Source organism: Candidatus Poriferisocius sp. (assembly GCF_965204015.1).
GTDB lineage: Bacteria > Actinomycetota > Acidimicrobiia > Acidimicrobiales > Bin134 > Poriferisocius.
Genome location: NZ_OZ241965.1, coordinates 1,431,763 through 1,489,433 on the forward strand (window position 1 = coordinate 1,431,763; position 57,671 = coordinate 1,489,433).

At 65.5% G+C, this 57,671-nt stretch carries 24 protein-coding genes and 1 pseudogene (2 of these 25 only partly in view); 13 read left to right on the forward strand and 12 right to left on the reverse strand.

Annotated elements, in window-relative coordinates; all coding sequences use genetic code 11:
• From ACOGJC_RS06395 to ACOGJC_RS06420, 6 genes are all read left to right on the forward strand, one after another.
• Positions 1–8,219, forward strand: the 3' portion of a protein-coding gene (locus ACOGJC_RS06395) for a Calx-beta domain-containing protein (RefSeq protein ID WP_419847678.1). 4,519 nt of this gene lie to the left of the window's left edge; the window shows 8,219 of its 12,738 coding nt (coding positions 4,520–12,738); its start codon lies beyond the left edge, outside the window; the stop codon is at positions 8,217–8,219.
• Between the two features lie 74 nt (positions 8,220–8,293).
• Entirely contained in the window at positions 8,294–8,953 is a 660-nt protein-coding gene (locus ACOGJC_RS06400; protein WP_419847679.1) for a hypothetical protein, read from the forward strand.
• Between the two features lie 110 nt (positions 8,954–9,063).
• The gene (locus ACOGJC_RS06405; protein ID WP_419847680.1) at positions 9,064–9,942 is read left to right on the forward strand and encodes a nucleotidyl transferase AbiEii/AbiGii toxin family protein; all 879 of its coding nucleotides are present in this window, start codon (positions 9,064–9,066) and stop codon (positions 9,940–9,942) included.
• A gap of 282 nt (positions 9,943–10,224) precedes the next feature.
• Entirely contained in the window at positions 10,225–22,689 is a 12,465-nt protein-coding gene (locus ACOGJC_RS06410) for a Calx-beta domain-containing protein (protein WP_419847681.1), read from the forward strand.
• Between the two features lie 339 nt (positions 22,690–23,028).
• Entirely contained in the window at positions 23,029–23,493 is a 465-nt protein-coding gene (locus tag ACOGJC_RS06415; RefSeq protein WP_419847682.1) for a hypothetical protein, read from the forward strand.
• A gap of 134 nt (positions 23,494–23,627) precedes the next feature.
• Positions 23,628–24,521: a nucleotidyl transferase AbiEii/AbiGii toxin family protein gene (locus tag ACOGJC_RS06420; RefSeq protein ID WP_419847683.1), complete on the forward strand. Its 894-nt coding sequence runs from the start codon at positions 23,628–23,630 to the stop codon at positions 24,519–24,521.
• Between the two features lie 119 nt (positions 24,522–24,640).
• On the opposite strand, the gene ACOGJC_RS06425 is transcribed toward ACOGJC_RS06420, so the two are convergent.
• Both ACOGJC_RS06425 and ACOGJC_RS06430 read right to left on the reverse strand, forming a co-directional pair.
• Positions 24,641–26,008: a HipA domain-containing protein gene (locus ACOGJC_RS06425; protein ID WP_419847684.1), complete on the reverse strand. Its 1,368-nt coding sequence runs from the start codon at positions 26,006–26,008 to the stop codon at positions 24,641–24,643.
• Positions 26,005–26,244 (reverse strand): helix-turn-helix domain-containing protein, encoded by a 240-nt coding sequence (locus tag ACOGJC_RS06430; protein ID WP_419847685.1) that lies wholly within the window; start codon positions 26,242–26,244, stop codon positions 26,005–26,007. The genes ACOGJC_RS06425 and ACOGJC_RS06430 overlap by 4 nt, the downstream gene beginning before the upstream one ends.
• Before the next feature lie 284 nt (positions 26,245–26,528).
• Between ACOGJC_RS06430 and ACOGJC_RS06435 the strand changes: the two genes are divergently transcribed.
• Genes ACOGJC_RS06435 through ACOGJC_RS06450 form a run of 4 tightly spaced genes read left to right on the forward strand, consistent with a single transcriptional unit; the run spans position 26,529 to position 42,331 of the window.
• A complete protein-coding gene (locus ACOGJC_RS06435) occupies positions 26,529–27,821 on the forward strand; it encodes a substrate-binding domain-containing protein (RefSeq protein ID WP_419847686.1) in 1,293 nt (430 codons plus the stop codon).
• 22 nt (positions 27,822–27,843) lie between these two features.
• Complete coding sequence (locus ACOGJC_RS06440) at positions 27,844–28,587, forward strand: hypothetical protein (RefSeq protein ID WP_419847687.1); 744 nt, start codon at positions 27,844–27,846, stop codon at positions 28,585–28,587.
• Between the two features lie 9 nt (positions 28,588–28,596).
• Entirely contained in the window at positions 28,597–41,616 is a 13,020-nt protein-coding gene (locus ACOGJC_RS06445; protein ID WP_419847688.1) for a Calx-beta domain-containing protein, read from the forward strand.
• A complete protein-coding gene (locus tag ACOGJC_RS06450; RefSeq protein WP_419847689.1) occupies positions 41,606–42,331 on the forward strand; it encodes a hypothetical protein in 726 nt (241 codons plus the stop codon). The genes ACOGJC_RS06445 and ACOGJC_RS06450 overlap by 11 nt, the downstream gene beginning before the upstream one ends.
• Before the next feature lie 14 nt (positions 42,332–42,345).
• On the opposite strand, the gene ACOGJC_RS06455 is transcribed toward ACOGJC_RS06450, so the two are convergent.
• The 7 genes from ACOGJC_RS06455 to ACOGJC_RS06485 form a co-directional block, all read right to left on the reverse strand.
• Complete coding sequence (locus ACOGJC_RS06455; protein ID WP_419847690.1) at positions 42,346–42,699, reverse strand: hypothetical protein; 354 nt, start codon at positions 42,697–42,699, stop codon at positions 42,346–42,348.
• Between the two features lie 64 nt (positions 42,700–42,763).
• Positions 42,764–43,579: a type II secretion system F family protein gene (locus ACOGJC_RS06460; protein WP_419847691.1), complete on the reverse strand. Its 816-nt coding sequence runs from the start codon at positions 43,577–43,579 to the stop codon at positions 42,764–42,766.
• Entirely contained in the window at positions 43,576–44,493 is a 918-nt protein-coding gene (locus ACOGJC_RS06465; protein ID WP_419847692.1) for a type II secretion system F family protein, read from the reverse strand. The genes ACOGJC_RS06460 and ACOGJC_RS06465 overlap by 4 nt, the downstream gene beginning before the upstream one ends.
• A gap of 71 nt (positions 44,494–44,564) precedes the next feature.
• Positions 44,565–45,854 carry a CpaF family protein gene (locus ACOGJC_RS06470; RefSeq protein WP_419847693.1) on the reverse strand — a complete coding sequence of 430 codons (1,290 nt, stop codon included), beginning with the start codon at positions 45,852–45,854 and terminating at the stop codon, positions 44,565–44,567.
• A 31-nt stretch (positions 45,855–45,885) separates the two neighbouring features.
• Positions 45,886–46,749: a hypothetical protein gene (locus ACOGJC_RS06475; protein WP_419847694.1), complete on the reverse strand. Its 864-nt coding sequence runs from the start codon at positions 46,747–46,749 to the stop codon at positions 45,886–45,888.
• A gap of 4 nt (positions 46,750–46,753) precedes the next feature.
• Positions 46,754–47,818 (reverse strand): SAF domain-containing protein, encoded by a 1,065-nt coding sequence (locus ACOGJC_RS06480; RefSeq protein ID WP_419847695.1) that lies wholly within the window; start codon positions 47,816–47,818, stop codon positions 46,754–46,756.
• A gap of 310 nt (positions 47,819–48,128) precedes the next feature.
• The gene (locus ACOGJC_RS06485) at positions 48,129–53,246 is read right to left on the reverse strand and encodes a RecQ family ATP-dependent DNA helicase (RefSeq protein ID WP_419848206.1); all 5,118 of its coding nucleotides are present in this window, start codon (positions 53,244–53,246) and stop codon (positions 48,129–48,131) included.
• Positions 53,247–53,562: 316 nt separating this feature from the next.
• Between ACOGJC_RS06485 and ACOGJC_RS06490 the strand changes: the two genes are divergently transcribed.
• Entirely contained in the window at positions 53,563–54,741 is a 1,179-nt protein-coding gene (locus ACOGJC_RS06490; protein WP_419847696.1) for an HNH endonuclease, read from the forward strand.
• 135 nt (positions 54,742–54,876) lie between these two features.
• Here the strand turns inward: ACOGJC_RS06490 and ACOGJC_RS06495 are convergent, their stop codons facing one another.
• The 3 genes from ACOGJC_RS06495 to ACOGJC_RS06505 all read right to left on the reverse strand — a co-directional run bounded on the left by ACOGJC_RS06495 (position 54,877) and on the right by ACOGJC_RS06505 (position 56,793).
• On the reverse strand, positions 54,877–55,137 hold the full coding sequence (locus tag ACOGJC_RS06495; protein ID WP_419847697.1) for a hypothetical protein: 261 nt from the start codon (positions 55,135–55,137) through the stop codon (positions 54,877–54,879).
• A gap of 113 nt (positions 55,138–55,250) precedes the next feature.
• Positions 55,251–55,937, reverse strand: coding sequence for a hypothetical protein (locus tag ACOGJC_RS06500; protein ID WP_419847698.1), 687 nt, complete (start codon positions 55,935–55,937; stop codon positions 55,251–55,253).
• Between the two features lie 157 nt (positions 55,938–56,094).
• Positions 56,095–56,793 (reverse strand): hypothetical protein, encoded by a 699-nt coding sequence (locus tag ACOGJC_RS06505; protein WP_419847699.1) that lies wholly within the window; start codon positions 56,791–56,793, stop codon positions 56,095–56,097.
• 270 nt (positions 56,794–57,063) lie between these two features.
• On the opposite strand from ACOGJC_RS06505, the pseudogene ACOGJC_RS06510 reads away from it, so the two are divergent.
• Together ACOGJC_RS06510 and ACOGJC_RS06515 are read left to right on the forward strand one after the other, a co-directional pair.
• A pseudogene (locus ACOGJC_RS06510) lies at positions 57,064–57,228 on the forward strand (transposase); the annotation flags it as partial.
• Between the two features lie 171 nt (positions 57,229–57,399).
• Positions 57,400–57,671, forward strand: partial view of a hypothetical protein gene (locus ACOGJC_RS06515; RefSeq protein WP_419848284.1) — the start only. 385 nt of this gene lie beyond the right edge of the window; the window shows 272 of its 657 coding nt (coding positions 1–272); its start codon is at positions 57,400–57,402; the stop codon falls past the right edge of the window.

Sequence of the window (57,671 nt, forward strand, 5' to 3'; positions counted from 1 at the left end):
CCTTCGCGGCGAACGACAACACCCCGCAGACCTTCAGGGTAGAAATCCCCGGCGACAACGTTCCCGAGGACGATGAGCGGTTGCAGGCAAGGCTGTTGCGTCCCGTCAACGCGGTGATCGGCGACGGGGTGGCGGCGACGGTGATTGCGGGCCAGTGCGCCGATCCGGCCAACGCCGCCCACCTGCCGCCGACACTGAGCGTGGCCGGAGCGTCGATCGACGAGGGCCACCGGACGGGGACGATGGCCTTCGCGCTGGCCGTCGACCGGCCTTTGTGCTCTGAGGCGGCGATCAGCGTCTCGCGCACCCACATCACCACCAGCGCCGCTGACTTCGCCGGGAACCCCGCGGCGGCGGTGTTCCCCGCGGGGGTGACCTCGGCGGTGTACCAGGGCATCGTGGTGGCCGACGACGACCTCGACGAAGCAGACGAGACGTTCGGGGTCGCCGTCTCCTGGGCCGCGGGGCCGCAGACCTGGCAGGACGCGGCGGCGGCCACCGCGACGGGCACCATCATCGACGACGACGAAACAGCGGAAATCTCCATCGCCGGCGCTTCCGGCATCGAGGGCGCCACCCTCAGCTTCCCGGTGACGCTCGACCGGGTGGCCCCCGGGGACGTGACGGTGGAATACGCGGCGGAACGACACAACGCAGCGGCCTATCCCGCCGAGCCGGGGGCGGACTTCGAGGAGGTGTCGGGCACGCTTACCATCGCGGCGGGCACCATCAGCGGGGCCGTGGAGGTGCCCGCCCTGCGAGACGACGTCGACGGCGAGCCCGACGAGACGTTCCTGGTGCGGCTGAGCCGCCCGAACCGGTACGCCCAGATCAGCGTGGGCACCGCGGCGGGCACCATCATCGACGTGCCCACCCCGAAGATCTCGGTGGCCGACGCCGAGGCCGACGAGGGGCAGATCCTGGAGTTCGAGGTGACGTTGGACACCGAGGGCGCCGAGCCGGTCAAGGTGGAGTTCAAAACCGTCGAGCTCTCCGGCGACGGCGCCGCCACCTCGGGCGACGACTACCTGCCCACCTCGGGCACGCTCACCTTCGCCCCCGGCGAGACCCTCAAAACGGTGCAGGTGGCCGCGCTGGCCGACAACAAGCACCTCGAGGGCGACGAGAGCCTCGAGCTCAAGCTGTCGAACCCGGCCGGCGCCGACCTCGACGACGAGATCGGCGTCGGCGTGATCCGCAACCTCGGCGAGCCAGAGATCTCGGTGGCCGACAGCCGCGCCGAGGAGGGCCAAAGCGTGGTGTTCAAGATAACGCTGAACAACCGGGGAAGCCGCGACATCACCGTGGGCTACGCCGCCGAGTCGCGCCGCACCGCCGGCGACGTGGCCGCCACCGAAGGAGACGACTACAACGCGGTCACCGGGACGGCCACCATTTCGGCGGGCGACACTGAGGCCACCGTGGCGGTGGCCACCGTCGACGACCGCGTCGACGAGTACGACGAGGTGTTCGCGCTCACGCTCACGCTCACCGCCCCCGACTACGGCACCCTGGCCGACGCCAACGCGACGGGCACCATCGAGGACAACGACGACGAGCCCGCCATCACCATCGCCGACACCGCGGAGGCCGAGGACGCCGGAACCCTGGATGTGACCGTGGCGCTGGACGCGCCCAGCGGACGCACCGTCGCCGTGGACTACGCCTTCACCGCCGGCACCGCCACCGAGGGCACCGACTACCAAGCGGTGACGGGCGGTGAGCTGGCCGGGACGGTGGCCATCCCCGCCGGGCGCCGCTCGGCTGTGCTGTCGGTCGCGCTGATCGACGACGAACTCGCCGAGGGCGCCGAGACGCTCACCCTGTCGCTGTCGAACCCGCGAAACGCCACTTTGGCCGCCAGCACCGCCACGCTCACCATCCTCGACGACGAGGGCCTGCCCACCGCCTACCTCGACCCCGACCTCACCGGGTCGCCCGAGGGCCAGCCCACCGAGATCGCGCTGCGCCTCAGCGGGCCCAGCGAGCAAGAAGTGACCGTGGACTACCGCACCAGCGGCGGCACTGCCACGCCCGGCGCCGACTACACCGCGGTGCCGCTCACCACCGCCACCTTTGCCGTCGGCGAGACCCTCAAAACCCTGTCTACCCCCACCGAACCCGACGACGATGAGGAGGATGACGAGACCGTCGGCTGGGAGATCAGCAACCCGACCAACGCGCAGCTCGCCCAGACCACCGGGACGTCGCTGATCATCGACGACGACGGCGAGCCCCGGATCACCTTGGACGACGCCCGCGCCACCGAGGGCGGGCAGGCCGCGTTCACCATCAGGCTGTCGCCCCCCTCAGACGAAGAGGTCACCGTGGCCTACCGAACCCAGGCCGACGCGTTCGCCGGCGCCGCCGCGGCCACCCCCGACCAGGACTTCACCAGCACCTCGGGCACCGCCACCATCGCCGCCGGAACCCAAACCGCAACAGTGCCGGTCACGCTGCCCGACGACTCCCTCGACGAGGGCATCGAGACGTTCTGGCTGCGCCTCGACGCCGACACCGCCAGCGGCGCCGACGTGGCCGACGCGGTGGCCATCGGCACCATCGACGACAACGACCCCCCACCCACCCTCTCCATCGCAAACGCGGCGGCCGTCGAGGGCGACCCCGTGCAGTTCGCCGTGACCCTCAGCGCCCCCAGCGGACGCACGGTCAAAGTCCGATACGCCCCCCAGCGCCACGACAAGGGCGACCCCGACCGGGAGGCCACGCCCGTCGACGACTACGACCCCGCGGCCAAAGTCCTCGTCATCCCCGCCGGCACCACCACCGCGGTCGCCGAGGTCCAAGCCCGAGAAGACCAGATCACCGAATACCGGGAGACGTTCCTGGTCCGCCTCTACAACCCCGACCACGCCACCATCGCCGTCGCCACCGCCACCGGGACCATCATCGACAAGACCGGCCTGCCCCAGGCCTCCATCGCAAACGCCCAAACCGCCGAGGGCAACGGCACGATATCGGTGCCCGTCACCCTCAGCCACGCCAGCGCCCAGACCGTCACCTTCGCCTACACCACCCAAACCACCGCAACCGACGAGGAAGGCCACGCCAAGCCCGGCGACGACTACACCACCGCATCAGGCACCCTCACCATCGACCCCGGCGAAACCACCGCCACCATCGACGTCGCCATCGCCGACGACGACACCGTCGAACCCGACGAGACCTTCGCCATCCAGCTCCGCAACCCCCAGCAAGCCACCCTCATCGAAGACCGGGCCACCGCCACCATCATCGACGACGACGGCCTCCCCCGCCTCTCCATCACCAGCGCCCAAGCCGCCGAAGACGACGGCTCGATAACCCTCAACGTCGCGCTCAGCCACCCCAGCACCGACCCGGTCACCGTGCAGTACAACACCTTCGACAACACCGCCACCCAGCGCCGCGACTACACCCCCACAACCGGCACCCTCACCATCGACGCCGGCAACACCGCCGCCACCATCAGCGTGCCCATCACCGACGACCTCATCGACGAGAACCCCGAGACCATCACCGTCCGCCTCACCAACCCCACCAGAGCCACCGTGCTCCGAACCGCCGCCGCCGCCACCGCCACCATCCAAGACGACGACCCCGCCCCCACCATTCGCCTCCTGCCCGACGAAGCCCAAGAAGGCGAGCCCCTCCAATTCACCGCCCTCCTCGACGCCCCCTCAGGACTCACCGCCCAAGCCCAATACGCCACCCAAACCACCGGAACCGGCGCCGGCCACGCCACCCCCAATACCGACTACACCCCCGCCAGTGGCACCATCACAATCCCCCCCGGCCAAACCACCGCCACCATTTCCGTCGCCACCCTCACCGACACCCGAACCGAAACCCCCGAAACCCTCGAACTCGCCCTCACCAATCCCCAAAACACCACCCTGCACTCCACCGGCCACACCGCTGTCGGCACCATCAACAACAACCCGCCCCCCACCATCACCGTCAACGACGCATCCGCCCTCGAAGGCAGCCCCGTCAGATTCACCATCCAACTCGACAAACCTGCCATCACCAACGTGGTGGTGGCCTTTGAGGTCAGGCCATTGGATGCAACTGAGGACTCGGACTACACCGTGCCCGCTTCCACCCAGGTGACCATCGGTGCCGGGCAGACCCAAACGAGCTTGTCGGTTGCCACCGTGGCCGATTCTGTCATCGAGGTCGACGAGACGTTTCTGGTGCGCCTAACCGCCGTCGACAGCGGATTCGCGGTGATCCAAACCGGCGGCGCGGTCGGCACCATTTTGGAGAACGCTCTGGCGCCGTCTTTGTCGGTGGGCGATCTCCGAGCCGCCGAGGGCGCCGCGGCTGCCTTCACCGTGACCCTCACCCGGGATGACAACACGGCCGACACCGCGGTCAGCGTTGGGTACCGCACCAAGCCCTTGACCGCCGACGAGGGCGCCGACTACACCGCGGCGACGGGCCGGCTGAATTTCCCGGCCTCTGAGAGCACCCAGGAGCTCACCGTGTCGGTTCCCACCGTGGATGACAAGCTCTCCGAAGACCCCGAGACGTTCCAGCTCGTGCTCCACAGCCCCCGGGGCGAAGCGCAAATAAAGGACCGCGCCGGGACGGCCACCATCCTCGACAACGACTCCGAGCCCACCTTGTCTATCGGCGCCGCCGAGGCCGACGAGGGCACCCCCCTGGAGTTCGCCGCCACCCTCAACTCCCCCAGCGGGCGCCGCATCACCGCCGACTACCGCACCCGCGGCGGCACCGCCGCCGACGGCGTCGACTACCTCACCACCGCCGGCACCCTCACATTCCCCCCCGGCACCACCCGCCGAACCATCACCGTGGCCACCCTGCCCGACAGCCTCGTGGAAGACGACGAGACCCTCGAAGTGCGACTGGCCAACCCCACGGGGGCGATCCCAGGCTCAAACGGCGCCGGCACCATCATCGACGCCACAAGACCCGCCCTCCGAGTGGCCGACGCCACCGCCCGAGAAGGCGACCCCTTAGAGTTCATCGTCACCCTCAACCGCCAACACGACACCGCCGTCACCGCCACCTACGCCACCGCCGGCAGCGGCGCCAACCCCGCCACCGCCAACAGCGACTACACCCCGGCCCCGGCCAACAGCACCATCACCTTCCCGCCCGGCACCACCCGCCAAACCATCACCGTGGCCACCCTCACCGACCAAAGCGACGAACCCGACGAAACCCTCACCCTCACCCTCTCCAACCCGACCGGCACCGCCAGAATCCTCGACGGCACCGCCACCGGCACCATCCAAAACGCCATCCGTCCGGTGATCACCGCCAACAGCCCCCTTCAGGCCGAGGGAGGGGAAATAACCTTCACCCTGCGCCTCAACCGACCCGCCGACGAGGCCATCACGGTTGACTACACCACCGCCAACGGCACCGCCACCGGCGCCGATGAGCTGCCTCGACGCTGGGAACAAGGCTGGAACGAGGTCGACTACCAGAACGCGTCCGGCACAGTGAGGTTCGCGGCGGGCTCAACCAGCCAGACGGTGAGAGTCATGCTCGCCCGCGACTACATAGACGAAGTGGCCGAGACGTTCTATCTGGAGCTCAGCAATCCCGTCAACGCCACCCTCCCCAGCGCAAACTACCGGGCCACCGCCACAATTGTCGACACCACTCCCCTGCCCCGGTTCAGTATTGGCGGCGCTTCAGGACTCTACGAAGAGACCGGCCGAACCGTGACCGGCGTCAGCATCTCTCCGATAAGCGACCGGACCGTGACTGTGGACTGGACCGTTGAGGAAACGCCCCAGCAAGAGCTGAACCCGGCGACCGCGGGGGACGACTTCGAGGCGGCCACGGGCACGCTCACCTTCCCCCCGGGAACCAGCCACGGAACCATTGCCGTCGCCATCGTCAACGACAACCTCTACGAGGGCACCGAGTATTACCGGATTGCCTTGTCCAACCCCACCAACGCGTTCCTTCCCTTGACCGGCTCCGGGAATGAAGTGGCGGACAACCGCTTCATCCTTGACGACGAGTCGTTCATCTTCTATTTTGCCGACGCCGCCGCCACCGAGGGCAACAACGTGGTCTTCCGCGTCGAGCGATCAGGGCGGAACCTCAACGCAGTAAGCGTCGCCTATCGAACAGTCAACGGAACTGCCACAGCCGGCGTCGACTACGTGGCAGCCTCGGACACGCTCAGCTTCGCCGCCAACCAGCGCATCGCACACATCAGAGTGAGAACCCTCACCGATTCCGACAGATCAGCGCGTGAGTCGTTCACCGTGCGCCTGACCCCGTTGGCCGCCAGCCCGATGGCCATCGGCATCCTCGACAACGAGGCCACGGGCACCATCATCGAAACCTCCCAGCCGCTCATATCCCTGGCAGGCCAGGCCAACATTCGGGGACAGGTGAGTATGCTCGGCAACGAGGGGACCAGCTTCAATTTTTCGGTGCGCTTGACCAATTCGAGCAGCAGCGCAGTCACCGGAACTCTCGAATTGGTCGACGGCACCGCAACGTTCAATAACACGCACTGGTTGAGCGACTTCTGGTTCTCGCATCAGTGGTCGCATCACTGGCCCGATAAATTCGAACGCTCCGTCGCATTCGAGTTGCGCCCCGGCTCTATCGGCCACAGCTACGCCATCAGGCTCGAAGACGACCCCACCGACGAGCCTGGCGAGACGTTCCAAATACGGCTCAGCGGCGTGCAGGGCGCAGTGCTGGGCGCGCAAGAATCCCTCACCGTGACCATTCGAGACGACGATCCGCCGCCGGAGCTTCAGATATCCGACGTTGCCCTGGAAGAGGGGGGTTTGGCGCAATTGACCGTTGAACTGCAACCGCCCGCCGGGTTCGGCCGCCTCATCACCGCTTTCCCGGTGGAGGTGGACTATCGCACCGTTGACGGGTCGGCCCGGGCGGGCGCCAACTACACCGCCACATCGGGGACGCTGGAATTCGCCCCCGGCGAGACCGAAAAGACGATCGAGGTGCAGACTCGTTCCGACAGTTCGTTCACGGGCGACCGGGTCTTCCAGGTGGAGTTGCGCAATCCGCAGAACGCCACCATCGGCCGGGCGGCTGGCCGGGTCAGGATGATCGAAGACGATTGCATTGATCCGACGGCGGAGGGTTTTGTTCCGCCGCAGCTGCGGATTGCGTCGACCAGCACGAACGAGGGGGGCATGCTGACGTTCCGTGTTGGGGTGAGCAAGCCGTTCTGTAGCGATGTGGCCTCGGCGGTGTCGGTGTCGGTGGCGCTGGGCACCGCGGGTTCGGGCGATGCGGCCACGTCGTCGGGAGCGGTGGGCTTCGAGGCCGGTGAGCGCTGGGTGGACTATTCGCCGGTGAGGACCTTTGAGGACAGCCTCGACGAGCCCGACGAGACGGTGGTGGCCACTGTTTCGTGGCATCCGTCGCTCAATGTGGGGGCGGCCTATTCGGCCACCAAGGTGACTGCCGTCGGGAACATCCGAGACAATGATCCCCCGCCGGCGCTGGAGGTCTTCGACGATGCCGCCACGGAGGCTGGCGAGTTGCTGTTCATCGTGAGGCTCGACGCGCCCAGCGGCAAGCGGGTCACCGTGGACTACGCCACCAGCGGCGGCGGAACCCACCCCGCGGCGAGCAGCGACTACACCGCAGTGTCGTCGGGCACGCCCACCTGCCAGATCCCCTGCCCGCTCACCTTCCAGCCCGGCGAGACCACCAAGCAGGTGGCGGTGCAGTCGTTGGCCGACGCCCTCGACGAGCACAACGAGACTTTCCAGCTCCGGCTCTCCAACCCCACAAACGCCACCCTCAAAGACGCCACCGCGGTGGGCACCATCGAAGACGACGACCCCCTGCCAGTGGTCTCGATCGCCAGCGCGTCAGCCGACGAGGACGACAGGCGGCTGCAACTGACCATCACCCTGTCCGCCGTGAGCGGACGCGACGTGACCGTGGTGTACGCCACCGCCGACGACACCAGCGATGGCGACAACAAGGCCATCAGCGGTTCCGACACCCCCGCCGACAACGACTACACCGCCAAGACCGCCACCGCCACCATCCCCGCGGGCAACTCCACCACCACCATCGAGATCGCCGTGGCCACCGACAACACCCCCGAACCCGACGAGACCTTCCTGGTGAAACTCCTTACCGCCAGCCCCGACAACACCCTAAAAACCACCCACGCCACCATCCACGCCGATGACCACACCGCCACCGCCACCATCACCAACGACGACTAACCCCCACTGCAACCTCTACTACCGTCTGCCGCAATCGGGGAGCGCGTTCTTGCACAGGCGGTATAGTGGGTCACATGGCCAAATCGGAGAGTGCCGAAGCGAGAGACTGGATCATAAGCCTTGAACCAGGCACATGGTTCTGGAGCCAAGATGTGCCAGGTCGCCGCGACATCGCCCATCCCGTCCTCTCCCGCCTCAGCAACGACGAGGCCAGCGGTGTGCAGCGAATAGCCAAGGGCCTCTATTGGCGGGGCTGGCCGGAAGGCCACGACTTCGCATCTGCGCCACCTGACTACACCATCGCCGCGCTGCTACTGGCTGGCCCTGGCGCGGGTCTCGCCGACTGGGATGCGCTGAACAGGCTCAAGTGGTCGACACAGGTCCCCTGCAAGGCGATGATCAGCACACTTGGCCCGCCGCCTAAGCCGCCGCACCCGACAGTCATCTACAAGCAGAGGAACAATCAGCGGAGAGCTGAGTTGAACTGGGCCGAGGTCACGGTGCTGGAAGCTCTGGGCATGCTCTGGATGACGGAGGCATTGTGGCATGAATGCCTAGAGTCGATGCACGACGGAAGGTTCACTGCTTATTTGAAATGGGGTCTGCCCATTCGCGCCAACATGCTGGAATGGGCCGCTGAGACAGAAAAAGACATGACTGTTGAGACCCTGCACAAGGTGGACGAGGTAGCCGCTGCGATCAGTAGGGCATCACCGCTGCCCACATCAACTTGACCGATATAGGGGTCGGGACTACCGCACCTGGCCTAGCTGGCAATCCAGGCGAATTCTCATCTCTGGTCGTGGCGGCCCAAGCTGCCACGGGGCTGTTGAGGGAACGCCTAGTGAAGGACTATTGGCTCGTCACATGCCTCTACAACGTGTCCCGTGCGGGACTCCCTACCAACATGCACGTACACAGAGAGGTCAAAGGCCAACGGAACCCCAGTGCTGTTTGCTTGTTCACAGGAGGTACATCTCTTATCGCAGCATGGAGCATCACGGAGCGCTTTTCTGAAGACCTGGATTTCTTGGCTGCGGACATAACCGACGGCAACTCAAGAGAAGCTCTGAGGCAAGCCAGGTCCCAAATTGCCGAATGGTTCACTGCGCCTTTGGGCCAGAGCAGCTTGGACATCAGGCAGGATGACAACAGGAGAAGGGGATTTCGGAAGATATCAATTCCCGTTGGCGGCGAAGACCAGTATTTGAAGGCAGAGATCGCGTCGGAACAGGTTGAAGACGACCTGCAAACGAAGCGGACCATCGTCTCGCTGCTAGGCCGCTTCGCGACAGATCAACAACTGGCCCAATTCCCCGAGTTGGGTGGTTTCGAGCTTCTCTGCACGAAACCGGCGTACACGGCGGCGAACAAGCTCGATGCCCTGCACCGCCGGGCTGTCAACGGCCATTTCCGAGGCCTCGCAGCGAGGATCCGCGACCTGTACGACCTCGCCATGATCGCTAGTTCCGAACACGCCGATGAATCCAGGCGGCGAGTGCCAGACCTAGCTGAGTCAGCGGCCCACTCGTTCGGGAGGGGCGATGAGTCCGTGCCTAGACCGGCTAGAGGCTACGCGGACAGCATCATGTTCCTAAAGGGCTCCGAGGCCCACGACACGCTCGAAGCGGCATATCCGAGTCTCGCCGACTTTGTGTGGGGGGACTTGCCGCTGTTCGGCGAGGCGCTGGAGCTAGCAGCAAGCCTTGACGACCCCGCCTGATCCGCCTCCTAGACGTGCCTACCCGCTGGGCACGACCTGGTGGCCGTGGCGGGCATCGATCAGCTGGTCGATGGCTGGGCTGCCAACCTTATCTGGACGGTGATTAATGCGGCTTTCGGTTGGCATCATACGATATTGCCATGTTTTGCAGTTGGCCCCACAGGTTCGGGGGCTCGGCCCGACGACCTAGCCACCCTAGCCGTGGCGCTGCGCGACGGACGGGGTAGACGATGTGAACGAAGTCGAAGGCTATCTGCACCGCGATCCGGGGGGGGGGGGGGGGTGAGCGAGCGGGGGGCGTCGCCGTTGGAGTTGGTGTTGTTGGCGGTGCCGTTGGTGTTGCTGGTGGTGTTCGTGTTGTGGGCCGGTCGAGGCGGTCGGGCAGGTTTGGTGTCGGATTTGGCCGCTGGGGAGGCGGCGGTGGTGGCGTCGCTGTGCTGCGAGGACGGCGCTGATCCCGATGCCGCGGCGGAGCGGGAGCGGGTGGTGGCCGATGTGCTGTCGGCTCGGCCCGGCCTGGGGTTTTTGTGCATCGGCGGCCCCCGGCCCCGGGATATGACTCCGGGTGAAGAGGGGTTTGTGGATGAGGCGTGGCTGGAGAACTTCGATCCAGAAGTCCCCGGCGCGACCCGGGGGGTGGGCGCCGTCGGGGTGCGCTTCGAGTGCGAGACCGACGGCGCGGTAGCCCCGCTGCGAGGCCTGTTCCCCACCGTGAGCTTCTTCGGCCAAGCCGCCGAAGTAGTAGCCATCCCACCCAGCCCGGAGCTGAAGGTGGGGGAGGGCAGAGTTCAGGAGGGCGATGATCCGGCCAATCCCAAAATGATGGAGTTCTTGGTCGAGCTCACCGGGCCGGCCGCCCAGGACGTGGTCATCGTCTATTGGACCGATGACAATTGGACCAGCGACGATCCCGACCCACCCCCCAACACAGACAAAGCCGCCGCCGGCGATTACACCGCTATCCCAAAGCCCAATCCCCCCACTGTCCCAGAGCGCATAGCGACAATCGCCGCGGGGCAGGTCTCTGCGGTTGTCAAGGTGGACATCACAGGCGACGTCGTGTACGAGCGCGACGAGACCTTCCTTTTGAGATGGTTCATGCGGCCATCGGACTCGTGCGCCGCCGACGTGCCCCAGCTTCAGGACCCGGCGGCGGGCAACAATCCGCCCAACATCGCGTGCCAAGGCGATCCCCAGATGCCCATAGACGCGAATTTCAACCCTGCGGACTATTGGACGGGCCAGCCCGCGGTCGGGATCATCGAGAAAGACGACCCTGCCCCCACGCTGGTGGTGAACCCGGCCAGCGCCGAGGAGGGCGAGCAGATGACCTTCGTTGTCAGTCTCCAAGGGCCCACCGAAGTCGCAGTCGAGGTCACCGTCGAGACCCGGGACCAAGGCACCGGCGTCGGCAAAGCCACCTCCGGCGTCGACTACACACCCATCGACTCCACCTCGCCCAACCGCGCCATCACCTTCCCCACCGGCACCACCAGCCGAACCGTCACCGTCTCCACCATCGAGAACACGATCGGCGAGCAGGACAAGACCTTCGAGCTCACGGCCACCGCCGAGGGTCATGCCAGAACGAACCCGCCCAACATCGAAAGCGGGAAGCACGTCGCCATCGGTGTGGGCACCATTTTGGACGACGAGCCGAAGATCTCCATCGAGGTCGGCGCCGGCACCTCCGTCGAAGAAGGCAATCCCCTGGAGGTCGAAGTCAAACTCAACCCGCCGCCGACCGGGGACCCGGTCACGGTCCACTACAAAATTGGTCCCAGCGGTGCCAACCCGGCCACGCCGCCGGGCATGCCAAATAACGACTACTCGGTTCGGTCTCGCCCGACGACGGACGAACTCACCTTCAACACCGGCGAGACGGTCGAGACCATCTGGGTCGACACCGTCGACGACGACCTCAACGAGAACGACGAGACCTTCACGGTCGAGCTCGAAAGACCCAGCACGAACTCCCTTATTGTCGTCTCCTCGGTCGTGGTCACCATCAAGAACGACGACCCCAAGCCAGAATTCAAGATCGACGGTCCGGCCGGCACCGTGGACGAGGGCCAAAAGGCGGTGTTCACAGCCAAGCTGAACGAGCCCAGCTCCTTCCCCGTCAAGTTCAATGTCGAAACCCGCGACGACACCGCGAAGACGACCAGCCCCCACAATGACTATGAGACGTTGAGCAGGCAAATGACGATCCCCGCCGGGGAAACAGAGCTCGACATCGAGGTCCAGACGTTGTCCGACGGGCATGTGGAGGGGGAAGAGGAGTTCCACCTGGACGTGAGAAACCTGCTCAGCGCGGTTCCCGATCCCAATGATCCCGATGCCCTCACCGCCAGCGCCACCATCCGCAACGTCAACCGCGATGTGCGGGTCTCCGACGCCCCGGAGGCCGGGGAGGGCGAGAAGCTGGTGTTCACCATCACCCTGGTGGACGGCAACACCGACCATATAGCCAATCCGGTGGACATCAACTTCGAGGTGGTCGAGCTCAATACCGGATGCCCCTGCGCCATCGGGGACGACTACAGCTACGACGGGCCCGGCTACGTGACCTTCCAACCCGGCGAGCTGACGCACACCGTCGAGGTGGACGCCTTGCTCGACACCAACCCGACAGAGGGCAACGAGAAGCTGGCCTTGAGGCTGGTCTCGCTGCCTTCAGAGTTTGGGACCTCAAAGCGCCAGGGCACCGGCACCATCGTGGACTTCGACGCGCCCACGCTCAACGTCGTCAACAACCCCACCAAAAAGGAGGAGGAGACGCTCGAGTTCGAGATCAAACAGGACAAGGTGAGCGCCCGGGAAACCACCTTCGACGTGTACACCCACGCCCTGACGGCCTCCGCCGGCGCGGACTACCCCAACACCAACGAGGGCCTCTCCAACACATCCACCCACACCATCCCGGCCGGGAGCACCGCCGCCGTCACGGTGCAAGTACCAGCGCTCAGAGACGACTATCTGGAGCCCGACGAGCAATTCCAGCTTCGGATCGCCGAGGCGCAGAACGCCCTCATCGGCGACGGCATCGGCACCGGCACCATCGAAGATGTCCTGCCCATGTGGGTGTCCGTCGGAGACGCCGACGCGGTCGCCGGAGACGAGGTGGGCTTCGAGGTCGGGCTTAGCCGCCCGGCCGCCGCGGCGTTCACGGTGTTCTACTGGACCAGCCAGAACTCCGCCCTCGCCTCCCCACAGGGCGGTGGCCTCGACTACGACAACGCCAACGAGGGGGTGGGCAACGAGGGCACAGTCAATTTCTTCGTCGGCGACAGGCGCAAGATAGCCGAGGTCGAGACGTGGCCCGACGGCGACTTGAACAACGAGGAGTTCTGGCTCTACATAGCGCTGGACCAAAGGGCCATCGACGCCGGCATCCGCCTCGGCGACTTCACCGCGGTGGGCACGATCAAGCCGCGCTACAGCCTCTTGGAGGTCGCCAACGCCGGCGCCCAAGAGGACGACCCGGTGGAGTTCACCGTGACCCGCCGGGGCCGCACCGATCAGCGCTCCGAGGTGGGCTGGTTCACCCAAGACCTGGCCACCGCGGCCCGCCCTGCCGAGAGCGGGAGCGCGTGCGGGAACGCCTGCGACTACACCGCCGCGTCGGGCGCCCTCGTCTTCGAGGCGGGTGATACCGAGCAGACCATCTCCGTGGCCACCCGCGAAGACCAGCTCGACGAGTGGCCCAACGAGCAGTTCGCAGTGAGGCTGCACAGCCCGGTCAACGCCGGTTTGGGGGCATCGGCGGCGGTGGGCACCATCAACGAGGAGTGCGTCGACCCCGCTGTCCCGGACTCAGCGCAGCCGACGGTCACCGGGGTCGACCAGAAGGTGTCCGAGGGGGCCGGCCAGGCCACCGTGGTGTTCAGGGTCTTCCCCGCGGTGTGCCCGGCGTCTCCCGCGACGGCGAACTACGCCACCGGACCGCCGACCGGGGCCGGCTACACCGCCGCCACCGCCGGGGCCGATTACACCGACGCCCGCGGCACCGCGCAAGTTGAGGGGAACCGCATTGTCTTCGACGTCGCGGTGCTCGACGACGCCCTCGACGAGGACGACGAGGCGTTCGAGGTCGCCATCGGAAGCTGGACGGTGCCCGCCCGCTGGACCGCCACCGCCACCGCCACCGCGACGATCATCATCGAAGACGACGACAACCTGCCCTCGGTGAGCGTGTACGAGGCGTCGGCGGTGGAGGGCCAAGACGTGCGGTTCTCGGTGCGCCTGGACCGGCCCAGCGGACGCACGGTGAGGGTCTCGTACCACACCCAGACGAAGAGCACGGCGGCGAGCAAAGCCCAGGCGGGATCCGACTACACGGAGATACCGCAGTCGAGCCCCGTAGAGCTGGTCTTCGACCCCGGCGACACCGAGAAGTTCGCCGACGTCACCACCCGCACAGACGGCGACGGCAGAGAGGGAGATGAGGAGTTCCTGGTGGTGCTGGTCAACCCCGACGGTGCCTCGGTGGCTGGCCGCACCGCCACCGGTACCATCGTCGACCGCACCAAGCCCGGCCTGTCCATCGAGTCGAACTACGAGGACACCGGGACCAAGGCGTCGGAGGACAACGAGGAGGTGTTCACCGTCACCTTGGACTATCCCAGCACCGACCCGGTGACCGTCGACTACGAAACCGTGGCGCTCTCCGGCGACGGCGCAGCCACCTCGGGCGATGACTACCTGCACGTCTCGGGCACGCTCACCTTCGCGGCAAACGAGACCTCCAAGGAGTTCTCGGTGGACATCCTCGAGGACAACGTTCCCGAGGGCGATGAGCGGCTTTTGGCGAGGCTGTTGAACCCCGACAACGCGGTGATCGGCGATGGCGTCGCGGCGACGGTGATCGCGGGCCAGTGCGCCGACCCGGCCAACGCCGCCCACCCGCCGCCGGGGCTGAGCGTGGCCGGCGCGTCGATCGACGAGGGCCACCCGTCGGGGACCATGGCCTTCGCGCTCACCACCGACCGGCCGCTGTGCTCGGAGACGGCGATCAGCGTCTCGCTCACCCACACCACCACCAGCGCCGCCGACTTCGCCAGGACCCCCGCGGCGGCGGTGTTCCCCGCGGGGGTGACCTCGGCGGTTTACCAGGGCATCGTGGTGGCCGACGACGACCTCGACGAGGAGGACGAGACGTTCGGGGTCGCCGTCTCCTGGGCGGCCGGGCCGTCGAGCTGGCAGACCGCGGCGGCGGCCACCGCGACGGGCACCATCATCGACGACGACGACAAGGCGGCCATCTCCATCGCCGCCGCTTCCGGCCCCGAGGGCGCCACCCTCAGCTTCCCGGTGACGCTCGACCGGGTGACCCAACAGCCAGTGGAGGTGGACTACGAGGCCATAAAGAACAACCGCCCGGGCGCCCAGCCCGCCGAACCGGGAGATGACTTCACCGCGGTGCCGGGCAGGCTGACCATCCCCGCCGGCGCCATCAGCGGGGCCATCGAGGTGCCCGCCCTCCGAGACGAAGACGACGGCGAGCCCGACGAGACGTTCCTGGTGCAACTGAGCAACACGAGCAGCCACGCCAAGATCAGCGTGGCCACCGCGGTGGGCACCATCACCGATGTGCCCACCCCGAAGGTCTCGGTGTCGAACGCCGAGGCCGACGAGGGGCAGATCCTGGAGTTCCAGGTGGCCTTGGACACCGAGGGCGCCGAGCCGGTCAAGGTGGAGTACAGAACCATCGAGCGCTCCGGCGCCCGCGCCGCCACCTCGGGCGATGACTACCTGCACGTCTCGGGCACGCTCACCTTCGCCCCCGGCGAGACCCTCAAGACGGTGCTGGTGGCCGCGCTGGCCGACGACGAGCCCGGCGAGGGCGACGAGAGCCTCCTGCTGCGGCTGTCGAACCCGGCCGGCGCCGACCTCGGCGACCCCATCGGCATCGGCGTGATCCACAACCTGGGCGAGCCCGACATCTCGGTGGCCGACAGCCGCGCCGAAGAGGGCCGAAGCGTGGTGTTTGAGATAACGCTGAGCAACCGGGCCAACCAGGACATCACCGTGGGCTATGCCACCGAGTCGCGTCGCACCGCCGGCGACGTGGCCGCCACCCCGGGAGACGACTACAACGCGGTTTCGGGGACGGCCATCATCGCCGCGGGCGACACTGAGGCCACCGTCGCGGTGGCCACCGTCGACGACCGCCTCGACGAGTACGACGAGGTGTTCCCGCTCAACCTCACGCTCAAAGACGGCGACTACGGCACCCTCGACGACGCCAGCGCCACCGGCACCATCGAAGACAACGACGGCGAGCCTCTTATATCGGTGGCCGACACCGCGGCGGCCGAGGACGCCGGGACCCTGGCGGTGGCCGTGTCGCTGGACGCGCCCAGCGGGCGCACGGTGGCGGTGGACTACGCCATCAGTCCCGGCACCGCCACCGAAGGCGCCGACTACGAAGCCGCTGAGGGCGTGCCGCTATCCGGGACGGTGGCCATCCCGGCCGGGCGCGTCTCGGCTGCGCTGTCAGTGGCGCTCATCGACGACGACGACGCCGAGGGGGCCGAGACGCTCACCGTGTCGCTGTCGAACCCGCGAAACGCGACTCTGGCCGCCTCCGAAGCCACGCTCACCATCCTCGACGACGAGGGTCCGCCCACCGCCTACCTCGACCCTGATCCCGCCGGGTCGCCCGAGGGCCAGCCCGCCGAGATCGCGCTGCGCCTGAGCGGGCCCAGCGAGCAGACGGTGACCGTCAGGTACCGCACCCGCGGCGGCACCGCCACGCCCGGCGCCGACTACACCGCCGTCGCCGACGGCACCGCCACGTTCGCCCCCAACGAGGTCCTCAAGACTCTGTCCACCTCCACCGTCGACGACGACGTCGAGGAGGAGGACGAGACCGTCATCTGGGAGATCCACACCCCGACCAACGCGCAGCTCGCCCAGGCCACCGGGGCGTCGGTGATCCTCGACGACGACGGCGTGCCCCGGATCATCGTGGACGACGCCCGGGCCACCGAGGGCGGGCAGGCCGCGTTCACCATAAGGCTGTCGGCCCCCGCCGACGAACAGGTCACCGTGGCCTACCGCACCGAGGCCGACGCGTTCGCCGGGGCCGCGGCGGCGACACCGAGCCAGGACTTCACCGACACCTCGGGCACCGCCACAATCGCAGCCGGAAACCAGACCGCGACAGTGCAGGTCTCGTTGCCCGACGATGTCCTCGACGAGGGTGCCGAGACGTTCTGGCTGCGCCTCGACGCCGACACCGCCACCGGCGCCGATGTGGCCGACGCGGTGGCCATCGGCACCATCGACGACAACGACCCCGTGCCCACCCTCTCGATAACAGACGCCACCGCCGCCGAGGGCGACCCCGTGCAGTTCGCGGTGGCCCTCAGCGCCCCCAGCGGACGCACGGTGAGAGTCCGATACGCCCCCCAGCGCGACACCTCCGCGCCCGCCAACCGGGAGGCCACCCCCGTGGACGACTACGACCCCACGGCCAAAACCCTGGTCATCCCCGCGGGCACCACCACCGCCACCGCCGAGGTCCAAGCCTACGAAGACCAGATCACCGAATACCGGGAGACGTTCCTCGTACGCCTCTACAACCCCGGCCACGCCACCATCACAAGCGCCACCGCCACCGGGACCATCATCGACAAGACCGGCCTGCCCCAAGCCACCATCGCCAACGCCCAAACCGCCGAGGGCAGCGGCACGATGTCGGTCCCCGTCACCCTCAGCCATTCCAGCGCCCAGACCGTCACCATCGCCTACACCACCCAAACCACCGGAACCGACGAGGACGGCCACGCCAAACCCGGCGACGACTACACCACCAAAACCGGCACCCTCACCATCGACCCCGGCGAAACTACCGGCACCATCGACATCGCCATCGCCGACGACGACACCGTCGAACCCGACGAGACCTTCGCCATCCAGCTCCGCAACCCCCAACAAGCCACCCTCATCGAAGACCAGGCCACCGCCACCATCATCGACGACGACGGACTTCCCCGCCTCTCCATCACCGGTGCCCAAGCCGCCGAGGACGACGGCGCCATCACGCTCACCGTCGCGCTCAGCCACCCCAGCACCGAGACCGTCACCGTGCAGTACAACACCTTCGACAACACCGCCACCCAGCGCCGCGACTACACCCCCACAACCGACACCCTCGAAATCGAACCCGGCGAAACCACCGCGGCCATCACCGTGCCCATCATCGACGACCTCATCGACGAGAACCCCGAGACCATCACCGTCCGCCTCACCAACCCCACCCGGGCCACTGTGCTCCGAACCGCCGCCGCGGCCACCGCCACCATCGCCGACGACGACCCCGCCCCCACCATCCGCCTCCTGCCCGCCACCGCCGAAGAAGGCCAGCCCCTCCAATTCACCGCCCTGCTCGACGCCCCCTCAGGACTCACCGCCCAAGCCCAATACGCCACCCAAACCACCGGCACCGGCGTCGGCCACGCCACCCCCCGGGCCGACTACACCCACACCCGAGGCACCATCACAATCCCCCCCGGCCAAACCACCGCCACCATAGCCGTCACCACCCACACCGACACCCGAAACGAAACCCCCGAAACCCTCCAACTCGCCCTCACCAACCCCCAAAACACCACCCTGCACCCCACCGACCACACCGCCACCGGCACCATCAACAACCGCTTGGTTCCCGACCTTGCTGTCAAAGATGCCACCGCCCTCGAAGGCGACCCCCTCGTGTTCACTATGGAGCTGAGCCAACCCAGCGACACCGACGTGACCATGAGCATCCAAATGCACAGCATCTCTGCCAGCTATGGCAGCGACTTCGAGGTCAGCCAACGCAACCGGGGCCGGTTAACGATCCCCGCTGGCCAGACCTCGGCCACGTACTCGGTTGCCACCTTTTCCGACAACCTCCGGGAGGATACCGAGACCATGCTGTTGATCCTCGTCGGCGTCTCCGACAATGTCGAGTTGCTGGACGGCATTGCCGTGGGAACGATTTTCGACGGCCAGAGCGCCGGGTTGTCGGTGGGAGACGCCAGCGCGACCGAAGGGGGTGCCCTCACCTTCACCGTCAGCTTGGAGCGAAAGGGCGACGACGACTCTGAGGTGACCGTCGCGTACCGCACGAGGCCCCAGACCGCCGCCGAGGGGGTCGACTACACCGCCGCGGCGGGCACGCTTGTCTTCTCCTCCGACACCTCAAGCATGCCGATCACCGTGCAAACCAGCCAGGACACTCTCTCAGAAGCCAGCGAGGTCTTCTTCGTCGAGCTCCAAAGCCCCACTGGCGCGGTGCTCCACGACCACCTCGGGTCGGGGACCATCAACGACGACGACCCCGTGCCCGTACTTTCCATCGCCGCGGCTCAAACCGACGAGGGCACGCCGCTGGTGTTCACCGCCACCCTCAACTCCCCCAGCGGGCGCCGCATCACCGCCGACTACCGCACCCGGGCCGACACCGCCACCAGCGGCGTCGACTACCTCCCCGCCACCGGAACGGTCGTGTTCCCGGTGGGCAGCACCAGCCAAGACATCTCGGTGGTCACCCTTCCCGACCAGCAGGAAGAACCCGACGAGACCCTCGAGATGGTCCTCAGCAACGTCGTCGGGGCCGCCTCCGGTGCCTCCGCTACTGGCACCATCGTCGACAGCACCGTCCCCGCCCTCAAAGTGGCCGACGCGTCGGCCCGAGAGGGCGACCCCCTCGAGTTCGTCGTCACCCTCAACAGCCAGCACGACACCGCCGTCACCGTGGGCTACGCCACCGCCGACGCCACCGCCACCGCGGCCAGCGGCGACTACACAGGGGCCTCCGGTAATTTGGTCTTCGAGCCCGGCGACACCCAAAAGACCGTGTCGGTCACCACCCTGGCCGACACCCGGGATGAACCCGCTGAAACCCTCACCCTCACGCTCAGCTACACCGGCAACGCCATCAGGATCATCGACGGCAGCGCCACCGGCACCATCCGCAGCAGCACCCTCCCCGCCATATCCATCCGCGACGCCGACGAGATTGAGGGTCGGACAATGGCCTTCCACGTGCAACTCAGCCACCCTCCCGAAGAAACGGCCACCGTCGCCTACAAAACGGTCAACGGCACCGCCGCCGCCCCTGGGGACTACCGCTCTGCATCCGGCACTTTGATCTTCTACCCAGGACAAGCATCCCGAACCATCAGAATCACAATCCGCCCCGACAGCACCGACGAAGAAGACCGCGAGACGTTCTTCCTTGAATTGAGCAATCCCACCGGCGCCGTCCTCGAATCCCCGACGATTCGCGCCACCGGAACGATCTATGACACAGATAGGCTGCCACAGATTTCTTTATCTAGGAGTGGCGTCAATGAAGGAAACGTTGATTACGAAGTCAGCATAAATGTAGTTCGCATCGGTACTAGAACCAGTCGAGAAGTCACCGTGGATTGGGAATTGCAGGGTTTGTCGATATTGGGCCATGATGCGGCTACTGCCGGTGAAGACTTCAAGGCGGCTTCGGGTACGCTGCGGTTTGACCCGAGCACTCGAATATTGCGAATTCCCGCTACTCTCATCGGCGACAGGATCTATGAGAACACCGAAACCATTGCCGTGGTGCTGAGCAATCCCGTAAACGCCACGCTAGCCAACCCCATTGGAGTCTTTATTGTACATGACAATGAACCTTATGTGCTTCAGTTGATAGGCGGATCTGCTCGGGAAGGCAATGCGGTGAACTTCATCATAAGGTCTGCTCTTGGCCGCGCCAGAGTGGAATATGAAACTGTACAAGGCACAGCCACGGAGAACGATGATTACATTCCGCAGAAAGGCGTTGTCTCTATTGGGAGTACCCATAGAGGTGGTGAAGCGACGATCTCTATTCGAACAAAGGGGGATACGATTGCCGAAGGAGTTGAGAGGTTCACTCTTGAAATTAGTACTGGAGCTGATACCGGGATTGAAACATCCAGCACCGCAACGGGGACTATTGTTGACGGTACCGATCGAGTCGTTTCCGTCAGCCATCCAGATTATTCCGGCCTTATAGGAGAAGGACAAGGCAACCCATACTTTGCCGTATATTTGGACAGCGCTGCCGAGACTCCGGTAACGGTTGACTACGAGTTCATTGACGGTACTGCCCGGATAAATTATGACTATCGCGACTTAAGCGGATTGTCTGGAAAGGTCACCATACCAGCAGGAAGCACCGAAGCAGCCGTACGCGTTCGGGCATATGCCGACGGCGTGTATGAGGGTCTGGAGACATTCCAAATGCGTATCAGCAACCCGCAGGGCGCGGTCATCGGAACCAGCACAGCTATGGCAACGATTGAAAGCATTGACTCGCCACCGCGGGTGTCGGTGGCCAACACCAGCATCGAGGAAGGGGAGGACGCGCAGTTCGCAGTTCGACTCACCCGCAGAAGCGAGCGGGGAACCAGAGTTACATACGCCACCAGTGACGGCACGGCCAAGGCGGGTACCGACTACACAGCCCAGTCGGGAACACTGACGTTTGGCCCGACTGAGACTCTCAAGATTGTCTCGGTTCCCACCTCGGAAAACAGCACCATGGAAGACGACAGGACGTTCAATTTCACATTGAGCAACCCCCAACACGCCGACATAGCCGATGGCGGCGGATCGGCCTTCGGACGCATCATCGACGACGACTGTGTCGATCTGTCGGCGGCCGATTTTGCTCCGCCGACGTTGGCGATTGCGTCGGCCAGCGCGAACGAGGGCGATGAGATGTCGTTCGAGGTGTCGGTGAGCAAGCCGTTCTGTAGCGATGTGGCCTCGGCGGTGTCGGTGTCGGTGGCGCTGGGCGACGCGAGCTCGGGCGATGTGAACACGCCGTCGGGGGTGGTGGGCTTCAAGGCCGGTGAGACCAAGGCGGAGTTTTCGGGGGTGACCACTTTTGAAGACAGCCTCGACGAGGAAAACGAGACGGTGGTGGCCACTGCCTCGTGGCATCCGTCGCTCAACGTAGGGGCGGCCTATTCGGCCACCACGGTGTCGGCCACCGGGACCATCGTGGACGACGACGACCCGCCGGCGCTGGAGGTCCTCAACGCCACCGCGGCCGAGGCTGGCGAGTTGCTGTTCATCGTGAGGCTCGACGCGCCCAGCGGCAAGCGGGTCACCGTGGACTATGAAACCCCCCGGGGAGTGGGCACCGCCGATACCGGCGACGACTACACCGCGGTGTCGGGCACGCTCACCTTCGAGCCCGGCCAGACCACCAAGCAGGTGGTGGTGCAGTCTTTGGCCGACGCCCTCGACGAGCACGACGAGACCTTCCAGCTCAAGCTCTCCAACCCCACAAACGCCACCATCAAAGACGCCATCGCGATGGGCACCATCGAAGACGACGACCCCCTGCCGGTGGTCTCGATCGCCGACAAGGCAGCCGACGAGGACGACAGGCGGCTGCAACTGACCATCACCCTCTCCGCCGTGAGCGGACGCGACGTGACCGTGGTCTACACCACCGCCGACGACACCGACGACTCCGATGGCGACAACAAGGCCACCGCCGGCGACGACTACACCGCCAAGACCGCCAAGGCCACCATCTCCAAGGGCAACAGAACCACCACCATCGAGATCACCGTGGCCGCCGACAACACCCCCGAACCCAACGAGACCTTCCTGGTGAAACTCCTAACCTCCAGCCCCGACAACACCCTAAAAACCACCCACGCCACCATCCACGCCGATGACCACACCGCCACCGCCACCATCACCAACGACGACTAACCCCCACCCCTGACAACTACTCCCCTGGGCGGCTCGCCGCCGCACGGCGCGGCGCGGCCACCAGCGCGGCGGGTAGTTGTCCGGCATGGTGGTCCGCAAGATCAATCGGGAGGTGCCGCACCCGTCGCTTTGAACTTGTGCGGATGGTAGGCTGCTGGTATGTCCGAATCCGCCACCGCGTCTGTCGCAGCCTGGGTGGAGTCCCTCCCGCACGGCACATGGTTCCTCAGCAGCCATGTCCCAGGCGAGGCTTCTGTAGTGCATCCCGCACTGTCGTCGCTGTGCAAGAAGAGGCGTTTCGACCTGGCCAGGGTCACGCGCGGCCTGTACTGGCGCGGCATGCCTGACGGCGACGTGCTGTACGGCAGAGGTCCGTTCCGACTGGCGCGCGGCGCACTTCTCTATGCAGGGGCAGGCGCGGGGCTGGGCGCTTGGAGCGCTCTGAACCGGCTCGGCTGGACGGACCAATGCGATGCCAAGATAACCGTGTCGGTTTTGAGGAAACGGCTGACTCCTTGGCACCCCTCCATAAGGTTCTATGTGAACCGCAACAGCAGGCGCGAGCGCTTGAACTGGGCGGAGGTCACCGTGCTGGAAGCACTGACCAGGATCGACTTCACGGAGGAGCCGTGGTTGGACTGCATGGAGAAGCTCCGCTCTGGTGTCTCGGCTAGCAGACTCGGGTGGGGGCTTCCCATCCGGCCCGAGGCTCTGCGATGGGCGGGCGAGACGGAGACAGGCTGTCCCGACGATCTGCGCTATCTGCTGGACGATATAGCGAGATCGCTGCCGGAAACCGCCTGATGGACTTTCCCGCTGATTTGCCTGGCATTCCGGCACTGAAACCCCAACAGCCGGGTTTGCCTGGTTCGCATCTCGATGCACCTGGTTTGGCAGGCAGGCCCGACGAATTCAGCGATGTGGCCCACAGGGCAAGCATGGCGCTGGGTATCCCGCTGGAGTCCGTGGTCCGCGATTATTGGCTGACGACATGCTTGCACGGTGTTGCCAACAGCGAGACAGGCGGCATAGCCCAGCGGGGCGACACTGGCGAGATGCTCGCCAGGTACGCATTCGCAGGGGGCACCTCCCTGGTCTCGGCATGGGGCATCACCGAGAGGTACTCCGAGGATTTGGACTTGCTGGCCCTGGGATCGGAACACCTGTCGGGGAGTGCCGTGCAGCGCGTCTTGTCACTTCCTAGCAAGTGGGCTACCGCCGCCATAGGCGCGTCCGACGATGATGTCGTCAACAAGCACATGGGAGACATGGGATTTCGACGAACCCTGTTCGCCCTAGGCGGCCAAGCGGAGTTCTTGAAGATGGAAACCACCGTTGAGACCAACGACGAGAGGATCTGGGATGTCTCCACAGCGAGCTCCCTGATGGGGAGGTTCGCCAGCGATGAGCAGCGGAGCACCTATCCCGAGCTGGGCGGTTTCGAGATGCCGTGTATCGTCCCCGGCTACACGGCCGCCAACAAGTTCGACGCGTTGCACCGCCGAGCGGTAACGAGGGACTTCCGCGGGCTGACCGTGCGTGGGCGCGACCTGTACGACCTCGCACAGATCGCGCAGTCGGACCACGCTGAGGCGGCGAGCGGCATGGTGCCAGAGATGGCCGAGAGGGCATCGCTCTCCCCTGGGCGGAGGGACGACGTGCCGCGCCCACGAGGGGGGTATGCCAACAGCCCTGCGTTCGATCCCCGAACCGAGGCCGGCAGAGCGCTCGAAGCCGGATACGAGCAGACCGTCGAGGAACTGGTGTGGGGGCAGGCACCGCCTTTCGGCGAAGCCGCTGAATTAGCCCAACGCCTAGACGACACCTCCTAGAGCTACCACCAGCGCGGCGCATAATCGCCCACACCGCCACCGCCACCATCACAAACGACGACTAACCCCCCGCTTCACCTTGGCGCGGCGCGGCAGGCTGAGCTCCCAAACCTGTGGGATCAACTGCCTGAGCACCGATGCCCGTCTGTTCCGCCGCTCCGCTGGGCGCGTCGAGAAGCACGCTGCCTTGAAAGGCGCCTGACAGCCCTTTCAACAGTGTCCGAACACTCGTCGGCACGCCTGCTCAACCGCTTCAGCATCTTTTCGAGCTGCGGTACTTGGTATTGGACAGGCAGAGCGTTCATGGTCTGCTCGGCAGCTGGCACTATCCCCGCCGCCATTTCCATTGCCCTATCCAGCGTGGACTGGTGGTTTGCGACGAGATAAGCGGACAGCGTCGACAGCGAGTCATCGGCATGGGAGCGGACCACCGTGTGGTCCCGCCCGAAGCGCATCGCCATCTCATAGCCGCCTATTCTCCGATTCGCTCCGGGCAGCACAGAGCCAAGATCGTAAAGAGGGGCAAGGCTCACTCCGCTCGGGCGAAGAATGACGCTGTAGTTGCGGGCGTGGGCATCTCGGTTCACTATCAGCCAGCAGTACAGGATTGCATCCCTAAATGACTCGATCTCTCGTTCTGGGTCGCGGCAGTTCGCTCTGATTGCGTCACCTATTTGCGATATGCCTGGACCGCCGTGGGCCTCATACTTGTCTTGAGGCTGCCGCCCCAACGCTTGGCACATGTCCTCTTGATGGACCCGCAACCACACGCCGTCGGATTTTCGCCTGTCGTATCTGGAGATCACACAGACATTCGTCTCATCGAATGTCGCCATCTCTGATTCAGCGGCACTCATCCCCAGCCGTCTCGCCAACTCCAAGCAGACATGCTCCACTATCGCCGAGGCCTGCTGGGTGAGCGGAGACGGTTTGAGGATGTGGGTGGTGGGGACAGAACCGTATGGGCGCGCCCATCTGCCGTCACTCAGTCTGTGCAGCGCTGTCTTGGCCTGGTATCCGCCCAGGCTGAAATACTTTTCCTCGTCATCGGGCATCCAATAGCTCAGGTCGGATGCCATCTGCCGGACTTCGCTGGCCACCTCTTCGTCCGATATCGCCGTGAGCCCGCCAGGAAGTTCCAAGAGTTCGGCTTCCTGCCCCTCGGGCACAATTTGGACCGCTCCGGCGCAGTCTCGCCCCACTTTTGTCGACAGCAATGCCAACGGTGTTGGCGGCGACACTCCTTCGTTCGCGTACCACCGTGAGAGCACACGGGGGTTGTCGGGCAGCAGTCCTCCCAGCCATCGCATTGTCCTATCGGTATTGAATTCGGCCTCCGATAGGGGCAGCGATAGTGACAGAGGCACAGCATCGGTTTGGGACATGTGCTCGTCCGCGTAGCGGAGACTGCCGTTGCCGCGGCGATCAGGGGTTATCGTGGCGACGATTCTGCCGCCCAACAGCACCGAAATAGGCGATGTGCTCACAGAGAGCTCCTTGGCGGTCGCACGAACTGGAATTTCACCTCTAGGGCGCGCACCACCTTCATCAGATTGCCGATCTCCCCTCCGACGTGGCCTCGTTCGGCATAGCTCACCCAGCGGCGGGAGACACCTGCCTTTTCGGCAAGGTCTCCCTGCGTAAGGCCTGCCCGGCGCCTGAGGCGCCTAATCTCGTGGCCGAGGTTCGCCACAGTGTCGAATGCGATAAAGATCTCATCCATGCCGCCCCCAGGAATGTGATGGCACTGTAACACTAGCAGACTGTTACGGTTCTATAACATTCACTTTTGGGTCACGGCAGCAGAACACCTCAGGCTGGGATGGTAGGCGACCCCATGCACGCGATGGCCCTCAATAGTAGCAGGGGGAAACCACACCTGGTGGTAGGCGCAAGCCAATGGCCTTGCACTGCAACTGGCCCACTCGCCGAAAACCTTCGCTGGGCTGCCGACCTTACCTGGATGGTGATTTATGCGGCTTTTGGTTGAGGCCATACGATATTGCCATGCTTACGCAGTTGGTCTCACAGGTTTGGGGGCTCGGCCTGGCGGGCCGTGGCGGGGTGAAGCGAGTGGCCGTCGTGTCGGTGGTCGGGTTTGCTTTGTTGGTTTCGGGGTGCGGGTCGAGCAGCGACAGCGGGGGTTCTGAGCCTTCGCCTGCGGCTGTGGAGTCTTCGCCTGAGGCTGTGGATGCTTCTGACTCGGGTGTCGGCGGTGACGGTGGGGGCGAAGTGTCCGAGGGCGAAGTGTCCGGGGGCGAGGAGGCGCCAGAGCCTGTGGCGACAGCGGCGCCTGCTGCTCCGGCTCCTTTGGGTCCGCCTCATACCGCGGAGTTGCCGTGGGGTGATTTCGCGTTGGCTGAGCGGATAGCGGCGAAGCTGGCTGATGGCCAGCAGTTGAACTTCGTGTTGTCGGCCAACGCCACCGGCGCGGGGGGATCGGGCGAGGTGATGGGCTTGGGCTGGGAGCAGGCTGCCGGGGGGTTCGGCGCTGACATCAATCCCCGGGTGATCGGTCCCAACAGCGCTGATCGGGCGGCGCAGATCGAGACCATCGACTCTTTGATCGGTTCGGGCAGCATCGACTGTTTGGCCGTTGAGGTGGACGACCCCGCGGCGTTCGTCGAGGTGATCGACCGGGCTGTTGATGCGGGTATCCCCACGTTCACTGTGGGCGGCGACAGCGCCGACTCCAAGCGGTTCGCGTTCTACGGGCTCGACGACCGGGCCGCGGGCAAGCTCGTGGGCGCCGTCGCCGGCGAGTGGGCCGCCGAGCGGCGGATCTTGATGCGGAAGGCCGCGGTGCTCACCGCCAATGTCGACGACCCCCGCTACCAGGCCCGGATGCAGGGCTTCGTGGAGGGCCTGTTGGAGATCCACTCGGGCATCGAGTTCATCAACGGGCCCGACATGGGCATCGAGTCGCTGGGCTTTGACCCCGACGAGGTGTACGCCGCCACCGAGGCCTGGGTGCTGGCCAACCCCGACGCCGACATGATCTTCCACACCGACCAGGGCATGGCCCAACTCGCCCGCGTGATCGCCGACCAGTTGCTGTACGGCGACATGTACACCTCGGGGTTCCACATGAACGAGGACATGGCCAACTACCTGCGCGACGGCGTCGTGGTCGCCGCAGTAGCCCAAGGCCTGTCCAACCAGGCCAACAGCGCCGGGGCGGCCTGCGGCCAGTTCCTCCTACAAGGCGCCCACGAAACAGGCCACGTCGTGCAAGAACCGCTCATCGCCACAGAAAGCAACGTCGACACCGTCGACTGGACACAGCCCGAAAACCAATAACCGCCCGAGGAGGACCAAACCCTTGGCCGACACCTCGCGGCGCCGCCGCGACCAACTGGGTGGAGCCATCAGCCTCTGGGTAGTGCTGATGGTGCCGGTGGCCGCGTTCGCCGCGGTGGTAGCCATGGCCGGCCCCCAGCGCATGGCAGCCGAGTCGTCCATGAACGAAGCCGCCGACGACCTAGCCACCCTGGCCGTAGCGCTACGCGACGGACGGGGTAATCCTAAAGAAGAGATTAAGGGTTTTCTGCCTGCTTGCCCGAGGGATCCCGGCTTGGGTCCCGATTTGAATCCGACGGAACAGGAAGAACTCCAAAAGGAACTCGAAGCAGTCTGCAACCTGTTGCTGGGCGACGACGCGAACGAAGTCGAAGGCTATCTGCATAGAGATTTGGGGTATCTGGGCATCAACACCGACTCCTGGGAGGGCTTCTACACAAACTCGATCTTTGAAGACCGCGTCTCCAACGACCCGGATACTCCCGAGGACGAATCCATCCCCAAACCCTGCTTCTTTGCTGATGATCTGCTGACCCGAGACGCGGTGTACGTGGCGCTGGCTGCCGACTGGGAAGACGCCGGCTGGGCCGCGGCCCAAGCCTGGCCCAACGGGGTGCGCATGGGCGAAGAGTTGGTGGCCCGGCTCAACCAGCGCGGCTCGATAACAGGTCGAGATCGATGTGTTCCCGACCGTTTGAATCCGCCGCCGCAGGATCCGGGCGATCCGAACTACACCCCCCCGCCCCGCACCGCCTTCTCCGACTAAGCCGCGACGATGCCCGAAGAAGAGCAGGCCCAGGCTGAGCACCGCGAGCCGGGGGTTCGGGGTGGTTGGGGGGAGCGGGGGGCGTCGCCGTTGGAGTTGGTGTTGTTGGCGGTGCCGTTGGTGTTGCTGGTGGTGTTTGTGTTGTGGGCCGGTCGGGGCGGCCGGGCTGGTTTGGTGTCGGATTTGGCCGCCGGGGAGGCCGCGGTGGTGGCGTCGCTGTGCTGTGAAGACGGCGATGATCCTGCTGCGGCGGAGGAGCGTAATCAGGTGGTGGCCGATGTGTTGTCGGCTCGGCCCGGTCTGGGGTTCTTGTGCATCGGCGGTCCCCGGCCTGCTGCGCTGGACGATGACGAGAAGTTTGTGGATGAGGCGTGGTTGGAGAGCTTCGACCCCGAAGTCCGCGGTGCGACCCGGGGGGTGGGCGCCGTCGGGGTGCGCTTCGAATGCGAGACCGACGGGGCGGTGGCGCCGCTGCGAGGCCTGTTCCCCACCGTGAGCTTCTTCGGCCAAGCCGCCGAGGTAGTAGCCATCCCACCCCGCCCGATCCTGGAGGTGGGCGAGAGCAGCGAGGATGAGGGGGATGCGGGCGATCCCGACGCCAAGAAAGTCAAGTTCCTGATCGAGTTCACCGGGCCGGCCGCCCAGAACGTGAACATCGTCTACTGGACCGCTGACGATCCCAACCCCGCCACCCACGAGGCCACCGCCGGCACCGATGCCGATAGCGACGGCGAGGTCGATGGCAATGGCGATTACTTGGCCATCTTGGAGGGGTCGCCGCAGGGCATTACGACGATCGCCGAGGGGCAGGTCTCTGCGGTTGTCCAGGTGACCGTCAAAGGCGACGATGCGTACGAGCACGACGAGACCTTCCTGCTGCATTGGTACATGGTGCCCGCCGATCCGTGCGACGCCGACGTGCCCCAGTTGTCGAACCCGTATGTGGACCCGCACAACCCGGACCCCGGCCCCGCTTGCAAACTGGTCGGCGACGAGCTTGTGACCGTCGGGGGCTACGACCCGAAGCGCTGGTGGAGGGCCAAGCCGGCGGTCGGCACCATCACCAACGACGACGATCCCCCCACCCTGGTGGTGGACCCTGCCAGCGCCGAGGAGGGCGACCCGATGACCTTCGATGTCCGTCTCCAAGGGTCCACTGAAGTCGAAGTCGAGGTCACCGTCGAGACCCGGGACCATGGCACCGGCGTCGGCAAAGCCAAATCCGGCGTCGACTACACACCCATCGACTCCACCTCGCCCAACCGCGACATCACCTTCCCCCCTGGCACCACCACACAAAACGTCACCGTCCCCACCATCGAGAACACGACCGGCGAGCAGGACAAGACCTTCGAGCTCAGGGCCACCGCCGATGACCACGCCAGAACGAACCCGCCCAATATCGAAAACGGGAAGCACGTCGCCATCGGTGTGGGCACCATCAAAGACGACGAGCCGAAGATCCGCATTGAGGTCGGTGCCGGCGCCTCCGTCCGGGAAGGCGAATCCTTGTTGGTCGAAGTCAAACTCGACAGGCCGCCGACTGACCTGGTCTGGGTCCACTACAGAGTTGTTCCCAGCGGCACCCATCCGGCCACGCCGCCGAGCATGCCAAACAGCGACTACACGGTTGGAGGACTCGGCCCGACGGGCAGGCTCGAATTCAAAGTCGGCGATCCGACGACCCAGACCATCTCGGTCAGCACCAGAGCCGATGCGGTCGACGAGAACGACGAGACCTTCACTGTCGAGCTCGAAAACCCCAGCACGAACTCCCTTATCGTCGTCTCCTCGGTCGAGGTCACCATCTTGGACCAAGACAATCCTCCGAAGCTGGAGATCGCCGGCCCGGCCAACCTGGTGGAAGAGGGCCAGGTGGCGGAGTTCACCGCCACGCTGATCGGGGCCACCATCTTCAACGTCGAGTTCGATGTCGAAACCCGCGACGGCACTGGCCCTAACGGCGCGGTGCAGCCCGGCGACTACACGCAGGTGCCCACCACCCGCATAACGATCCCCGCCGGGCAGTCAGCGATCCCCATCCTGGTCCAGACTTCAAGCGACGAGAACGAGGAAGTCGTAGAGGACTTCCACCTGGATGTGGACGTGAGCACCCTGCACAACGCCGACCCCGCTCGCGATCCCCTCACCGCCAGCGCCTCCATCCGCGATGCCACCCGCCGCGTGGTGTACGTCTCCAACAGCCCGACAGAAGAGGAGGGTGAAGACCTGGTGTTCACCATCACCCTCGACAACCGCAGCCTCGGCCCCATAACCGAAGATGTGACCATCAACTACGAGGTGGTCCCGTGCAACACCTGCCCCTCTTCTAACCCCGCCATCGCGGACGTCGACTACCGCCGCGGCAACCCGCACACCCCGATGGGCTCGGTGACATTCAAGCCTGGCGAGGCCTTGACGCAGAACGTCGAGGTGGAAACCCTGCTCGACAGGCTCGTCGAGACCGACGAGACGCTGCTCCTCAAACTCTCCAGCACGAACGTCCGGCCTCCTGATGGGTTCAAGTGCGAACCGTGCGATGGCACCGGCACCATTACGAACTTCACCCTGCCCGAGCTAAGCGTCAACAACCCCAGCGCCAAGGAGGGGGATGACCTCGGGTTCACCGTCACGCTGTCGCCAGCGAGCAAGTCGGACACCAGCTTCGACGTACGCACTTATGCGCTGACGGCCAGCGCCGGCGTCGGAGACTGCGCCGACGGCGGAGACTACCTCAGCGATTTCGAGAGCCCCTCCCCAGGCCGCAGGGTCACCATCGACGCCGGCGAGACCACGGCCAGCATCCCGATCCCGACGTGCTCCGACGCCGACGCGGATTTCCGCGAGACCCTCCAGCTTCGGATCTCCGACCCCGATTTCGCCTCCATCGACAAAGGCATCGGCACCGGCACGATCGAAGACGTCTTGCCCATGGTGCTGTCCGTCGACAACGCCAATGCGGTGGCCGGCGACGTTATGGGCTTCGTTGTCGGGCTTACCCGCCCGGCCGCCGCGAATTTCACGGTGTACTACTCCACCAAGCCCTACACCGGCAGGCCAGACATAGCCATGCCCTCCGCCAAGGGCGACGGCGGCGACTACAGCAACGCCAACGAGGAGAGCCGGGGCGATTCAGCACGGGGCGAGATCAATTTCAAAGCCGGCGAGTTGAGCATGATCGCCAAGGTCGAGACGTGGCCCGACAACGAGCTGTACGAAGAGGTGTTCCAGCTAAACATAGAGCTGGGCGAAGGGGCCGGCCAGGCCCGCGTCGTGCTCGGCAAAGCCACCGCGGTGGGCAGGATCACCCCGCGCCACAGCATCTTGGACATCGCCAACGCCGAGGCCGTCGAGGGCAAAGACGTGGAGTTCATTGTGACCCGCCGGGGCCGCACCGACCAGCGCTCCACGGTGAACTTTTCCACCTCGCGGCTGGCCACCGCGGCCCGCCCCGCCAAGGGCGGGTTTGAGCGTTGCACGGACTGCGATTACTACACGCCGTCGGAAACCCAGCTGGTGTTCGCCCCGGACCAGACCGAGAGGACCATCTCCGTGGGCACCCGCGTAGACACCGACGACGAGTGGCCCTTTGAGCAGTTCCTGGTGAGGCTGCACAACCCGGTGAACGCCGGTTTGGGGGCGTCGGCGGCGGTGGGCACCATCAACGAGGAGTGCGCCGATGCCGCCGACTCGTCTTCGAAGAAGCCGGTGGCCACCGGCAAAGACCAGATCGTGGGCGAGGGGGCCGGCCGGGCCACGGTGGTGTTCGAGTTCCGCCCCGCGGTGTGCCCGGCGACACCGCCGCCGACGGTGGGCTACACCATCGGCGCCCCCGGAGCCGGCGCCGCCGCCACCGTGGGGGCCGACTACACCGCGGCCTCATCCGGCACGGCGCGGGTTGAGGGGTACCGCGTCTTCATCGACGTGGCGGTGCTCGACGACGCCCTCGACGAGGACGACGAGGCGCTCGAGGTGGCCATCACCGGCTGGGATTCGGGGCAAGCGGCCCGCTGGACCGACGCCGATGTGCAGAAAAAAGCGCTGCTCACCATCCAAGACGACGACGCCGAGCCCGAGGTGAGCGTGTACGACTCGTCGGCGGTGGAGGGCGGATTGGTGCGGTTCTCGGTGCGCCTGGACCGGCCCAGCGGACGCACGGTGACGGTCCCCTACTCCACCCATCCGCTGACCGCCACCGAGGGCGTGGACTACGACGCCCCGACGGGGGGCACCCTGGTTTTCGAGGCGGGCGACACCGAGGAGTTCGCCGCAGTCGTCGCCCTCACCGACACCAACAGCGGAGAGGGCGACGAGCAGTTCCAGCTACGGCTGGGCACCCCGGTCAACGCCGGCATAGACGTCGGCACCGCCATCGGCACCATCGTCGACCGCACCCAGCCGGGCCTGTCGATCACGTCGAACTACGAGACCACCGGGACCAAGGCGTCGGAGGGCGGCTGGGAGGTGTTCACCGTCTCTTTGGACGAGGCCAGCACCGATGAGGTGAGCGTCGAGTACGCCACCGTCGGGCTCTCCGGCGACGGCGCGGCCACCGCGGGCACCGACTTCACCGCCGCGACGGGCACGATCACCTTCGCGGCGAACGACAACACCCCGCAGACCTTCAGGGTAGAAATCCTCCGCGACAACGTTCCCGAGGACGATGAGCGGTTGCAGGCAAGGCTGTTGCGTCCCGTCAACGCGGTGATCGGCGACGGGGTGGCGGCGACGGTGATTGCGGGCCAGTGCGCCGATCCGGCCAACGCGGCCCACCCGCCGCCGACACTGAGCGTGGCCGGAGCGTCGATCGACGAGGGCCACCGGACGGGGACGATGGCCTTCGCGCTGGCCGTCGACCGGCCTTTGTGCTCTGAGGCGGCGATCAGCGTCTCGCGCACCCACATCACCACCAGCGCCGCTGACTTCGCCGGGAACCCCGCGGCGGCGGTGTTCCCCGCGGGGGTGACCTCGGCGGTGTACCAGGGCATCGTGGTGGCCGACGACGACCTCGACGAAGCAGACGAGACGTTCGGGGTCGCCGTCTCCTGGGCCGCGGGGCCGCAGACCTGGCAGGACGCGGCGGCGGCCACCGCGACGGGCACCATCATCGACGACGACGAAACAGCGGAAATCTCCATCGCCGGCGCTTCCGGCATCGAGGGCGCCACCCTCAGCTTCCCGGTGACGCTCGACCGGGTGGCCCCCGGGGACGTGACGGTGGAATACGCGGCGGAACGACACAACGCAGCGGCCTATCCCGCCGAGCCGGGGGCGGACTTCGAGGAGGTGTCGGGCACGCTTACCATCGCGGCGGGCACCATCAGCGGGGCCGTGGAGGTGCCCGCCCTGCGAGACGACGTCGACGGCGAGCCCGACGAGACGTTCCTGGTGCGGCTGAGCCGCCCGAACCGGTACGCCCAGATCAGCGTGGGCACCGCGGCGGGCACCATCATCGACGTGCCCACCCCGAAGATCTCGGTGGCCGACGCCGAGGCCGACGAGGGGCAGATCCTGGAGTTCGAGGTGACGTTGGACACCGAGGGCGCCGAGCCGGTCAAGGTGGAGTTCAAAACCGTCGAGCTCTCCGGCGACGGCGCCGCCACCTCGGGCGACGACTACCTGCCCACCTCGGGCACGCTCACCTTCGCCCCCGGCGAGACCCTCAAAACGGTGCAGGTGGCCGCGCTGGCCGACAACAAGCACCTCGAGGGCGACGAGAGCCTCGAGCTCAAGCTGTCGAACCCGGCCGGCGCCGACCTCGACGACGAGATCGGCGTCGGCGTGATCCGCAACCTCGGCGAGCCAGAGATCTCGGTGGCCGACAGCCGCGCCGAGGAGGGCCAAAGCGTGGTGTTCAAGATAACGCTGAACAACCGGGGAAGCCGCGACATCACCGTGGGCTACGCCGCCGAGTCGCGCCGCACCGCCGGCGACGTGGCCGCCACCGAAGGAGACGACTACAACGCGGTCACCGGGACGGCCACCATTTCGGCGGGCGACACTGAGGCCACCGTGGCGGTGGCCACCGTCGACGACCGCGTCGACGAGTACGACGAGGTGTTCGCGCTCACGCTCACGCTCACCGCCCCCGACTACGGCACCCTGGCCGACGCCAACGCGACGGGCACCATCGAGGACAACGACGACGAGCCCGCCATCACCATCGCCGACACCGCGGAGGCCGAGGACGCCGGAACCCTGGATGTGACCGTGGCGCTGGACGCGCCCAGCGGACGCACCGTCGCCGTGGACTACGCCTTCACCGCCGGCACCGCCACCGAGGGCACCGACTACCAAGCGGTGACGGGCGGTGAGCTGGCCGGGACGGTGGCCATCCCCGCCGGGCGCCGCTCGGCTGTGCTGTCGGTCGCGCTGATCGACGACGAACTCGCCGAGGGCGCCGAGACGCTCACCCTGTCGCTGTCGAACCCGCGAAACGCCACTTTGGCCGCCAGCACCGCCACGCTCACCATCCTCGACGACGAGGGCCTGCCCACCGCCTACCTCGACCCCGACCTCACCGGGTCGCCCGAGGGCCAGCCCACCGAGATCGCGCTGCGCCTCAGCGGGCCCAGCGAGCAAGAAGTGACCGTGGACTACCGCACCAGCGGCGGCACTGCCACGCCCGGCGCCGACTACACCGCGGTGCCGCTCACCACCGCCACCTTTGCCGTCGGCGAGACCCTCAAAACCCTGTCTACCCCCACCGTCGACGACGACGATGAGGAGGATGACGAGACCGTCGGCTGGGAGATCAGCAACCCGACCAACGCGCAGCTCGCCCAGACCACCGGGACGTCGCTGATCATCGACGACGACGGCGAGCCCCGGATCAGGGTGGACGACGCCCGCGCCACCGAGGGCGGGCAGGCCGCGTTCACCATCAGGCTGTCGGCCCCCTCAGACGAAGAGGTCACCGTGGCCTACCGAACCCAGGCCGACGCGTTCGCCGGCGCCGCCGCGGCCACCCCCGACCAGGACTTCACCAGCACCTCGGGCACCGCCACCATCGCCGCCGGAACCCAAACCGCAACAGTGCCGGTCACGCTGCCCGACGACTCCCTCGACGAGGGCATCGAGACGTTCTGGCTGCGCCTCGACGCCGACACCGCCAGCGGCGCCGACGTGGCCGACGCGGTGGCCATCGGCACCATCGACGACAACGACCCCCCACCCACCCTCTCCATCGCAAACGCGGCGGCCGTCGAGGGCGACCCCGTGCAGTTCGCCGTGACCCTCAGCGCCCCCAGCGGACGCACGGTCAAAGTCCGATACGCCCCCCAGCGCCACGACAAGGGCGACCCCGACCGGGAGGCCACGCCCGTCGACGACTACGACCCCGCGGCCAAAGTCCTCGTCATCCCCGCCGGCACCACCACCGCGGTCGCCGAGGTCCAAGCCCGAGAAGACCAGATCACCGAATACCGGGAGACGTTCCTGGTCCGCCTCTACAACCCCGACCACGCCACCATCGCCGTCGCCACCGCCACCGGGACCATCATCGACAAGACCGGCCTGCCCCAGGCCTCCATCGCAAACGCCCAAACCGCCGAGGGCAACGGCACGATATCGGTGCCCGTCACCCTCAGCCACGCCAGCGCCCAGACCGTCACCTTCGCCTACACCACCCAAACCACCGCAACCGACGAGGAAGGCCACGCCAAGCCCGGCGACGACTACACCACCGCATCAGGCACCCTCACCATCGACCCCGGCGAAACCACCGCCACCATCGACGTCGCCATCGCCGACGACGACACCGTCGAACCCGACGAGACCTTCGCCATCCAGCTCCGCAACCCCCAGCAAGCCACCCTCATCGAAGACCGGGCCACCGCCACCATCATCGACGACGACGGCCTCCCCCGCCTCTCCATCACCAGCGCCCAAGCCGCCGAAGACGACGGCTCGATAACCCTCAACGTCGCGCTCAGCCACCCCAGCACCGACCCGGTCACCGTGCAGTACAACACCTTCGACAACACCGCCACCCAGCGCCGCGACTACACCCCCACAACCGGCACCCTCACCATCGACGCCGGCAACACCGCCGCCACCATCAGCGTGCCCATCACCGACGACCTCATCGACGAGAACCCCGAGACCATCACCGTCCGCCTCACCAACCCCACCAAAGCCACCGTGCTCCGAACCGCCGCCGCCGCCACCGCCACCATCCAAGACGACGACCCCGCCCCCACCATCCGCCTCCTGCCCGCCACCGCCGAAGAAGGCCAACCCCTCCAATTCACCGCCCTCCTCGACGCCCCCTCAGGACTCACCGTCGACACCGACTACACCACCCAAACCACCGGAACCGGCGCCGGCCACGCCACCCCCAACGCCGACTACACCCCTACCCGAGGCACCATCACAATCCCCCCCGGCGAAACCACCGCCACCATTTCCGTCGCCACCCTCACCGACACCCGAACCGAAATCCCCGAAACCCTCCAACTCGCCCTCACCAATCCCCAAAACACCACCCTGCACCCCACCGGCCACACCGCTGTCGGCACCATCAACAACAACCCGCCCCCCACCATCACCGTCAACGACGCATCCGCCCTCGAAGGCAGCCCCGTCAGATTCACCCTCCAACTCGACAAACCAGCCACCAGCGACGTGGAAGTTGAGTTCCACTTCATCAGCGTTACCGCAAGCGGTGCCCGTCCGGGGATCAGGCCGTCTGATCGCCGGTATTTCCAGTTCTTTCCGAACTACCCGAGTACCCCGCCCCCTCCGCGCGACCCGCCCTATCCGCTGTGGGCGGTTATCCCTGCCGGGCAGACTCAAACGACGGTGACCGTTCCCACCGGTCCCGCACTGGGCGCCACCCTGGGAGACTTGACGTTCTTGTTGCGTCTTGTGCGGGTCACCGAGGGCTTCGCGGTGATCGGCGATGCCACTGCGGTGGGCACCATCTTGCAGACTGCTCTGGCGCCTTCTTTGTCGGTGGACGATCCTCAAGCCGCCGAGGGTGCTGCGGCCACCTTCACGGTGACCTTGACCCGGGATGAGAACACGGCCGACACCGCGGTCAGCGTCGCGTACCGCACAGAGGCCCTGACCGCCGCCGAGGGCACCGACTACACCGCCGCGACGGGCCGGCTGAGCTTTCCGGCCTCTGAGAACACCCAGGAGCTCACCGTGTCGGTTCCCACCGTGGACGACAAGCTCTCCGAAGACCCCGAAACGTTCCAATTGGTGCTCCACAGCCTCCAGGGCAAGGCGCAAATTACAGACCGCGCCGGGACGGCCACCATCCTCGACAACGACTCCGAGCCCACCTTGTCTATCGGCGCCGCCGAGGCCGACGAGGGCACCCCCCTGGAGTTCGCCGCCACCCTCAACTCCCCCAGCGGGCGGCGCATCACCGCCGACTACCGCACCCGCGGCGTCACCGCCGCCGACGGCGTCGACTACCTGACCACCGCCGGCACCGTCACATTCCCCCCCGGCACCACCCGACAAACCATCACCGTGGCCACCCTGCCCGACAGCCTCGTAGAAGACGACGAGACCCTTGAAGTGGTCCTCAGCAACTTCGTTGGGGCAGTCCCCGGCGGCAACGGTGCCGGAACCATCATCGACGCCACAAACCCCGCCATACGAGTGGCCGACGCCTCCGCCCAAGAAGGCGACCCCCTCGAGTTCGTCGTCACCCTCAACCGCCAACACGACACCGCCGTGACCGTGGCCTACGCCACCGCCGGCAGCGGTGCCAACCCCGCCACCGCCAACAGCGACTACACTCCGGCCACCGGCACCGTCGCGTTCCCGCCCGGCACCACCCGCCAAACCGTCTCGGTGGCCACCCTCACCGACCAAAACGACGAAAACGACGAAACCCTCACCCTCACCCTCTCCAACCCGACCGGCACCGCCAGAATCCTCGACGGCACCGCCACCGGAACCATCCAAAACGCAGCCTTGCCCACCATCTCAGTTCAAGACGCGACCGGCAGGGAACGTGGTCTACGGGGGCCCGCAACGTACATCGCGCTCACGGTGAGTCTGAGCTACCCCACCAGCCAAATCGTCACCGTCGACTGGGCCACCGCCGACGGCACCGCCACCGGCGCCGAAAGTCTGCCTGAACCGAGATCTCTGGCTTATCCGATTCCTGAAGGATGGAACGAGGTCGACTACAAGGAAGACTCCGGTACCGTTACGTTTCCGGCCGGTACAACAACTCGAACCATCCGGATCGAGATCGCCCGAGACGCTGCTCAAGAGTTTACCGAGACCTTCCACGTTGAGTTCAGCAACCCGGTCAATGCCATCGTCGACCCCGACCCCCTCCGCGCCACCGTCACCATCATCGATGCCAACCACGCTATGCGTATTCGATTCGGCCTGTACGGAAGCGCGCAGTACAGCTTTTACGAGGGGGCTGCTGCCCGATCGCGGCCAACCGCTGACGTGTATTTCTCATGGGAAGGGTGGCATGTCAGCACCGACATGGTGATAACCGCCGACTATTCGATAGAAGAGCTGCCCGCTTCCGACGCGGCGAACCGGGCAACCGCAGGGGAAGACTTTGTGGCCGAAACGGGCACGCTGACCATCAACCCCGGCCAGCAGTACGCCTCAATCCCCCTCCGCATTCTCGACGACAGCAACTTCGAGGGCACGGAACAATTCCAAGTGACGCTGTCCAATGCCGTGAATGCGGAACTTCCGTCCCATTTCGGCGTATCCGCCATTGTGACCATCCAGGACGACGAGCCCTATGTGTCCAATGTGTCGGGCCGCGTGGCGAACGAGGGCGACGACGTGGTGTTCACCGTGGAGCTCACTGCCCCCAACGGGGCGAGCTATACCGGGGCGCGCGTCAAGTACCGAACCGTGGATGGCACCGCGAAGGGCGGAACCTCGGGCTGCTCAACCTGCGACTTTGTACGCAAGACGGACACGATCACCTTCTCCAGCTCGCGCACCGCCACTGTCAGGGTGCCGACGGTGAGGGACGGCACCGCCGAGGTCCTCGAGACGTTCCAGTTGCGACTCACCGCAGACCCCGACTCACCAGTCGCTCTCGCCTTGGCCGACGACCGCGCCACTGGCACCATCAACGACACCGATGACCGGGTGGTGTCGTTGAACGTGCAGGGGGCGTCGGCCGGGTCGGGGGCCTCCCGCACGGTAGATGAGGGCGTGCTGGTGCCGGTCGAGGTGCGTCTGAACGTGCCGAGCGACGAAGATGTCACTGGCACCATCGAGTTGGTCTCCGGCACCGCCACGTTCGGCGGCAAATGCGTCACCGACTACGGCCTCGGCCTGGCTTATCACCCCTCAACCGCCTATGCGTATGTATTTGAACAGGGAATAAAAGAGCTCTCGGCATCGCAGGAGTGGACGATCTCCGCGGGCAACACCAGTTTCTCCACCAGCATCACGGTTCTCAAGGATGGAATCGACGAGCTCAACGAGGCGTTCCGAGTCCGCCTCGTCAGTGTTAACGGCGCCAAGATCGGCCCCGACTCCAGCGTGAGCATCACGATCCGAGACCTCGACGAGCAGCCGACACTGGCGATTGCCGACACCGCCGTCGTCGAGGGCGATACCGCAGTGATTGGCTTGTTCTACCAGTCGGGAAATCAATACTCCTGGGGCCAATTCTGCGCGAGCGCCTTGGGCGCGACCGTGGTTGCCACCGCCAAAGATGGGTCGGCACTGGGGGGCACCCACTACACCGCTAGTTCGGAGACGCTGGTGTACGGCCCTATGGTGTACTCGGAAAGCCTAGGTCACAGTGTTCTCACCCGTTGGGACAAATTCGAGGTGGAGACTCTTTCCGACGGCGTGTCCTCGGGCGACCGGGTTTTCGAGGTGGAGTTGAGCAATCCGCAGAACGCCATTCTCGGCCGGTCGGTTGGCCGGGTGCGGATCATCGAGGGTGACTGCGTTGATCCGACGGCGGCCGATTTTGTTCCGCCGACGTTGGGGATTGCGTCGGCCAGTGCGGATGAGGGCGAGGGTTTGCCGTTCACTGTTTCGGTGAGCAAGCCGTTCTGTAGCGATGTGGCCACGGCGGTGTCGGTGTCGGTGGCGCTGGACTCCGAGGGCTCAGACGGCGCGAGCTCGGACGACGTGAACACGCCGTCGGGGACGGTGGGCTTCAAGGCCGGTGAGACCACGGCGAAGTATTCGGGGGCGAGGAGTTTTGAGGACAGCCTCGACGAGCCCGACGAGACGGTGAAGGCCACCGCGTCGTGGCATCCGTCGCTCAACGTGGGGGCCACCTATTCGGCCTTGTCGGTGTCGGCCACCGGGACCATCTTGGACGACGATCCCGAGCCCAGCTTGGAGATCATCGACGCCACCGCGACCGAGGCTGGCGAGTTGAAGTTCATCGTCACCCTCGACGCGCCTAGCGGCAAGCAAGTCACCGTGGACTACGCCACCGCCCGGGGCGTGGGCACCGCAACGGTGGTTGACGACTACACCGCGGTGGATGGCACGCTCACCTTCGAGCCGGGCCAGACCACCAAGCAGGTAGTGGTGCAGTCGTTGGCCGACGCCCTCGACGAGCACGACGAGACCTTCCAGCTCAAGCTGGCCGACCCGACAAACGCCACCATCGACGACGCCATCGGGGTGGGCACCATCGAAGACGACGACCCCCTGCCGGTGGTGTCGATCGAGACCAGTGTGTCAGCCAAAGAGGGCGACGAGATACAACTGACCATCACCCTCTCCCCCGTGAGCGGCCGCAGCGTGACCGTGGTGTATGCCACCGCCGACGACGACAGCGAAGGTGCCAACCAGGCCATCAGTGTTTCCGACACCCCCGCCGAAATCGACTACACCGCCAAGACCGCCACCGCCACCATCCCCGCGGGCAACACCACCAGCACCATCGAGATCGAAGTGGCCGCCGACACCGACCCCGAACCTGACGAGACCTTCCTGGTGAAACTCCTCGAAGCCAACCCCGACAACAGCCTCCAAAAAACCACCCACGCCACCATCCACGCCACCGACCACACCGCCACCGCCACCATCACAAACGATGACGAATGACACCCCGCTAACCTCCACCGCCGAGGCCGTGGCGAGGCAGGTGATCGGACCCAAGAGCGGTAGGGTTTGGGAAGACCGTATGGTGCCCACTGGAAATCGCAAGAACCTCCTTGAAGCCGAGGCTGGGCCGGGAAGTGACATTGATCTGGCTGTGACAGAACCAACCCGCAAACGACGCGACGACCGGGGCGAGACTCTGGCCTTCTTGGTGATGTGGCCCGTTCTGATCGTGGCCATTCTGCTGCTGCTGGTTCACACGTTCATCGTGGTCAACGCCCAAGCCGAAGCCGAGGTAGCAGCCTCAGAAGGGCTGCGAGCAGCATGGCGCGCCGCAGCGGCAACCGACATGGGCACATCCGAAGGAACGCAGGCCATGGCCAACGCGGCCAAGGACGCCGCCGCGGAGGTAGCCGGGCAAGGCGACGGCTGGCGGTGGTGGACGCCGGGCGCCACCGAGGTGAAGAGCGACTGGTGCCACCCCCCGGGAACGCCTGCGCACCCCCTGGATCCGACCGACCCGAAGGGAAAGGCGGGCTGGGTGCAGGTGAAGGTACAGGGCGAGGTGTTCGGGCCGATGGCGGCACTGTGGCCAGGTCGGCTCGATCAGGTGTACGCCGTGGCCAACGGACCCGCAGTGCTGACCAACGCACCGGGCACGCTGGAGCTTGAAGGAGGCTACGTCGTGCCCCCCGAGGGCCATCTTACCGATTGCTGAGGCAGCATCGACTTCTACCGGTCCAGGATGCACTTCGCTTTTTCTGCCGGTACAGGAGGAGTTCCCGGCTGCTCCTGCTCTGGTTTAGACCAGACTATTGCACTCGAATCCAAGACATCGCTGAAGCGCTGGCCGACGGCTATACAACGGGTTTCGTAGACGCTGTCGACGTAACTGGCATGGCTGTTCTCGAAAATATCGTTAGCCTCGTGAGCCACTTTGGCGGCCTCGATCTCGGCGTCCACAATGCGGACGTCGTCGGGGGGTGGGCGTTCGGTGGTGTCGTCCACTATGCGTTGGACGGCCAACACCGAGAAAGCGGCCACGCCGGCGATGGCGGCCACGATCAAGAGCCATTCCAACGTCATCAGGCCGCGTTCGCGCTGGGCTGAATTGTTGGGGCGTCGGATGGGCCGCAGGCGCTTCGTCCTACTACCCACCGACACCGGTGCCGCCGGTCAAAGACGTGAACGGGGGGTAGATCAAGATGCCGGCCAGGGCCAGGGCCACGGCGGTGGCGGGCAAAACCACGATCTGGGCCCGCCGGCCCGCGGCCTCGCGCTCACGCGAGGTGCTGTCGTCCCACAGCGTCTCAGCGGCCACCAGCACGGCCTCCGACAGGCGGGTGCCGCGCTCGGCGGCCAATCCCAAAGCGGAGACCACCGGGGCCAGGCTGTGGATGCCGTATCGCTCCACGATGTCGACTAGGCCCTCCCAGGCCGGTCGGCGCTCCTGCTGGGCCGCCAGCAAGAAGCGGTGCAGCAGCCGCCAGCTTGGGCGCTTGCCCATCCGGGCGCCTACCAGCATGGCCGCCGCGGGTTCGACGCCGGCCGACACCTGCTGGGCCACCAGCACGATCCACGCCCGGATCACCTGGTCGAGCTCGTCGCGAGCCTTCTTGGCCGTGGAGCGGACACCGAGCATGGGGAGGAACCAGCCGAGCACCGTGGCGACCGCGATCACCAACACGGTGCCAACGGGGCCGCGCTCCAGCAGCAGAGCGGCAATGAGCCCGACCACGATGCCGCCCACCAGCCCGGCGAAGCGCTGCACGGAGTAGGCCTCGGGGGTGATGCCGGCCAACCGCAGGTTCTGCTCCTCGCCCTCTTTGATGGTGGGAAGCAGCTCGCGCAGAGACTCGCTGATACCGGTCTGCGACCCGGAGCGGTCGCGGGGGCGCACAAACGCGGCGACCATCAGGCCCAGACCGGCCACAAAGAGCATCCCGGCGACGACGGCTGATGTCATATCGGCTCTTTGGCCCGGTTGCGCCGCTTGGGCGGGATCAAGATGGAGTTCTCCTCGCGGACCACCGAGTGGTACACCAAAAAGAACGTCGACCCCACCAGGATTCCGGCGATGCCGACGAACACCAACTGGCCCGTCCCGCTGCTGTAGGGGTCGAAGTAGGCGGGGTTGTTGCGGTACATGAGCATCACCACGCCGCCGGCCAAGCCGAGCAGGGCGATCGTCTGGGTCCAGAGCTGGACGACCGCCTCGTTCTTGGCCCGGTGCAGATCCACCACGTCGTTGATCCGGCTGCACAGGTCGAACAGCGGGTCGGCGATGGCGCCGCCGGCGGTGACGGCCATGCGCAGCCCGGCGGCGATCTCCGGCTCCCAGACCTTGCCGGACGTGGCCAGCTCGTCCATGGCGGCCTCGAGGCCGTGAAGCTCGGCGGTGGCGGCCACCTGTTCGATGGTGTGGGATATCTCGCGGGGGGCGTGCTCGACGCTGCCCTTGAGCGAGTCGACCAGGCCCGAGCCGGCCCGGGCCAGCTCAGCCAGTTGTCGCGACCACAGGGCCCAGGCCAGGGCCTCCCGCATCTGGCGGCGGCGGCGGCGGGGCGCGGCCATGAAGGGAGGGAGCAGCAGCCCCAGTCCCCCCAACAGCAGGGACATCCCCATCAACTCGGTGGCCGTCCAGCCGAGCACCAAGCCGGCGATGGCGCCGATGATCTGGACGATCTGGACCGTGCTGAGACGGCGCTTGGTCTCGGCCCGCTCGGCCTCAGACCTCTGGGCTCTCATGCGCTTGGTCTCGGCCCGCTCGGCCTCAGACCTCTGGGCGATGCTGGCCCACCTCCGGCTCAGAGGGCCGGAGAAGATCAGCACCGCCAAGCCCACGGCAAAAAGCGCCCCGGTGGCCAGGGTCAAGACCATGGACCGGCCAGTTTCAGTTGGGCCAGTCTTGCATTGGCTCTGATGTCACAGCATCGAATGACCATGGGCTCTTACCCCCCCCCCCCCGCGTTCTCGGACCAGTCCGACATGTCGAGGCCGGCCTCCTCCACCCGTTCGATGACCTCGGGGTTGCGGGGGCGGCCCAGCAGCTCCAGCGGGCCGCCGCGCTGGCGGCGGCCGAAGATGTCGTGGGTCTCGAAGCGGTCGCCCTCCGAGCCGAGCACCTCGGTGATGGCGTTCACGCCCCGAAAACCGGTGCGGGGGTCGCCCCGCAGATGGACCACGAGATGGATCACCTCGGCGGCCTCCTGGACGAGGGCCGACTGCACCCCGGCGATCCCCGACGACAGGCAGTAGCGCACGAGGCGGCTGAGCGCCTGACGGGAGGAGGAGGCGTGGATGGTGGCCATCGACCCGTCGGAGCCGGTGCCGCAGGCCGACAGGAACGTGGCCGCCTCTGAGCCCCGCAGCTCGCCGACGATCACCCGGTCGGCGCCCGACCGCAGCGACCGCTTGGCCAGCTCCTCCATGGTGATCTCACCGGAGCCGTCGCTGTTGGCCTCCCGGGTCTCCACCGAGAAGGTGAGCGGGTGCGACTGCTCCAAGAACAGCTCGAAGGTCTGCTCGAGGGTGCAGACGATCTCTGAGGGGCCTACTTCGGCCAACAGGGCCCGCAGCAGCGTCGTTTTGCCCGAGCCGAGCGCCCCGCACACCAGCACGTTGGACGGGGCGGGGGGCTTGACCGCGGCCCGCAGGAAATCGGCGGCCTGCTCCGACAGCGACCCGCTCTCCACCAAGTCTTCCAGCCTGATGACCTGATGGCGGTGGCACCTGATGGTCAAAAAGGGCGTGCCGCACACGGCCATGGCCGCGAAAATGCGCTCGCCGGAGCGCAGGCGCAAGTCGAGCAGGGGGGCCGACTGGTCGAAGCGCCGCCCCGTCTGGCCATGGGTGACGGCCAAGTGGGAGATGTAGCGGATCATGTCGTCCTCGTTTTGGAACACCGGCTCCATCACATGCTCCTGGCGGCCGCCGACGAGGCCCAGCACCGCGTGGTTGGGGCCGAACACGTAGATGTTCTCCACGTCTTTGCGGCGCAGGAAGCGCTCCATCGGACCGGCCCCCAACAGCGCGGAGACTTGGTCCCACATCCACTCGACGTCTTCTTCGGAGAGGTGGCGCCCGGTGGTGCTCAGCTCTCTGGCCTCATAGCCGCTGATGAGCTCTTTGGCGACCTTCTGGCATACCTCCGACACATCCTGGTTCTCAGAGGCGGCGGCCAGCCGGGAGTCTTGCACCTGGGGACGGACGGCCTCCCAGATCTCCTCGCGCAGCGACATTTCTACTCCCTCCTGTTGCCGACTACCGGGATCATGAGGCGACCTGTCTTTGCTGGGCGCGATCGGCGGCTTCCGCCTCTTCCTCCGCGTAGGCGGGGCGGTTCATCGGCGCCGACGGGGCCTTCTCGCCGGCGGGGTCCGACCCGTGGCCCGGCAACTGGAGGAGGTACTCGGAAATCCTGTCGAACTCGCGCAGGAACGCCCGGTCTTTGCGGCTGCCCTGCAAGCGGAGCAGCTTCTCGTCGTCGATGGCCGGGAGCCGGCCGGCGACGAAGAGCCGGGTGATGCCCATGGCCTCGTTGTCGCCCAATTCCGACTCCTCGCCGTCGATGACGAGCTGCCCGGCCGTGGTGCTGGGGGCCTCGTGAACCAGGCCGGCGAGCTCGCAGAGCGATCGCAGAGCCTCGGCCTCCTTGCGGGTGCGCACCGGCGCCACGAATACGAGAACCGACATCGCCTTCAGCAGGAGATGCTGGGCCTCCGCCCCGGCCTCCAGCGACAAGGCCACGACGATGCGCCGCTCCCGGTTGATGTCTAGGAGGTCGCTGGCCCGCTCCCCCAGCCAGCGGGCGGCATATTGGGCGCCGTTGGGGTGGCGCGGCCCGAACAGCGCCCACCGCGACCCCTCTCCCCCGCCGTCGAGGTTGTAGCTGTGGTTGGCCGCCGACTTGAGGGTGAGCGGCTCGTGGGCGGCGATGAGCGACGGGAGGCCGCGGCTCTCGGGGGGGTACTCGGCCCGCACCGCGGCGCCGAAGCGCTCGGCCAGCGGCGGTTGGGTGGCATCGGCGTCGATGAACAGCACTCGCTCGCCGGCCTCGCTCCATCGCCGGGCCACTGAGAGCCCCACCGACCCTGCGCTCAGGCGGGCGCCGTTCACGGCCACAATGCCCAGCATCAGATCACCCTCCGCCGTCTCCGACCTCGTTGATGGCGAGCTCCCATTCGCTGTTCCACTCCTGGTTGAGGCGCTGGGTGAAGTCGTCGATATCGGTTCCGTCGGGAATGGGCAGAACCATGGGGGCAGCCCCGAGCTCTTCGGGCAGTCTCGTCCACTCGGCCCATTCCTCGGGGGCGGCGAATATCCGCATGGAGCCGCCGTCGAAGTTCTCCAACGTAATGGTTCGCAGCACCCGGCGGGGTCGTCCGACATCGGTGCGGGTGGGGGGCAGGCCGGGGTCGATCATCAGCACTTGGCTGCCGTCGGTCACCTCTGAGGGGACCAGGCTGGTGTCGAAGGCCACAACCACCTCTAGCTCGCCTGGCCCGGCCTGCGGGCCGACGGGCTCCAGTGGAACGGCCGCCGCATCTCGCTGCTCCTCCCACAACAACTGCCATATCTCGTTGTTGTTCTGGGCGAACTCCTCGGCGTCGCCTCCCAAGGGGATGGGCAGAATCATCGGGGTGGCGCCGAGGGCCGCGGGCAAACTCCGCCATATGATCCATTCCTCGGGGGACGCGAATATCCGCATGGAGCTGCCGTCGAAGTTCTCCAACACCATGATTTGCAGCACCTGGCGAGGCCGGCCGGGGTCTTCGGCGGTGGGCTCGGCGCCCGGGTCGATGAGCAGCACCTCGTCGCCCTCGTAAATCTCGGTGGTGGCCAGGGAGGTGTCGAATTGCACGGTCACCTCGCGCTGGTTGCCGGTGGGCTGGGTCTCGGGGAAGATCATCATGTCGGCCAAGACAACCGTTCCCGCCGGAATGGGCTGGGTGGCGATCAGGCCCTCGAACGCGAACGGCGCCTCCGGGGTGTAGGGGATGTGGGGAATCGACCCCATGACGGCCAGCTCCGACGTGAAATTGCCGGCGCTGACCGTTTGGCCCTTTTGAATGTCGACCGCGGCCACCAGCACTGGCGTGCGCTCGTCGAATGCCTCGGAGGTGTAGTAGAAGCCGCCGACGCTGGCCACCGCAACGAGCACGCCCAAAATGATGAGAAGGATCCGCCGGGTGGACGCCGGCATCTGCCGCCGCGCCTTTTTACCAGTGGCCGGGGCCAGCGGCTCCCCCGCCGTGACATCCAAAGAACCTGCGTCCGCCAAACCCCTACTGCTCCCTTTTTAGCTTCCTAGAACCGAACCAACCACCCAGGTGCTACGCACCTGGGGAGCCTTACGACGCTAGCGCACACTCATTTAGCCGGTCATATTCTCATGATAACGGCATCACATTCAGATCACATCGACAACCTACATGGGAATGTCAGTCATACCGAGTCATACCGAATAGTGTTCAAAGTCCTCAGCCTCGCCGATCCCCTCCCCTCCCCGGACCTCACGACGGCTCAAAGATCAACTCCGGCACCACGACCTCCCATGTGTCGCTGTTGAGCTGGTCTTGGTACTGCGGCTCTGAACGGTCGCGGCTCCAAGAGACAACGGCAAACACGGTGGCACCGGTACAGGTCATACCCTCTGGTGGTTGGAATGACTTGGCCAGCGTCCCCACCACCACCCCGGCATCGTCGAGCAGCTCCCACCTTTCCGACCTCAGCCTCACCTGTAGCGGATCGTTTGGCGACAGTGCAGCAAGGGCGCGATGCACCCGATGGCTGGGGGGCTTTCGGCCCGCAAAGCTCAGGTAGACGTTCTTCAGATTGAGTTGTAGATATTGCCGGGACAACTCTGGTGCTGGCGCAGGCAGCCCGACAGGTTCTCGTTCTCGCCAAACAACTGCTGCACTGTCCCGCAGCGCTTCCTGCATCGGATTCGGTTGGCGGAGGCACCCTAGGGCAAGGGTCTGGCGGGCCCGGGTCATGGCGACGTAATACAGGCGGCGCTCAGCATCAGGGTCTTGATCTTGTCCGCCGCGACCCCAACCACCGTCGAGCACGACAACGTGATCGAACTCCAGGCCCTTGGCCCGGTGGGCGGTCGCGAGCAGCAGCCCCCGCTGGCGCTTGCGTGCCTCTCGACCCCACTCGGCCAGCCATTCGATGAACGAGTTCACCGGGATCTCAGCCGGACCCGCTTCAACCTCGTGGTCTTCAAAGGCCTCCTGCAAGAGTTCGGTCCAGGGGGTGGGCTCTTGTTTGCTCATCCAGTTGCACAGGTCGGCGATTCCAACGAGGGCGGGATCGCGCTTTCGGAGCCAGTCCAACAGGGCCTGTGTCTCTCGGAGATGCCAGACGCTCGGTATTTCCTCGTTGGCCATGTCTACTGGGATGCCCTCGATTTCGCAGAGGCTCCGAAGCGGATGCAGGTAGATCCATTCCCGGGCAATGACGGCGCAGCGCGACCAGTCCCAACCCGCATCGAGGCTGGCCAGCCGTTGAAGCTCAAGCACGGCCGCCTGGGCTTGGGAGATGGCGTCGCGCCCGGCGGGGAGCACTTGCACCTTGCCGTGGGTTACCGGGTCGAGTGCCTCCCATCGACCGCCTGCTGGGTCCCTCAACCGCCGTCTGTCGATTCGGATGTCATGGTCTGCCTTCATCCGGTTCTGGGCTGGTTCGATGACTGCATTGGCAGCCTCGATGATGTGGCGGGTTGATCGATAGTTGTCGGTGAGGAAGGCGGGTCGGGCCTGGTAGTCCTCCTCGAACCTGCGAATGAACTCCACCGACGATCCCCTGAAGGCGTAGATGTTCTGGTCGTCGTCGCCTACCGCGAACATGGTGAGCTTGGCATCGGCGTCTGCTTGAGTCCGACCGGCCAGGGCCGAGATGAGGTCGTACTCGTCGCGGCCGACGTCTTGGTATTCGTCCACCAGAATCCAGCGGAACCCCGCCAGCAGCCGGGCCCGCATCTCTTCGGCCTCTTCCTCTGTTTCTAGGCCTTCGCCATGCAGCAGGGCGGTGGCCTGCCTGAGGATGTCTTGGAACTGCTCACTATCGGGGCGGTCGGGGCGGTCGGCCCGCTCGGCAAAGCTGGTGCCAACCAGCCTCATGGCCAGAGCGTGGCAGGTGAGCACCAGCACCCTTCGCGAGTCGTCTCCAACCAACTCAGCAAGTCGGCGACGTATCTCAACTGCGGCATGCCGGTTGTAGGCCAGGGCGAGGATGCCCCGAGGGTCCTCGCGCCTGACTCGAATCAGATAGGCGATTCGATGCACCAGCACCCGGGTCTTTCCTGAGCCGGGTCCGGCCAACACCAGCACATTGGTGGTTTCGCGATCATCGGCCACCAGACGGCGCTGGGAAGGGTTTTTCAGGCTCTCGACGATGTCGCGCCACGACTCGGGCGAGGTCTGGCGCGACAGCTCTCGTTCACGACCAGGGAGCCAGCGGTGAATGAACTCTTCGTCGCCGAGAGCGAAGTAATCGAGAGCTAGGCGCAAGGCGTCAGCCATGTCTTGGAGGCCCCGCTGCGCGAATTCGGCCATGACATGGATCTGGCGCACTGTTTGGTCGTAGTGAATCTGGAGAGACTGAAAGTCGGCGTTGGCGAAGCCACGTTGTTTGTGCCTGGCCTCCAGGTGAATGGTCATCGCCGGGCGGAACACGGTGAGACCCCGATTGAGCCGTACGACCTCCAATTCATGCAGCCACATGAGGGAGCGGTCCACCAGCTTGCGAACGTCGCTCACCTGCCCCCTCAGAGTGAGATCGCTGTCTACCGATTTAGCCAGCTTCCCCAGGGTGGTCTCGGCCAACAGGTCGGTGCCGCGACGCTTGCCCGGCGGCAACCTCGACAGGAGGTGATTGAGCAGACGCTTCGCACCGGAGCGTCGAAGCTGGGCAATGGCGGCAATGGAACTCCACTCTCGTTTCAACGTCACCCAAACGCTCTCGGCGTCGAGCTTGTTCACGGTGATGCTGCCGCCTGCACCCCTCTCGCCCCGTCCGTCGCCGGCGATTCCACGCAAGATGCGAGTCACGTACTCAGGACGGACGTTTTCGTGGCCGTCGTCCTTGATCCTCTGGGTGGCCACCCGCAGGTTCAGCGGCGCGCTGTCATCGACTCCCATATCGGGGGCCATCTCCTGCATGATGCTTATGAGCTTCTCCTCCACTGCGGCCGCCTCGGCGAATCGCTTCTCCGAGCTCCGCGGGCCACCGACGTGGACGAAAGCGGTCAACCCGGTTTCATTGCTGGCGATTCCAAAGTTCTCCAGGTCATGGAGCGCGCCTCGCAACCGTTTGGATTCGAAACCGATTGTGCTCATCAGTACATCGGTGGAAATGCCCTCGTCGGGGTCGGCGTCGATCAGCGCCTTCACGATGGCGAGGAGTTGGGCGCGGTAGCCATCGCTGATCGGCTTGCCCTCGAGCTTCTTCCGGGCCTCCTCGACCGTGCTCACCTGTAGCGAAGACGGGAAGACTCTGACTCGGTTTTCCTCCCGAGTGAGCAACTCTGACTCCTCCAACCAGGCGAGGGCGGTCCGTCCCCGGGTGTCGTCAGTAGCAGAATCCCGCCTGAAGTCCTTGTCTTCGTCTTCGACGAGAATCTCTCCCATGGTGGCGACCACCTCGTCGCTCTTGTTGCGACGACCCAGCCGGCGCAGGGCTCGAAGGACCCCGTGAATGTCGCGCCGGGTGAGCCGGGAGCGAGCAGACATGCCGAACTGCCGCTCCACATCGTCTTTGGTGTAGAGCAGCACACAATGGGCTTCTTGTTGGTCTCTCCCCGCACGCCCTGCCTCTTGCAAGTAGTTCTCCAACGACGACGGAATGTCGGCGTGGATCACCAACCGGACATCGGGCTTGTCGATACCCATTCCGAAGGCGTTGGTGGCGGCGATCACCCGCAGATCACCCCTGATGAACTCGTCTTGGACGGTCTTCTTCTCCTCGGGCTGCAACCCCGCGTGGAAGCGGTCGGCCGAGACCGCTTGCTCTCGCAGGAAATTCGCCAGTTCTTCGGTCCGCCGCCGCGTGGCGCAATACACGATCGCGCCGCCTTGGCGGTCTGGGGGCAAGTGCTTGGCCAAGATCATGTGAATGTCGTTGAACTTCTTGGAGCTGGTGGTCTCCACCACCACAAACTCAAGGTTTGTTCGGCGGCTGCCGCCGTCGAAGTCGTGCAACATGATGCCGAGCTTGTCCCTGAAGTATTCCAAGATCTCTTCTTTGACCCCCGGCTTGGCCGTGGCAGTCAGACACATAACCGGGGGAATCAACCCGCCTTCGGCCCGTTCATCGATGAAGCGCCCCACATAGCGATAGTCGGGACGGAAGTCATGGCCCCACTTCGAGAGGCAGTGAGCCTCGTCGAGAACCCAGGCGCCTATTTCGCGTTGTTCCAAAGCCCGTCGAAACGAGATACTGCGCAACTGCTCGGGGGAGATCAACACGATGGATGCGTCTCCCAGCCTCAGTTTTTCCAGTGCATCGGCTCGCTCTGGCATTGACAACAGGCCGTTTATCGTGATGCAGGAGTCGATGCCATGAGCTTCTAGTCCGGCAACCTGGTCGACCATCAGAGCCACCAACGGTGAGATGACCACGGTTACCGCCCCGGTCTTCTCGTATCGTGAAAGGGCCGGTATCTGGTAGCACAACGACTTGCCCGTACCCGTAGGCAGGATTGCCAGAACATGGCGACCCTCCATTGCTGTTTCAACGATGGACTGCTGTAGCGAATGTCCTCGCCGTTCCGGGTCTTCCGGTTCTGGTCTGAAGGCATCGAAGCCGAAGAAGCGCTTGAGCTCCTTGGTGGCATTGTGGCGCTCTCGGCACCAGGGGCATCCCCGGTCGGCGCATCTGCGATCACGGAGTCGTCGAACCAGTTGCCCGGCCTTGGGGAACTGGTGCCGAACCCAAGACGGCATGACCGAGTTGCCCCCTGCTACCGACAGCCACGCCAGGGCATAGGCGAGCGGCCAACCGTGCTCATCGGCTGACGCGATGGCTTCGTTGGCATACGTGCGGCAGGCGATGTGTTCGAGGCGGGCCTGGATCGCCTCCCTGCCTTCGGCATCAGACGGCCGGGGTGATCTACGTAAGCACTCGAAGAAAAAGTCGAAGCCGGTTTCTGGCTGCCCTCCGGTGAGCCAGTGCCAGGCAGCCAGTAGGTCGGATGGTGCCTCCAGCAGTTTTTTCTGCTGGTTAGAGAAGACCTGCAAAGCCAGTTCGGCGTCTTGTTTCGGGTCGTTCTTGCGCTCAGAGTTGAGCTGCCCGTCTTGATAGTGCTTGACCAGGTGGTGGTATGGGTTGCGAGGGAAGGCGAGTGGGTTGAGCCACAGCGTGTCTATTGCCGGCAGGCGCAGCAGGCGCAGATTGGGATTGGCGGCTTGCAGGTGGGGCTTGTCGTAGAGGATGAGGTTGTGGTTTAGCAAGAAATCTGCACCTCTGGCGAGATGGTCTAGCTCGGCCAGCGCCTGTTCAAACCGGCGACCTCCTGAGGGGAATACAACGGACTCCCCGGTATCAGGGCGCACTCCGGCAAAGGCGTGGATGTGCTCGGTTTCCTTCGATACCTCAAGGTCGATGGCAAGGCAGCGAGACAACCTCATGAGTAGGCGTTGGGCTTCGATCTTGCTGCTCAGGCCATCATCAATGTCGGATCGAAGGCGGTTTGCGGCATCGTCCACGGCCATGGATTGCCCACCATCAGCAACCGCGCTGCGGCTCGTCTCTACGTGATCGGAGGGCACTGCTTCCGGCACGGGGAGGATGCTAGACGTTGACAGTTATGTGTCGGCCTCTTGCTGCTAACACTCGACTGAAAATTATTGAGATTCATATATTTTGCTTAGAAATGGGATATTTCTCGCTGTTCACAAGATATGCCATGTAGATACTGTCACTGGTGTCGGTAGACTGGTGGACATGGAATCTGGGGTTGTGACCAGGGAAAACGCCGGGAGAGCCGGGTGCGCTAGCGTGCGTGTCGAGGCGGTGGACATCGCCGGGTTGGACGATGCTTCCCTGGACTTGCGGTTGCGTCAGATCGGTCGGGCTCGGAATCAGTTGGACGGGTTCTTGGCGGAGGCGGTGGCTGAGAAGAAGCGGCGCACCAGTCCGTTTGACACGGCCAACACGCTAAAATCTGAACTCCGCCAGTCGGGCCAGCAGGCCCAGCGCACCATGCGCGACGCCGAGCAGTTGGAATCGCTGGCGGCCACTCGGGGAGCGCTCTCTGACAGCCGAATCACCTCAGAACACGCCCGCATCCTGGGAACTGCGGCGCAAGCCGGGCCTCTGGACGAAGACAAGATGCTGGCCGCGGCCGAGCACCAGACCCCCGAGCAATTGCGGCGCACGGTGCGCGAGCACCAAGACGAACTGTCTGGCGATACAGACGGTGCCAAGCGGCTTGAGCGCCAGCGGAGAAAACGCACCGCCAGCTTCACTGAGCAAGACGACGGCATGTGGCGACTGTTCGCTCTGTTCGACCCGGTCGCTGCGCAAGGCATCCGGGCTGCGCTCAACCACAAGACCGACATGGCCTGGCACGCCACCACCGGCCGTGAGCGGCTCGAAGCCCGCCACCGCCGGGCCGACGCCATCGCTGGGCTGCTGACCCGAACCATAGACGGAGAGACCGAGCAGCCCCAGCCGACCAGCTTGTTGATCCTGGCCGACTACGACGCCATCGACCGCCAACTTGGCAACCCTCGCCTGGCCGACGGCAGCCCGTTGCCTCAAGATGAGTTCCGCAAGCTCGCCTGCGATGCCGAAATCCTCACCGGCATCTTCGACGCCGATCTGCAATGCCTCTCACTGGGCCGCCAACGCCACCCCAGTCCCCAACTCCGGGCCGCCATTACCGCTCGCGACCAAGGCTGCATCGGCTGTCGAGCTGAACCCGAGTGGTGCGTCTCCCACCATGTCATCCACTGGGAAGACGACGGCCCCACCCAATCCGACAACCTCGTGCAGCTCTGCCACGACTGTCACCACAAAGTCCACCACCGTAACTGGGACGTCGAACATCACCCCGACACCGGCCGCCCCTACCTACGGCCCCCCTGGCAACAACCCCCCGAACCACCGCCCAGACGCTGACAAGCCGTGCTCAGTCAATCGTAGCTACGCAGGTTTCATTGGGAGGCTGGCCACACACCCCGAGGCTGGCCACACACCCCGAGGCTGGCCACACACCCCGAGGCTGGCAACATCAACGCTCCGAAATCGACGCGCTTAGGAAGTCTCAGCCTCGCCGATTTCTTTGAGGGCGTCGCCGATGGCGGCCCGCAGGCGACGGGCTAGCGGTGGGGGCAGGTGGGCTACCAGGCCATAGCCGGCCTGGCCCACTTCCTCGATGGTGAGCACCACCCTAGGGGTGGCGTCTTCGTAGTCGTCGGCGATGGCCACCGCCCACGACACCGGCGAGAACTCGTCGTCGTCACTGGGGGGGAGATCAGCCGGATCGAAGGGATAGTCGTCAATAGACCTGCGCACCCCGGCGATGGTAGCGGGGTGCCGATACCGGAATGGCGGCGTTGGGCGATAGCACAGCGAGCCTTGGTGATCTTGGCGTGACCAACCGTGCTGCCATCACCAACGATGCCTTTTCAGATCCGCTGTTCGGATTCCTCGCCCAACGCTGCTATCTCGGACTCAAGCTCGGCCACCAACTGCGGGAGGTTGTCGTTGCTTATGGCTATCCCTATCTCGCACCTGCCCGCGACGGCATCGGCACTGCTGCCTGTGAGCACGCCGCTTACCTTCTGCCTGTTGTTCACCGCTATCAACAGGCACGCGCCGCCCTCGCCCGTGCTCTCGGTCATCGAGATCGTCTTGTTCCACGCGAACTCGCGTGTGTACTTCGGGCCGACGTAGACGGCGCGCATGTCAGTGACGACGAACGCTCCGCCTGTACACAGCAAGCGGGGCATCTCAGGCTCGCGGTACACGGTCCCTTTGTGCTGGCCCACTCGGAGGGACACGCCTTTGGCAACTCGGATGCTGGTGCCCGCCGACCCGCCGCGGTATTGCGTCTTCCCCGCTTTCACCTCGACTAGCCCAGTCCCTTCAATGATCCCGATGACCTGCTCGTTTTTCTTGAGCACGATGGGGCATCCGTCGGATTCGTCATACGCACCGCTGATGTCATTGGCGATGGCGAGCTCCGACTCCAGCCGCTCCCTCTCCCGCTCTCGGACCTTCTCTCGGGCGGCCCTGTCGCGGGCCTCGCGGGCTGCCTGAGCCTCGCGGGCTTTCCGCGCCCTCTTCTCCTTGCGGTCTCGCAACCAGCCCATCAGGAACCTCCGATACATCCGTGCTTCTGGCTTTGCGGGGATTATGGCAGCGCAAGGGCGCACTCGTAGAACTCGTTGCCGCCGTCGTCGGCAAACAGTCCACGGGCTCGCCGGTACTCACTTCCCTCAAACGGATGTCCATGACTGGCCCTTTCTGTCAATCGGCGGCAATCCGTTTGGCGATGATGCCAAACGTTGCGGCCACTTCCGTAAATGCCTGCTGTAGGGATTCGTAGTCAAAGCGCCCACGACTTTGTGCCCGAGCTTCAGACACGAAATCCATAGCTGCCACTTGGGCTGTCCCCCGCATCCCGGCTATCTGCGTTCTACTGATTGGGAGGAAGATATGCCCCTTGAACGATCCGTCATTCGGGTAAATGCGGCTCACAACCGACGGACCCCAAGGAGGCATTACGTCCCACGAGTCCTTACCAGAAGCCAGGAAGTCGTCGATCCCCGAAAGTGGCCAGTTAATTGCAACGGGCTCGGAAACGCTCATTGGTTCTGAGCCGCTGTCAGCGAATATGGCATCCAAGGCCGCTTGGGCTTTCGCTAGCTCGGTGATATCAAGACAGACCACCTGGTTACTGACTGAATACCCGGGGCGCACGAAGCTCTGATTGACACACCAAATCGGATCGAATGTCCTATACGCCGGAACAGCGGACCCTTGTTCATACCCACCGAGTTCCTGTCTCGCCCATTCGCGCAGGGGCACTGTTCGTACATCATCACCCAATGTCATACAGAGGAGCAGCGCTTGGCATACATCGTCATCCAGCAAGCTCTGCTCTACGCTGGCCAGTCTCGCTTCAATGTGTCGAGCGAGCTTCCTTTTGGGTTTGGTTCCCAACACCTCATCACCCCTTCCGTTTGGTGACCAGCCTGGCGTACTGCGGCTGCCCGCCGATGGCTCCGTCTTTGTCCTTCATCAGTCCGTTGGGCATGACGGGAACCGAGTCGTTCAAGCGGGTCGTGTTGGCATCAGCGAAATCGCGCTGTTCGGCGGAATGCTTCTCGGGGAACGTTACCGGCGAGCTGCGTGTAAAGCTCGTTCATTGGCTGAACCCACTTGTCGACCTCAGATTATTGAACGATAAAAACCCAACACTGGTAGGATGAAGGCATGTCACCAGTCGCTGGGGTCCTGTCCCCGCTGGCGGCTGACGAGACCTCCGCTGAAGAGTATCTCGTCGGATTCCGCTGGCCTGCTGGAGTCCTATGCCCTAAGTGCGGTGCAGCCGATCCCAGTGTCAGGTCCCAGGACTCGCCGTTGAAGTGGCGGTGCCGATCCTGTCGGAGGGACTTCACCGCGACGGCTGACACCGCCATGCACAGATCGAAAATAGGGCTCGACAAATGGCTGGCCGCGATCTGGTCCTGGGACATTCGCCCCCCAGTTTTAGCGCGCGAGCTCGGCATCTCCGCTCCGGCATCGCGCCGCATCGCAGCTGCCTTGGAGATGACAGAGCAGCCGCCAGGAGAGGGCCGCTTGGCGGTCCTGCTCACCCAGCACCACGACCTGACCGAGGCCATGCGTGCCCGCCTGCCCGCCACCCTCCAACCCGAGGACAACCCCATCGCCGATCTGACCAGCGGGCAGCGGACCGTTATGGCTGTGCTGCGGAACAGAGCCAGAGGAGCGGAGGCAGAGCAGATCGCCAGCGCTGCTGGGCTCACCGTCGAACACACAACAAGTTGCCTGGAAGCCCTATCAAGACGGGGGTACGCCTG

Excerpts from the sequence above, each read along its gene's own strand:
- ACOGJC_RS06400 (WP_419847679.1), top strand. The coding sequence starts at position 8,294 with ATGGCCAAATCGGAGAGTGCCGAAGCGAGAGACTGGATCATAAGCCTT.
- ACOGJC_RS06415 (WP_419847682.1), top strand. The coding sequence starts at position 23,029 with ATGCCTGACGGCGACGTGCTGTACGGCAGAGGTCCGTTCCGACTGGCG.
- ACOGJC_RS06420 (WP_419847683.1), top strand. The coding sequence starts at position 23,628 with ATGGCGCTGGGTATCCCGCTGGAGTCCGTGGTCCGCGATTATTGGCTG.
- ACOGJC_RS06430 (WP_419847685.1), bottom strand. The coding sequence starts at position 26,244 with ATGGATGAGATCTTTATCGCATTCGACACTGTGGCGAACCTCGGCCAC.
- ACOGJC_RS06435 (WP_419847686.1), top strand. The coding sequence starts at position 26,529 with ATGCTTACGCAGTTGGTCTCACAGGTTTGGGGGCTCGGCCTGGCGGGC.
- ACOGJC_RS06445 (WP_419847688.1), top strand. The coding sequence starts at position 28,597 with ATGCCCGAAGAAGAGCAGGCCCAGGCTGAGCACCGCGAGCCGGGGGTT.
- ACOGJC_RS06450 (WP_419847689.1), top strand. The coding sequence starts at position 41,606 with ATGACGAATGACACCCCGCTAACCTCCACCGCCGAGGCCGTGGCGAGG.
- ACOGJC_RS06455 (WP_419847690.1), bottom strand. The coding sequence starts at position 42,699 with ATGACGTTGGAATGGCTCTTGATCGTGGCCGCCATCGCCGGCGTGGCC.
- ACOGJC_RS06460 (WP_419847691.1), bottom strand. The coding sequence starts at position 43,579 with ATGACATCAGCCGTCGTCGCCGGGATGCTCTTTGTGGCCGGTCTGGGC.
- ACOGJC_RS06465 (WP_419847692.1), bottom strand. The coding sequence starts at position 44,493 with ATGGTCTTGACCCTGGCCACCGGGGCGCTTTTTGCCGTGGGCTTGGCG.
- ACOGJC_RS06470 (WP_419847693.1), bottom strand. The coding sequence starts at position 45,854 with ATGTCGCTGCGCGAGGAGATCTGGGAGGCCGTCCGTCCCCAGGTGCAA.
- ACOGJC_RS06475 (WP_419847694.1), bottom strand. The coding sequence starts at position 46,749 with ATGCTGGGCATTGTGGCCGTGAACGGCGCCCGCCTGAGCGCAGGGTCG.
- ACOGJC_RS06480 (WP_419847695.1), bottom strand. The coding sequence starts at position 47,818 with ATGCCGGCGTCCACCCGGCGGATCCTTCTCATCATTTTGGGCGTGCTC.
- ACOGJC_RS06485 (WP_419848206.1), bottom strand. The coding sequence starts at position 53,246 with ATGAGGTTGTCTCGCTGCCTTGCCATCGACCTTGAGGTATCGAAGGAA.
- ACOGJC_RS06490 (WP_419847696.1), top strand. The coding sequence starts at position 53,563 with ATGGAATCTGGGGTTGTGACCAGGGAAAACGCCGGGAGAGCCGGGTGC.
- ACOGJC_RS06500 (WP_419847698.1), bottom strand. The coding sequence starts at position 55,937 with ATGGGCTGGTTGCGAGACCGCAAGGAGAAGAGGGCGCGGAAAGCCCGC.